Genomic DNA, 55,286 nt, shown 5'->3' with positions numbered 1-55,286 from the left:
GAACAAGTCGTCGTTGCCTCGGGTGGTTTCCCTCACGCCCTACGACAGACCCGGCGCCGCCTCGATGCAGGTCCTGGCGTATGTCCCGACGAACTTCAACAAACCCCTGCGCATCGGGGACACGGTGGTGACCCGTATGTCCAAACACGGCGCGCGCAAAGGGCTACCGGGAGTCCACCTCCGTATCGTCGGCACAGAACCAGCGGACGTTGCGCTGCAGAGGCATCGCCGCGAATCGGAGGACGAGTACGCGCGGAAAATCGAACAGACACCGAAGTCGCCAAAGGGAACGCACGAGAAACGACGGTGAGGGCCGAGCCGCAGCCATCCATCGGGAAAGCGCGTGGCAATCAGGGCCGAGGTGTCCGCGTTCGTCTGATGATCGTATTCCGAACACCCGGGGCACCGAGCCGTGGTTGTAGCGCCCACTGCGGTCCGGCCGACCTGCCAGGCCGGTTCGGGCACAGCTCGGTGTCGGAGCGTCCGGAAAATCGTCCCGTGCGGCTTTGTCTCGGGTCTCAGGCCACCCGCGGCATCGGTGTGCAGGCGACGGGGATCGTGTGAAGTAGCGAGCCCGTTCATGTCAGGACTGAACCTCATCGGATACGTCTCGCGGGGAAAACTCAAGAAGCTATGGCACTGTGGCAGATTCGTGAGTCCCGGGCTTACGCTGGAGTCAGGTTGCGGCATCGTTGCCGCGCCGAAGGTGGTGTCGTGAATGGGCTGAGGTGGGTGTGCACGGGCGCTATCGACATTTGCATGCCGGCTTTCGACGATGCCGTCGCAGCCACCAGCACCGCACGCGCTGACCGATAGTTCGGCGTCGTATCGAATTAGACGTATGTGCCCATCCTCGAGGGGCGTGGTCGACCGGCATGTGACCGCATTGTTCGGTGCTCATCCCCGCCACGGGAGATTCCGTAATGACTCGACACACCACCGATATCGAGACGATCGATTCGATGCCTCGTGGCGGTCCGGATGCCTCCTGGCTCGACCGGCATCTACAGACCAGCAGGCCGGAGTACCTCGACAGAGACGATGTGCCCAGCCGGCGCAAGCAGAAGATCGCCGCGTATCTCGACCGAGCCGGCGAACGCACAGGCCATCACGACTACAACGCGCAGCTGGTAGTCGAACAACTGTTCGGCATCCCGAATCCGCGGGTGCTCGAGCTCGGCGCCGGTCATGGCGGGCTGTCGGCACGGGTACTCGATCTGCACCCCACCGCGGAGGTGACCGTCACCGATCTGGACCCGGCATCGGTCGCCGATATCGAAGCCGGCCCCCTCGGCCACTGCCCTCGTGCCACCGCCGAGGTCGTCGATGCGACAGCCATCGACGCGCCCGATGACAGCTACGACCTGGTCGTGTTCGCGATGTCCTTCCACCATCTCCCGCCGAGCGCGGCTTACCGGGCCATCGCCGAAGGCACCCGCGTCGGGAAGAAATTGCTCGTCATCGACCTGAAACGGCCGCCGGCGATCGTGATGGCCCTCGCGTTTCTGCTGTTCTTGCCCGCTGCCGTGTTCTTGTTGACCCAATCCTCACCTTCCGCGGTCGCTCCCGTCCTGCACGACGCCTACATCAGCTTGCTGCGCTCTTACAGCACGTCCGCGTTCATCGCTCTTGTCGCCGCGGCCGACCCCACGATCGCAGTCGAATTCCTGGCGGCAAGACGGCAGGCGGCCGTGGTCTACACCAAACTGTGAAACGGACAGCTCGCCGGCTTCGTGTTCGCCGGGCTGATGAAGGCCTTGGAGTCGCCGAGCCACCTGCGCCGCCACGCCCCAGAGGTCATGTTGACGCTGCTGGCGGACCCGCGTATCGGGCGATGATCGAGCTGGGCCGGGCGCAGAAGACGATCTTTCTGTGCCGGTACCTGCGCAGCCGAGAACTTCAGCGGGAGATCAAGGAAGGGCTCGGTCCTGCCCTACGGCGAGGTGAAATTGAACATGGCCAGCCGTCTTCTCACCCTCAGCGGGTGAAGGGTAGCTGTCGGTGGTCAGGGCCCGGTGGAAGAACGTCTCGTTCACCAGTGGTGCTGGCCCGCCGGGGAATCCGTTCAGCCATTGGGGTTCCAGTTGTTTCGGCGCAAACAACAGCGAATATGGCTTGACCAGCGGCGATAGCGCGTGTCGGGGGTCGAGGAACATCTTTGAGAAATCCGGCGCTTACGGACCTGATTCGGCGAACGGGGTTGGCCGGTAAGTGATTTCACGTCGCGGTGGCGGATGAGGGTTACGGCAGGTTCACGTATTCGCGTGTTGAGCTGCAGAGATGTCGGTGAACCGTCCGACGGCCTGGACGGTGCGCACACCCAGGCCCGGATTCGGTGCCTCGGCCGCGGCCACCGGGCGCCTCCTACGGGCCGGCTCACGCCGGCATCGGCGGAAATCTGTTCGTCGTCGGCTGGCCGGTTCCGGTTCTCCAGCGCTCAGCACAGGGCGTGGTCGATCAGGGTGCTTGCCGAGTTTTCTTGGGCGAGAATGTGTTCGGGGGTGTCGCCGCGGGCCTCGGACATGGAGACGACGGCACTACGGGTGCCGTCGTCGGTGACGCCGTTCAACGTGATGTAGCCGCCGTCTCCGCCCTCGTGGCTCCAGTAGGCGCCGCCACAGGACAGTGGGCGTTGGGCCAAGCCGAGGCCATATCGGCCGTTGGGCCATAGCTGTTGGACCTCCGCGCTCACCGAGACGGTCTGCTTCATTTCGGCCAGTTGGCGGGCGGGAAGCAGGCGGCCTGCGAGCAGCGCGCGGAAGAAGGTGCTCTCGTCTCGCGTGGTCGTGACCCAGGACAGGATTTCGGGATCCACCGCTGTCTGGTCGGTGACATCCACGCGGGAATCGGCGCTGAAGAGTTGGTAGGCGGCGGCGTGCGGATCCGGGAGCGTGGGTGTGGTGTCGAGCCATCGTGTTTCGTCGAGGCCGAGCGGGCGCAGGATGCGGGCCTCGATCTCCTGGTGGGCGGGGCGACCGGTCGCCTTCTGGATGATCATTCCGAGCAGGCTGTAGCCGGTGTTGGAGTACGCCCAGCCCTCGCCGGGCGCGAAGTCCGGTGCATGGGCCATGGCACGGGCGACCAGCTGCTCGGCGCTGTAGACGTCGTGACGCTGCCGGTAGTACTCGTCGGCCGTGGTGTATCCGGGCAGGTCGTCGTGGATGCCGCTGGTGTGCTGTAGCAATTGGCGGAGGGTGATCCGGCTGCCGTCGTTGCCGTTGCCCTGCACCACGCCCGGCAGCCAGCGTTCGACCGTATCGTCCACGCTCAGTGTGCCTTCGGCTTCGAGTTGCAGGACGACGGTGGCGATCAGTGTCTTGGAGGTGCTGGCCATGCGGAAATAGCCGTCGGCAGACACCGGGGTGCCGGTGTTCAGGTCGGCGGTGCCGCTGGTGGCGACCGACTGCCCACCGTCGGGCGCGACGACGCGGGCCTGCACCCCGCTGATGCCCAGAGCATGGATCGCTTCGGCGTCCCCGCGCAGCTGCCCCTCGGACGAGGAAGCAGCGGGCTCGCAGGCGGTGGTAGCCAGCGCGGTGCAGAGCAGCGCGGTGATGCTGAGTGCGATGGCGCGATGCTTTCGCCGAGTCGAAGTCATTGGCGCAACACTAGTTTCACCCGCCATCGCGGCGAATCCGGTAGATCCCCGAATCGGAATGAGGGAAGTCCCCCAGCAGGAGCTCCTTCGATGACGTTGCGCCGCTTATAGAGCTGAGGACGTCATCCGGAATAGCCGAGGTCGTGGACCGGTTGGGTTGACCGTGAACTTCGTCTTGATTCCCGGTGGCTGGTTCGGCGGATGGTGGTACTCGGATCTCGCGAGCGAGCTTCGCCGACACGGGCACACCGCCTACCCGGTAACACTCACAGGAGTCGGTGATCGTAGCCATTTACTCTCGCCCACAACGAATCTGGACACCCACATCCACGATGTCGTGTCGGTCCTGGAATTCGAACGGCTCGACAACGTCATCCTGGTCGGACACAGCTATGCCGGGATGGTCATCACTGGTGTCGCCGACCGCATTCCCGAACGGGTGGCCGCTCTGGTGTACTCCGACGCCTACGTGCCCGCCGACGGCCAGTCGTGCTTCGAACTCACCTCCCCGCTGTTCCAGCGGATATTCCTCGACGGTGCGGCCGGCGACGGGATCACCGTGCCCGTGCCCGCGGGCGCAGACCCGCGCGCCACCGGTCATCCCCTCGCGTCGTTCCTGCAACGGATCCGGCTCACGCGCGAGGCACCGGCGGACATCCTTCGCGAGTACATCTATCTCAGCGAATGGGAGGGCACGCCGTTCACCGCTGTGTACGAGCAGCTGCAGCACGACCCGTCATGGCGCACTCACAGCCTCCCGACAAGCCACAATGTGCTGGCCGACGCCCCCGATGAGTATCTGAAGCTGCTGCTCGATATCGCCGATCGCGCGACCTCACCCAGGAGCTGACACACGCCATCGCCGGGATGGAGCGGCTCGACGGCCCCACATGTCAGCCGATGAGCGATCAGAGTGTAGGCCCGCCTCCGTTGATTCCGGGTCTGTCCAGTTAGTGGCGTGCGCCGTGAGGCGCTGTGATTCGAGTGGCGGTGAGAGGCCCCGCCTCCGGACTGTCGTAGCAGGTCGGTGGAGCCGAGGGCAGCCTGATCCGGGTGGTGCCGGGGAGGGTGGGAGCAGCCCTGACAAAGCCGGGGCGTGGCCAGTACTGCCAGATGGTGCGGGTCCGGCAAGCGGGATGAAGAGGAGTACGCGAGGAACCAGTGTTATTACGTCTCTCCACTGGACACCTGCTCGAACCTGGCGGATAGGGCAGGACGCGGCGCACACCTACTGCCTTTCGGGTGGTCGGGGAACTTCTGGGCTGGCTTGCCGTTGCTGGCCGGGAGGCCACGGGGAAGGTCTACGGCGTGTCACGATCGTTAACGGCACCGCACCACGCCGGGTTGAAATCGACTCGGCTACTGAGCATCTGCGAACTCTGGCCGCTCACCACCTCGCTGAACCGGACCGACATCTCTGCCGGCGAGCCCGAGCCCTACGCCATCGAGCTGCACGTCGGGGAAGTCTCCTGGGTCCCGGAGGCCGGAAACCACCTAGAACTCGCGACGGTTGAATAGGCGAGTTTACCAGTCCGGAACCCCTTGTCGGCGTGCGGTGTTGCGCCATTCGGAAGGCGGCGGGGTTGGATACCTCGGCAGCCGCCGGAGGCTACGCGGCCGGTTCGGGCTGGAGGCGGGTGCGGAGGTAGGCGAGGATTTCGTCTCGGGCCTGGAGGGTGGGGTGGCCTTGTTCGTCGACCAGGTGGGCGGTGACAACGCTGTGGGGGGTTTGGACGATGTGCCGGAAGAACGGTGGGGGGTTGGGGTTGGCGTGGGCGCCGGAGAGGACTCGGCCGTCGAAGCGGTCGCCGAGGAGTTGGGAGTAGGCGGCGAAACGCTGGCCGGTGCACCATTTGTCGTTGTCGAAGCGGTAGGCGAGGGCGCGGAGATCGTCGCGTTCGAAGCGGGCGGCGATGGCGGTGGCGTCCTCCGCGGAGAGCTCGAGGCCCGCGGGGTCGTCGAGCGGGAGAGACGGGTGGTTGATGACGGGGGCGATGACCGCGGGTTCGAGAGTCATGGTGAGTGCGAAGTTTCCGGTGAAGCACATGCCCACCGCACCGACGCCGGGCCCGCCGGATTCGGCGTGGGCCAGGCGGGCCAGGGCGCGCAACCACACGGCGACGGGGCTGGTGCCGCCGCCGGCGAAGGCGCGGAACTCCTTGCTGACACAGGTCTTCCGGGCGATCGGGTCACCCAGCTCGACCGTCGGGTACGCGCCGTCCACGCCGAACAGTGAAGGTACGTAGACGGTGAAGCCCGCGTCGCGGACCCACCGTGCGAAGCGCAGCACGTCAGGGCTGATGCCGGGCATCTCCGGCATGACGATCACCGCCGGCCCGCTGCCTGCCACGTAGACGGTCTTGTCCGCGCCCTCCAGTGCAATGGTGCGCTTGGTGAAATCGCCCAGAGTGTCGTCAGGCGTTGGGTTTTCGGACTGCACGGGCGCACGGCCTTCCTCGATACGACGAATCGATTCGATCGTATCGGGCAGGCGGGCGGGTGAAACGAGTGTGTTACCCGTCAGCCGTGTTGCAGGTACTTGACCAGGGCTTCGCGCTCGGTTTCGAGTTCGGAGATCTGGCTCTTGACGACGTCTCCGATACTGACTATGCCGATCATCCGGCCTTCGCGGAGGACCGGGAGGTGGCGGATCCGGTGCTCGGTCATGGTGGCGTTGAGGGTTTCCACGCGGTCGTCGGGCGAGCAGGTGTGCACGGCGGCGGTCATGATCGAGGCGACGGAGGCGTCGAGGAGTGCGGCGCCTTGGTCATTGAGCCGGCGCACGATGTCTCGTTCGGAGACGATGCCCGACATGGCGGCACCGTCTCGGGAGACGATCACCGCGCCCACATTGTGGGTCGCCAGGACTCTGAGCAGTTCGCGCACTGATGCATCCGGTGCAATCGTGACCACGCCGCTGCCCTTCCGGCGCAGTATTTCGGAGATTCGCATGTGTCCACCGCCCAACGCTCGGGACTATCCGTGGTTACCAGGATGCCGCTGATAACCGGGCGTGAACAGCAAAGATTGCGATTCGATGCCTAACCGGATGCGCGGGCATCGGGACCCGCGTGCTATCTGCCCGCAATAGTGTTAACCAAATGATTGCCATTGGGCGTGACTTGCCGTAGTCGCCGTGCCGAAGGTCCGCTGGGTCGGGCTACATTCTCGGCCTGTCCTCGCGTGAATGGCTCGGACCGATCGGGGAATTGAAGGTGAAGACCCGTCCGCCCAGAAGTAGCTGACTGTCCGGTTTCAGCACGGTCGGCTGCCCTGGCGCCGCGCGCACCCAATCCGGGCGGCCCGGCGGGCGAATGTGGGTGCCGTTGGCCGAGCCGCGGTCCATCACCAGCACGTCCCATCCCGCGAGCCGGATCTCGGCGTGCACCCGCGACATGCCACCGGAGGTGTCGGGGATACGAATCGCCTGCGCGCCTCGCCGCACCTGGTCGGATCGTTCCGGCTCCCGCCCGATCACCAGATCGCTGTCGAGCACATACGAGGTCCCGTCGTCGAGCAGCAGCACGCCCAGTGGCGGCCGGATGCCCTCGGTGAGCACGCCGGCCATCGGCTCCATCCGGATGCCGCACGCCGCGCAGAGGGACGCGCGCGGATCGTTGAGATGCCCACGCGCGCAATCGTATCCGTGCACGACAACCCCGGCCGGTATGGTATGCGACGCATTCTTGCCCACACCACCGACCGGTGTATCGGGTGCGTCCTCTCGCCACATCACAGCCCCGGACCCGGGCACCCGCCCGTCGCGCAGCGCGAAAACACCCGGCGGCGGCAGCGTCGCGCGCGGCTCGCCGTCGTCCACGAACACCGCCGCAGCCCGCGCGGGTGCCGGGCCGACCACCCGGTCGACACTGAATCCCGCGTCACGCCCGTGCATTACCTCGCACCGCTGCTCGCCTTCCAGGATCGCGGTGACCCGCCCGTGCAGGAATACGGCCAGCCCGCGGGTGCCGGGCGTGAGTACCCCGAATTCGACGTTCTCCTCGTCTTCGCGAGCCATCAGCCAGGTGCTGACCAGCCGGGCGAAGGTCCGCCCGGTCCGCCGGGTCTCTCGCGACGACGCCTCGGCGACCAGATCCAGCAGCTTGTCCAGCACCGCCACGGCGTCGGATTCGGCGGTCAGCGGCCGCGAATCCCGGTGTGCGACAACCACGACCACGCCGTCCAGACTGGCCACCAGGTGGCTGCCCGACACCACCTCGACCCGCGCGCTCATCTCACCCGGCCCCCGCTTGCCCCACCAACCCGTCGGTCCACACGTCGGTTTCGATGAGGCGCTGCGTGATGTCTCCCCTCATTCGCTGGATGGTACCGGTCGCGAATTACGAACAATCGGCCATCGACATAGTGCGCGACAGACGATTCCGCGACGCGCGCGCGACTTCGGGCGAAGCTGCCCCACACTCCCCCACCACGGACGTAGCATGCGGAATGTGGCCGATGCGAAACGTCCCGCCGCGGTGCGGGTCCTCGTCTACAGCAATGACGCCGATACCCGGAGCCAGGTGATGCTGGCGCTGGGCAGACGGCCGCACCCGGATCTGCCACCCATCGAATACCTCGAGGTGGCGACCGGGCCGGTCGTCCTCGAGCGCATGGACGCGGGCGATCTGGATCTGCTGATCCTCGATGGCGAGTCGGCCCCGGAGGGCGGTCTCGGCCTGGCGAAGCAGCTCAAGGACGAAATCGCGGACTGTCCACCGATCATCGTGCTGACCGGCCGCCCGGACGATGCCTGGCTGGCCAATTGGTCGCGTGCCGAGGCCGCGGTGTCCCATCCCATCGATCCCATCCGGCTCACCGACGCTGTCCTGGGTGTGCTCGGTAATAGCTTCGCGGCCTGATCTTCGTTCGCCCTCGCGATCAGGGCAAACCCCTGTCACGTGACATTCGTGATTGCGTCCAATCGGTCATAAAAGACCGTTCCGAATTCGATCAAACGCGATCGCAAATCGTGATGTATCTTCTCTTCCGAGTTGTAGGCTGTGCCGTAGCTCACACGAGCGCGGGCATCGGTATCAATGAAGCCGCCGCCTCACTTCCCGTAGGTCCGTGCCGTCGCTGAGCGGTGCCCGGGGAACGAGACTGGCCGGCGGACGACGATGTCAGCCCGCGCCTCGGCAGCTGCCGTCCGTATTGCGTCGTCCAGCTCGCAGGAGGGGTAGTGCTGTTGTGAATATCGAGGTACCGACCCTGGTTCTCGGCGCGGTGGCCGCCGCGTTCGGGGTGTTCTCCATCTTCCTGGCGGCCCTGATCGGCCCCAAACGCTATAACCGATCAAAGCTCGAAGCCTATGAATGCGGTATCGAACCCACCCCCCACGCGGTCGCGGGCGGGCCGGGAAATGCTGCGGGCCAGCGCTTTCCGGTGAAGTACTACCTCACCGCCATGCTGTTCATCATCTTCGACATCGAGATCGTGTTCCTCTACCCGTGGGCCGTGCACTTCGACGCGCTCGGAGTGTTCGGACTGGCCGCCATGGCGTTGTTCATCTTCAACGTCTCGGTCGCCTACGCCTACGAGTGGCGGCGCGGCGGCCTCAGCTGGGATTGATTGGCGCACAGGGGATTTCCAATGACACACCCCGTGTGAGACGGGGTGTCCCGATCCGGGAGATGTAGTCCGACATGGGTCTCGAGGAGAAGCTGCCCAGCGGGTTCCTGCTGAGCACGGTGGAAGATTTGGCCGGCTATCTGCGCAAGAGTTCGCTCTGGCCGGCGACGTTCGGCTTGGCGTGCTGTGCGATCGAGATGATGGCCACCGGCGGCGGGCGATTCGATATCGCCCGCTTCGGCATGGAGGCGTTCCGCGCCTCGCCGCGCCAGGCCGATCTGATGATCGTCGCGGGCCGGGTGAGCCAGAAGATGGCCCCGGTGCTGCGCCAGGTCTACGACCAGATGACCGAACCGAAATGGGTGCTGGCCATGGGTGTCTGCGCATCCTCGGGCGGCATGTTCAACAACTACGCCATCGTGCAGGGCGTCGACCACATCGTGCCGGTCGACATCTACCTGCCCGGCTGCCCGCCGCGGCCGGAGATGCTGTTGAACGCGATCCTGAAGCTGCACGAGAAGATTCAGGAGATGCCGCTCGGCGTCAATCGCGAGGAAGCCGTGCGCGAGGCCGAGCGCGCCGCGCTCGCCAGCACCCCGACCATTCAGTTGAAGGGGCTGCTGCGATGACCTTTGATGCTCCTACCGGCACGGAGGGCCCCCCGGAGGCGACGGTGGAACCCACCGAGAACATCCCGGAGACACCCGAAGCCGCCGAGCCCGCCGACGAGGTGATCGGCGTCCGCAAGGGCATGTTCGGTGTCTCCGGCACCGGCGACACCTCCGGCTATGGCCGGTTGGTCCGCACCGTCTCCATACCGGGCGGTACGCCCGCGCCCTACGGTCCCGTCTTCGACGAGATCATCGCGAATCTGCGCCTGGCACTGGCGAAAACCTTCGACGAGGCCGTAGAGAAGATCGTCGTCTTCCGCGGCGAGCTGACCCTGCACATCCGCCGCGAGCACCTGGTGCTGGTGGCGAGGACGCTGCGCGACACCGAAGCCCTGCGCTTCGAGTTGTGCCTGGGTGTCAGCGGCGCGCACTACCCCGAGGAGACCGGGCGCGAGTTGCACGCGCTGTACCACCTCAACTCCATCACCCACAACCGCCGGGTGCGGCTGGAAGTCTCGGTGCCGGACAACGATCCGCACCTACCCTCGCTGTACCCGGTCTATCCGACCGTGGACTGGCACGAGCGGGAGACCTACGACTTCTTCGGCATCCTGTTCGACGGTCACCCCTCGCTGACCCGCATCGCCATGCCCGACGACTGGCGTGGCCATCCGCAGCGCAAGGACTATCCGCTCGGCGGAATCCCGGTCGAATACAAGGGCGCGCGCATCCCGCCGCCCGACGAGCGGAGGACGTACAGCTGATGAACGACATCGACACCAAGTCCCGTCGCAACACCGAGGAACGACCCGAACGCACGGTCACCGTGGTGGGCAACGACTGGGACGAGATCTCCGCTGCCCTCAATGGGGTCGCCGAGGAGCGAATCGTCGTGAACATGGGCCCGCAGCACCCCTCCACGCACGGGGTGCTGCGGCTCATTCTCGAAATCGAGGGTGAGACCGTCACCGAGGCCCGCTGCGGCATCGGTTACCTGCACACCGGCATCGAGAAGAACCTCGAGTACCGCAACTGGGTGCAGGGCACCACCTTCGTGACCCGCATGGACTACCTGTCGCCGTTCTTCAACGAGACGGCGTACTGCCTGGCGGTCGAGAAGCTGCTGGACATCACCGACGACATCCCCGAGCGCGCCAATGTCATCCGGGTCATGCTCATGGAGCTCAACCGCATCTCCTCGCATCTGGTCGCGCTGGCGACCGGCGGCATGGAGTTGGGTGCGCTCACCCCCATGCTGTTCGGTTTCCGGGAACGCGAGCTGATCCTGGACGTGTTCGAGACCATCACCGGTCTGCGCATGAACCACGCCTTCATCCGGCCCGGCGGTATCGCCCAGGATCTGCCCGGCGACGGCGTGCAGAAGGTGCGCGAACTGCTGGACCTGCTGCCGAAGCGCCTGCGGGACATGGAGCTTCTGCTCAACCAGAACCCCATCTGGAAGGCCCGCACCCGCAATGTCGGCTACCTGGACCTGACCGGTTGCATGGCGCTGGGCATCACGGGTCCGGTGCTGCGCGCCACCGGCCTGCCGCACGATCTGCGCAAGTCCCAGCCCTACTGCGGGTACGAGAACTACGAGTTCGACGTCCAGGTCGACACCGGCTGCGACTGTTACGGCCGCTACCTCATCCGCGTCAACGAGATGAAGGAGTCGGTCAGGATCGTCGAGCAGTGCCTCGACAAGCTGCGGCCGGGCCCGGTCATGGTGGAGGACAAGAAGATTGCGTGGCCTGCCGATCTGCAGCTCGGGCCGGACGGCCTCGGCAATTCGCCCCGGTACATCGGCAAGATCATGGGCACCTCCATGGAGGCGCTCATCCACCACTTCAAACTGGTGACCGAGGGCCTGCGCGTCCCGCCGGGCCAGGTGTACGTGGCGGTCGAATCCCCGCGCGGTGAGCTGGGCGTGCACATGGTCAGCGACGGCGGCACCCGGCCCTACCGGGTCCACTACCGCGACCCCTCCTTCACGAATCTGCAAGCGGTGGCGGCGATGTGCGAGGGCGGCCTGGTCGCCGACGTGATCGCGTCCGTCGCCTCCCTCGACCCGGTGATGGGTGGTGTCGACCGTTGACCGAGATCCTGCTCAACCTGACCACGCGGCCGATTCCCTACCCGGAGAAGGTGCGTGAGGGTCTGCAACTCGAGGCCCAGGAGATCATCGAGCGGTACCCCCACTCCCGCTCTGCACTGCTTCCCCTTCTGCATCTGGTGCAATCGGTGGAGGGGTACGTCTCCGGGACCGGCATCGAATTCTGTGCCGAGCAGCTGGGATTGACCGATGCCGAGGTCACCGCGGTGGCCACGTTCTACTCGATGTACCGGCGCACGCCGACCGGCGACTATCACGTCGGTGTCTGCACGAACACCCTGTGTGCGGTCATGGGCGGCGATCAGATCCTCGCGGAGCTGAAGCAGCACCTGGGAATCGCGCACGGGGAGACCACCGCCGACGGCGCGGTCACGCTCGAGCACATCGAGTGCAATGCGGCCTGCGATTACGCGCCGGTCGTGATGGTCAACTGGGAGTTCTTCGACAACCAGACCCCGGAATCGGCCAGGGGACTGGTGGATTCGCTGCGGCGCGGGGAACCGGTGACCGGATCGCGCAGCGGCATCCCGCTGTGCAGCTTCCGCGAGACCGCCCGCATTCTCGCCGGATACGAGGACCAGCGGCCCGGGGCCACCGACGGCGCCGCCGGGCCGGCCACCCTCGCGGGCCTGCATGTCGCCGAACGGGATCTGCATGTCGCGGAACAGAAGTCGACCGACGGAGGCGCGCAGTGACGACCGCTCTGACTCCCGTCCTCTCCAAGCACTGGGCGGACCCGGAGGGCTGGACCCTGGCGGCCTACCGCGGCCAGGGCGGGTACCGCGCCCTGCCGAAGGCGTTGCGCATGAACCCGGACGAGGTCATCGCCACGGTGAAGGACTCCGGCCTGCGCGGCCGCGGTGGCGCGGGCTTCCCCACCGGCATGAAGTGGGGCTTCATCCCGCAGGGCCCCGGACCCGACGGCACCACCAAGCCGCACTACCTGGTGGTCAACGCCGATGAGTCGGAACCCGGTACCTGCAAGGATATTCCACTCATGCTGGCGAGCCCGCACGCCCTCGTCGAGGGCGTCATCATCGCCGCCTACGCCATTCGCGCCTCGCACGCGTTCATCTACGTGCGCGGCGAGGTGGTGACGGTGCTGCGCCGCCTGCAGGCGGCGGTCCAGCAGGCCTATGCCGCAGGCTATCTCGGCCGCAATATCCAGGGCTCCGGCTTCGACCTCGAGATCGTGGTGCACGCCGGTGCGGGCGCCTACATCTGCGGTGAGGAGACCGCACTGCTGGATTCGCTCGAGGGTCGCCGCGGCCAGCCGCGCCTGCGTCCCCCGTTCCCGGCCGTGGCCGGTCTCTACGCCTGCCCGACGGTGGTCAACAATGTGGAATCCATTGCGTCCGTGCCGTCCATCATCGCCAATGGCGTGGACTGGTTCCGGTCGTTCGGCACCGAGAAGTCGCCGGGCTTCACGATCTACTCGCTCTCCGGTCACGTGACGCGACCAGGGCAGTACGAAGCTCCCCTCGGAATCACCTTGCGGGAGTTGCTGACCTACGCGGGCGGCGTCCGCGCCGGCCACACCCTGAAGTTCTGGACCCCGGGCGGCTCGTCCACACCGATCTTCACCGACGAGCACCTCGACGTCGCCCTCGACTACGAGGGCGTCTCGGCCGCGGGCTCCATGCTCGGCACCAAGGCCCTCCAGATCTTCGACGACACCACGTGTGTCGTGCGGGCGGTGCTGCGCTGGACCGAGTTCTACGCCCACGAATCCTGCGGTAAGTGCACCCCCTGCCGCGAGGGCACCTACTGGCTGGTCCAGCTGCTGCAGCGGCTGGAGAACGGCCGGGGCCACGAGACCGATCTGGACAAGCTCGCCGACATCGCCGACAACATCAACGGCAAGTCCTTCTGCGCCCTCGGCGACGGCGCGGCCAGCCCGATCTTCTCCTCCCTGAAGTACTTCCGCGACGAGTACGCCGAGCACATCCGTCTCGGCGCCTGCCCGTTCGACCCGGCCCGGGCCACGGCCTGGGCCGCGCAAGGAGCGCGATGACCTCGACAGTGAGCTCCACGACCGGCGACGGGGTGACACCCACCGACATGGTGACCGTAACCATCGACGGCACAACGGTTTCCGTGCCCGCCGGGACCCTGGTGATCCGGGCCGCCGAACTCATCGGCACCCAGATCCCGCGGTTCTGCGACCATCCACTACTCGAGCCCGTCGGAGCCTGCCGGCAGTGCCTGGTCGAGATCGAGGGACAGCGCAAGCCCGTCGCCTCCTGCACCCAGACGGTGGCCGAGGACATGGTGATCCATACCCAGCTGTCCTCCCCCGCCGCTGCCAAGGCCCAGGAGGGAGTGATGGAGCTGCTGCTCATCAACCACCCCCTCGACTGCCCGGTCTGCGACAAGGGCGGCGAATGCCCGCTGCAGAACCAGGCCATGTCCACCGGCCGCGCCGAATCCCGCTTCGACGGCCAGAAGCGCACCTATCCCAAGCCGATTCCGCTCTCGGCGGCCATCCTGCTGGACCGGGAACGCTGCGTGCTGTGCGCGCGGTGCACCCGGTTCTCCCAGCAGGTGGCCGGTGACCCGTTCATCGAACTGATGGATCGTGGTGCGCTGCAACAGGTCGGCATCGCCGCCGGGGAGCCCATGGACTCCTACTTCTCCGGCAACACCGTGCAGATCTGCCCGGTCGGCGCGCTCACCGGCTCCACCTACCGCTTCCGCGCCCGGCCCTTCGACCTGGTATCCAGCCCGGCGGTGTGCGAGCACTGCGCCTCGGGTTGTGCCCAGCGCACCGACCACCGCCGAGGCAAGGTCATGCGGCGCCTCGCCGGTGACGACCCGCAGGTCAACGAGGAATGGAACTGCGACAAGGGCCGTTTCGCCTTCGCGTACGCCACCGAACCGGACCGGCTCACCACGCCCATGGTGCGCAACTGGAAGGACGGGACGCTGCGGCCCGCCTCCTGGTCCGAGGCGATCACCGTCGCGGCGCGCGGACTGGCGTCGGCACGCGGCAATGCCGGTGTGCTCGTCGGCGGTCGCGTCACGCTCGAGGACGCCTACGCGTACTCCAAGTTCGCGCGAGTCGTGTTGAACACCAACGACATCGACTTCCGTGCCCGCGAGCACTCCGGCGAGGAGGCCGAGTTCCTATCGGCTCGCATTGCGGGACAGGGCATCACGGTCGACTACGCGGCGCTCGAACGCGCCCCGTTCGTATTGCTCGTCGGCTTCGAGGCCGAGGAGGAATCGCCGATGGTGTACCTGCGGCTGCGCAAGGCGGCCCGTAGGAACGGCACCTCGATCTACTCGCTGGCCCCCTTCGTGACCCGCGGCCTGCAGCGCATGTCCGGCACCCTGATGCTCACCGCGCCCGGCGCGGAACCGCATGTGCTGGAGGCCGTCCGCACCGGTGAGGCCGATGCCGTCACCGCCGGATACCCGCGCCTGCGCGAGGTCGCGGACCTACTGCGCGAGCCTGGTGCGCTGATCCTGGCCGGCGAACGTCTCGGCGGCATTCCGGGTGGCCTGTCCGCGGCCGCCCGACTGGCCGACGAGACCGGCGCCACCCTGGCCTGGATCCCCCGCCGTGCCGGTGAGCGCGGCGCGCTGGAGGCCGGCGCGCTTCCGGTACTCCTGCCGGGCGGGCGGCCCGTCGCGGATTCCGCGGCGCGCCAGCAGGTCCGGGATGCGTGGAACGTCAACGATCTGCCCGCGGCGCCGGGCCGCGACACCAACGCGATCCTGGCCGCCGCCCCGACACTGGGTGCGCTGCTCATCGCGGGGGTGGAGGTCGGCGACCTGCCCGACCCGCATGCGGCCCTGTCGGCCATCGACGCCGCGAGCTTCGTGGTGTCGATGGAACTGCGCCGCAGCGATATCAGTGACCGCGCCGATGTCGTCTTCCCCGTCGCCTCGGCCATGGAGAAGCCGGGCACCTTCCTCACCTGGGAGGGCCGCCACCGCCAGTTCGACGCCGCACTGCGCGACGCCACCGTGCGCCGCGAGGCCGCGCCGATGCCCGAATACCGGGTGCTCGACGCCATCGCCGCGGACATGGGGATCCGGCTCGGCCTGCCCGACGCGGCCAGTGCCCGAGCCGAATTGGCGGATCTGGGCGCCTGGGACGGCCGGCCCGTCGCGACCCCGGCGCACCTCCCGCACCCCATCGCCCAGCCGCATGCGGGCACCGCGGTGCTCGCCTCATGGCGCATGCTCATCGACCGCGGCCGCCTCCAGGACGGCGAACCCAACCTGGCCGGCACCGCCCGCACCCCGGTGGTGCGGCTCTCGCCGCACACGGCCGCCGAGATCGGCGCCACCACCGGCGATCCGGTGACGGTCGGCAACAATCACGGCCGCATCACGCTGCCCCTGGTCATCACCGAGATGCCCGACCGCGTGGTGTGGCTGCCCATGAATTCCCCTGGCTCCGACGTGCTGGTGCAGCTCGGCACCACACCCGGCCACCTCGTGCGCATCCGACGGGAGGACCACCGTGAGTGACTTGGCTCTGCCGATTTTGGCGGCCACGGGCCCCTCCGTGGTTACGCAAGCAAGCGCTGGGAGGTGGAGCGACGCCTACGGGACCGACGTGACCGCCGTGTTCGGCCACGACCCCTGGTGGCTGGTGCTGGTCAAATCGATCGGCATCTTCGTCTTCCTGCTGCTGATACCGATGCTCGCGGTGTACGCCGAACGTAAGATCGTGGCCTTCATGCAGATGCGCGTCGGCCCCAACCGGGTCGGCCCGCGCGGCAGCCTGCAGTCCATCGCCGACGGCGTCAAGATGCTCCTCAAGGAGGACATCGTCCCGGCCATCGTCGACAAGCCCATCTTCATTCTCGCACCGGTGATTTCGCTCATCCCGGCCGTGATGGCGTTCGCGGTGATCCCGTTCGGGCCACAGGTCAGCATGTTCGGGCACCGCACGGCGCTGCAGCTGACCGATATGCCGGTGGGCGTGCTCTACATCCTGGCCATGGCCTCGGTGGGCGTGTACGGCATCGTGCTGGCGGGCTGGGCGTCGGGCTCCACCTACCCGCTGCTGGGCGGTCTGCGCTCCACCGCGCAGGTCATCTCCTACGAGATCGCCATGGCACTGTGCTTCGCGGCGGTGTTCCTGCTCTCGGGCACCATGGCCACCTCGGGAATCGTCAAGGCGCAGACCGGAACCTGGTACGTCTTCCTGCTGCTGCCGTCGTTCCTGATCTACGCGGTGTCCATGGTCGGCGAGACCAACCGTGCGCCCTTCGACCTCCCCGAGGCCGAGGGCGAGCTGGTCGGCGGCTTCCACACCGAGTACTCCTCGCTCAAGTTCGCCATGTTCATGATGGCCGAGTACATCAACATGGCCACCGTGTCCGCGCTGGCCACCACGCTCTTCTTCGGCGGCTGGCACGCGCCGTTCCCGATCAGCCTGTGGGCGGGCGCCAACTCGGGCTGGTGGCCCATACTGTGGTTCACCGCCAAGGTGTGGACGTTCCTGTTCGTGTTCATCTGGCTGCGCGGCACCCTGCCGCGACTGCGTTACGACCAGTTCATGAACCTGGGCTGGAAGCTGCTCATCCCGGTGTCGCTGGCATGGGTCATGTACGTGGCCACCCTGAAGGTGCTGCAGGACAACGGGACCCACATCCAGACCGCGGGGATGGTGATCGGCGGGATCGTGGTCGCGGTCCTGCTGCTCGCACTGGTCATCCGGGCCGGGCACGCGGGTGGCGACCGCACCAAGGCTTCACCGGATCCGGACTCCACCCGGGCCTACTCGGACTTCCCAGTACCGCCGATGCCGGCCGAACCCCCGGCAGCCACGGAGAAAGCCGGCCTGCTGGATCCGCTCAGCGGCTTCCTGGTCACGGCCTCGACCATGTTCAAGAAGCCGAACACCGAGCTGTATCCCGAGGTCAAAACCCCGACCGCGCCGCGCTATCACGGCCGGCACCAGCTCAACCGGCACCCGGACGGTCTCGAGAAGTGCATCGGCTGCGAGCTCTGCGCGTGGGCCTGCCCGGCCGACGCCATCTACGTCGAGGGCGCGGACAACACCGACACCGAACGCTTCTCTCCCGGTGAGCGTTACGGCCGGGTCTACCAGATCAACTACCTGCGCTGCATCGGCTGCGGTCTGTGCATCGAGGCCTGCCCGACCCGGGCGCTGACCATGACCAACGAATACGAACTCGCCGACGACAATCGGGCCGACCTCATCTACGAGAAGCAGGACCTCCTCGCGCCGATGGAGCCGGGCATGATCGCCCCACCGCACGCCATGTATCCCGGCGCGGACGAGGGCTCCTACTACCGCGGTGAAGTCCCCGGTGCCGCAGGCGAACTCGCCGCAGCCGAAGGGACGCAGCAATGATCGACCACCTCTCCCAACCGGCGCAGCAGATCGTCACCCATACCTCCACCGGTGAGGCGGTGCAGTTCTGGATCCTCGCCGTGGTCGCGGTGCTGGGCGCGCTCGGCATGGTGTGCGCGCGCAAGGCCGTGCACTCGGCACTGTGCCTGGCCGCCACCATGATCACACTGTCCGCGTTCTACATCGCCCAGAGCGCGCTGTTCCTGGGCATCGTGCAGATCGTCGTCTACACCGGCGCGGTCATGATGCTGTTCCTGTTCGTGCTCATGCTCGTCGGCGTGGATTCCGCCGAGTCACTGCGGGAGACACTGCGCGGGCAGCGGCTCGCGGTCATCGTGGTGGGCATCGGCTTCGGCATGCTGCTCATCGGCGGCATCGCGCACGGGATGTCCGGCAAGAGCGTCGCCGAGACCGGGCCCGGTCTGGGCGGCAATTACAGCATCGGGGCGCTGGCCGAACTCATCTTCGTGCGCTATGTGTGGGCGTTCGAGCTGACCGGCTCGCTGCTCATCACCGCCACCATCGGCGCCATGGTGCTCGCGCACCGCGAGAAATTCGGGCCGCCCACCGATCAGCGCACGCTGTCGAAGGAACGCTTCCGCCGGGGCACCCGGGTCACGCCGCTGCCGACGCCCGGCGTATACGCCCGCCACAATGCCGTCGACGCCCCCGCGCGACTGCCGGACGGCTCCTTCGAGGAGCTCTCGGTCAGCACTATCCTGCGGCACCGGCGCAACCGGGCCCACACCGAAGCCGTGGTGCGCACCGTCGGCAACGGCAGTGACACTCACCGGAACGGCAACGGCCACAACGGTGCCGACGCGCACGGCGGCAAGAACGGCAACGACTCCCACGAGGAAGGCTTGCGGTGAATCCGGACAACTATCTGTATCTCTCGGCCCTGCTCTTCACCATCGGCGCGGCCGGAGTCCTGGTGCGGCGCAACGCCATCGTGGTATTCATGTGCATCGAGCTCATGCTCAACGCGGTGAATCTGGCCTTCGTCACCTTCGCCCGCACCCACGGCAACCTCGACGGCCAGGTGTTCGCCTTCTTCACCATGGTGGTCGCCGCCGCCGAGGTCGTGGTCGGCCTGGCCATCATCATGAGCATCTTCCGTGCCCGGCGTTCGACCTCGGTCGACGACGCGAACATGCTGCGGTACTGACATGGATACCGCACAGATGATGCTGTGGCTGCTGCCGGCCCTCCCGCTCGCCGGCGCCGTGATCCTGTTGCTGCTCGGCAGGGTCAGCGACACGTGGGGGCACATTCTGGGCACCCTCATGGCGCTGGCCTCGTTCGGGGTGGCGGCCTGGGCGTTCAGCGACATGCTGGGCCGGTCGAATGACCAACGGGCCGTGCACTACAGCCTGTTCGAGTGGCTGCCGGTGACCGGGCTGAAGGTGGACTTCGCCCTGCAACTGGATCAGCTGTCGATGTGCTTCGCACTGCTGATCACCGGCGTGGGCTCGCTGATCCACGTCTACTCGGTCGGCTACATCGCCCACGATCCGGGACGGCGGCGATTCTTCGCCTACCTCAACCTGTTCCTGGCCGCCATGCTGGTGCTGGTCCTCGCCGACAACTACCTGGTGCTGTACCTGGGCTGGGAAGGCGTCGGCCTGGCGTCCTACCTGCTGATCGGGTTCTGGTACGAGAAGCCTTCCGCCGCAACGGCGGCCAAGAAGGCGTTCGTGGTCAACCGCGTCGGCGACATGGGACTGGCCATCGCGCTCATGGTCATGTTCGCGACCTTCGGGAGCATCGACTTCGGAACCGTGTTCGGGGCGGCCGGGCAGGCCGGCACCGGAACCCTCACGGCCATCGGGCTGCTGCTGCTCCTCGGGGCCTGCGGCAAGTCCGCGCAGGTGCCGCTGCAGTCCTGGCTCGGGGACGCGATGGAGGGCCCGACACCCGTGTCGGCCCTCATCCACGCGGCCACCATGGTCACCGCCGGTGTCTACCTGATCGCCCGCTCGAACCCGATCTTCGATCTGGCTCCCGGCGCGCAGGCCGCCGTGATGGCAGTCGGCGCAATCACTTTGCTGTTCGGCGCCATCATCGGTTGCGCCAAGGACGACATCAAGAAGGCGCTCGCGGCCTCGACCATGAGCCAGATCGGCTACATGGTCCTCGCCGCCGGGCTCGGCCCGGTCGGCTACGCGGCGGCCATCATGCACCTGCTCACGCACGGCTTCTTCAAGGCCGGGCTGTTCCTCGGCGCGGGCTCGGTCATGCACGCCATGGACGACGAGACCGACATGCGCCGTTACGGTGGGCTGCGCAAACTGCTGCCCGTCACCTACGTGACCTTCGGGCTGGGATACCTTGCCATTCTGGGTGTTCCGCCCTTCGCGGGGTTCTGGTCCAAGGACCGGATCATCGAGGCGGCGTTCGCGCACGGCGGATTCGGCGGCATCGTCACCGGCTTCGCCGCACTGTGCGGCGCGGGCATCACCGCCTTCTACATGACCCGCGTCATGATCCTCACGTTCTTCGGCGAACGCCGCTGGCGTGCCGGCGTGCACCCGCACGAGGCGCCCGCCTCCATGACCGGGCCGATGATCCTGCTGGCCTTCGGCTCCGTGTTCTCCGGCATGCTCTTCGCCTACGGCTCCTCGCTCACCAACTGGCTGGCCCCGGTCGTCGGCCAGCACCACGCCGAACCGTTCATCCCGTCCTGGGCGATCACCTTCTTCGCACTCGCGGTGGTGGCGGCCGGCATCTGGGTGGCCTACGACCAGTACGCCCACGCCGAGATCCCCGAAACCGCCCCTGCCGCAGGCCCGCTCGTCGAGGCCGCCCGCCGCGACCTCTACGGCGACGCCGCCAATGAGGCCGCGTTCATGCGCCCCGGCCAGCACCTGACCCGGTCGCTGGTGTTCGTCGACAACCGCGGTATCGACGGCCTGGTCAACACCACGGCCGCCGTCGTCGGCGGCCTGTCGGCCCGGATCCGGCGCGTGCAAACCGGTTTCGTGCGCTCCTACGCCCTGTCCATGTTCACCGGCGCGGCCCTGGTGGTCGCCGCCCTGCTGGCGGTGAGGTTCCTGTGAACGACCTTGCTAGTTCATCGTTGGGTGCCGTGCGGGAATTCCCCTGGCTCACCACGCTGTGGGCCGTGCCCCTGGCCGGAGCCGCACTCGCACTGCTGTTTCCGGCGGGCCGGCGCACCGGGGTGCGGGTCTTCGCGCTGCTGGTCTCGCTGGGCACCCTCGGCATCGCCATCTGGCTGGCCACCCGGTTCGAAACCGGTGGCGCGCAATACCAGTTCGTCGAGAAGCAGCAGTGGATCCCGGCCTTCGGGGCGGGCTACACGCTCGGCATGGACGGCATCGCGCTGGTCCTGGTTCTGCTGACCACCGGGCTGGTGCCGCTGCTGTTGCTCGCCGGATGGCAGGACGAGCGGGAGGTCGGCACCGGCCCGCGGGTCACGCACTTCTACGTGGCGCTCACCCTCGTCGTCGAATCCATGGTGCTGATCTCGTTCACCGCGTTGGACATTCTGCTGTTCTACGTGTTCTTCGAGGTCATGCTCATCCCGATGTACTTCCTCATCGGCGGCTTCGGGCCGCGGACCGGGGATGCCGCGGTGCGGCAGCAGCGGTCGCGGGCCGCGGTGAAGTTCCTGCTGTACAACCTGTTCGGCGGGCTCATCATGCTGGCGGCGGTCATCGGGCTGTACGTCATCACCACACGCGACAAGCTCGGCAGCAATGGCGGCGGCACCTTCGACTTCCGGACGGTCGTGGAGGCGGCCAACTCCGGCCACCTCGGTGCGACGCCCGCGGTGTTGAACGCGCTGTTCCTGGGCTTCATGTTCGCATTCGCGGTGAAGGCCCCGCTGTGGCCGCTGCACACCTGGCTGCCCGACGCCGCGGTGTCGGCCACCCCGGCCAGCGCGGTGCTCATGATGGCGGTGGTCGACAAGGTCGGCACCTTCGGCATGCTGCGCTACTGCCTGCTGCTGTTCCCTTCGGCCACTTCGACTTACGCGCCGCTGATCAGCGTGCTCGCGGTGATCGGGATCATCTACGGCGCGCTGCTGGCCGTCGGCCAGACCGACGTCATGCGACTGATCGCCTACACCTCGATCTCGCACTTCGGGTTCATCATCCTCGGCATCTTCGCGCTCACCACTCAGGGCGGCACCGGCGCGACGCTGTACATGGTCAACCACGGCATCTCCACCGCAGCGCTGTTCCTGATCGCCGGATTCCTGGTGTCGCGCCGGGGAACCCGGCTCATCGCCGCGTTCGGCGGTGTCCAGAAGGTCGCACCCATCCTGGCGGGCACCTTCCTCATCTCCGGCCTGGCCACCCTCTCGCTGCCCGGTCTCGCACCGTTCATCAGCGAATTCCTGGTCTTGATCGGCACATTCACCCGGTACCCGGTGGCGGCCGTCCTCGCGGCCTCCGCGCTGGTGCTGGCGGCGCTGTACGTGCTGTGGATGTACCAGCGCATGATGACCGGCCCGGTGAAGGAGGGCAACGAGCGGCTCTACGACCTGCTCCCCCGCGAAATGGTGGTCGTGGTCCCGCTCATCCTCGCCCTGCTGTTCCTGGGCGCGTACCCGAAACCGGCGCTGGACCGGATCGATCCGGCCGTCGCCCGCACCCTCACCACCATCGGACAGCACAACCCGGCGCCGGCCGTGCAGCCGGAAGCCGCCCAGACGACCACCGGAGGTGCCCACAAATGAGTGGAGGTCTGCTGCTCGCCGCGACAGTCCCGGCACCGAGCATCGAATACCGAGACCTGTCCCCGATGCTGATCGTGTTCGGCGTCGCCGTCGCGGGCGTCCTGGTGGAAGCCTTCGCGCCCAGGCGATCCCGCTACGGGATCCAGCTGGTACTCGGCCTGGGCGGCCTGGCCGTCGCGCTCGGCGCGGTGATCGGACTGCGGGATGTCCGCGAGACGGCTGTCGTGGGCGCCGTTGCCATCGACGGGGTTTCCCTGTTCCTGCAGGGCACCATCCTCGTCGTCGGCATCCTCGGACTGCTGTTCATCGCCGAACGCCACGCCGACCGCATGCCGGTGCGGCGGGAAGGGCCCGGCACCTGGAGCCTGACCGCCTCGCGCGGCGGGGTGGACGGATTCACCCCGCAGGCGGCGGCCACGCCGGGCAGCGTCGACGAAATCGCCGCCACCAAAGCCGGAGTCGCCACCACCGAGGTCTTCCCCCTCACCCTGTTCGCGCTCGCCGGCCTCATGCTGTTCCCGGCCTCGAACGACCTGCTCACCATGTTCGTGGCGCTGGAAGTGCTGTCGCTGCCGCTGTACCTGCTGTGCGGGCTGGCGCGGCGTCGTCGGCTGCTGTCGCAGGAGGCCGCGCTGAAATACTTCCTGCTGGGCGCGTTCTCATCGGCCTTCTTCCTCTACGGCATGGCGCTGCTGTACGGCTACGCCGGCACCATCCGCCTGGCAGGCATTGCCGAAGCCGTCACCCGCGATGCCGGAAATTCGCACACCCTGGCCATTCTCGGCATCGCCATGCTGGCGGTCGGCCTGTTGTTCAAGATCGGCGCGGTACCCTTCCAGTCCTGGGTGCCCGACGTCTACCAGGGCGCGCCGACCTCGATCACCGCATTCATGGCCGCCGCCACCAAGATCTCCGCAGTCGGTGCATTGCTGCGCGTGCTGTACGTGGCGGTCCCCGACCTGCGCAACGACTGGCGGCCGGTGCTCGCGGCGATCGCCATCGCCACCATGGTCGTCGGCGCGATCCTCGCCGTCACCCAGACCGATATGAAGCGCATGCTCGCGTATTCCTCGGTGGCGCACGCCGGTTTCATTCTGACCGCCCTGGTCGCGGCGACCACCGCGGGCGTCTCGTCCGTCCTGTTCTATCTCGCTGTCTACGGCCTCGGCACTCTCGGCGGCTTCGCCGTGGTCAGCCTGGTCCGCGACGAAAACGGTGACGAGGCAACGGCGTTGCCCGCCTGGGCCGGCATGGGCCGCCGCTCCCCCTGGCTGGCGACCATCTTCTCCCTGTTCCTGCTGTCCTTCGCCGGTATCCCGCTCACCAGCGGCTTCATCGCCAAGTTCGGCGTGTTCGCCGCGGCCACCGGTGGCGATGCCGCGACCCTGGTCATCGTCGGTGTCATCTCCAGCGCCATCGCGGCCTTCTTCTACATCCGCGTGATCGTCCTGATGTTCTTCACCGACCCGCCTGCCACCCCGCCCACCGTCGTCTACCCCACCCTGACCAGCACCGTCATCGCCCTCACCGCCGCGGCCACCCTGGTCCTGGGCATCTTCCCCCAACCCCTGCTCGACCTGGCCAAGAACGCCTCGACCTTCGCCCACTGAGCCTCGGCCAATCGATCGGGCCCGCCGCGACATTCGCGGCGGGCCCGATTCATGCTGTCGCCCGGTACTGCGGCGTCGGGTAGGTGGCGGTCCAGGTCAGGTATTTGTCCTGCACACCGTGGTACAGATCGGTGAGGATGCCATCGGGTGTTGCGGCGGGTCCCTGGGGGCGGCCTTGCGCAATGGCTATCTCGATAGCGCTGTGTGGTGCGATGCAGGTGAGGTAACAGCTGCATCGCACCATAGGCCAGACCTGCACGCCGGGCGGTGCGTTGTCGAGCACGTTGCGCCACGATCCGTCGAACTGACGCACGAACACTTCCCCGACGAACCGTCCGAACCGATCGATCAGGGCGCGATTCTCAGGGGCGAGGATGCCGCGACAATCCACGATCCGCGTACGCGCCACCCGGACGGCAGCCTGCAGCCCCTGCAAGGTCCAGGGGTCGTCGAGCGCGCCCACGGTCGGCGCGTCCTGCGCGAAGAACAACTCCAGCGCAGCGGAATGCCCAGCCACCCAGGCACCATAGTCGTCCAGCAGCGATTCAGCCGGCAACGAAACCTGTTGCACAACAACATCATCGAGAATCATCGCGACCCTGCCCCTTTCGGAATTCGGGCTGCCACCAGACCCGCCGAGCTCACCGGCAGCCCTACCGCCGACAAAACAACCCCAGACCACCACGCCCGGTCCCTGTATCCGGCACCGACGGCCGCACAGCAAACCATGAGCACCCTTCGAGTTCATTCTCGAATCCCTGCGATCGAATACGGCTCAAATGGGAAGATCACCGTAGCCGACGCATGGCCAAACAGCCCGCCCCGAGACCGAACGGATACCAATCCCGACAACAGCTACCTTTTGGTGATTTGGCCGGGGATTGTTTGCCGAACCCGAGCACCCCGCGAGACCGGCGCTGGTGGGTGGGCAGCGCTCGTTCGAGCTGAGCCTCAGAATCGATTCCCCGCGCGCACAGATTCCGGTGCTCAGATTGTCTTCCAGTGGATTCGCGGCCCGAATGCACTCGTCCGGGGATTGGACCAGCGGCCGTGCCGGATGATCTCGCGGTCGCCGGCCCCGCCGAGGCTGCCTGCGCGGCGAAGCCGAGGCGCAGGGAATGGCCGCGGAACAGAGCGGGGTCGAAGGCGGCCGTCGATCGAAGATCGGCTGAAGCCGCCCGGCGTTGCGGGTTCAGTCGGGAACCGGTCGGTAGGTTCGGGTGTTGTGGATGCAGAGCTGGGGCGACGGTCATTGTTGGCACTGGGCTCGGCGGCCGCGCTGGGGGCGCTGACCGGATGCGGCGGCGGCAAGAAGCATGACAAGCCGGTCGAGACGACGGGCCCGGCCGGGCCGCCGCCCGCCACCGGGGCGCTGCCGGACGCGGTCATGATCATCCGGCACGCGGAGAAGCCGACAGGTTCGGGAAAGCCGTATGGGATCACCGAGGATGGCGAGCATGACGAGGAGTCGCTGACCGTGCGCGGCTGGGCGCGCGCGGGTGCGCTGGTCGGGCTGTTCGATCCGCGCGGCGCCGACGGCTCCCCCTCCGCCCTCCGTCCCGGACTTGGCAGGCCCGCAACGGTTTTCGCCTCCGGTCCGGGCAGCCACGGCAGTAAGCGGCCGCAGCAGACCGTGACGCCGCTGGCCGCCGCGCTCAACGTGCGGATCGACGGCCGCTTCCCGAAAGGGCAGGAGGCGCAGCTGGTCTCGGCGCTCGCCGGTGCGACCGGACCGGTGCTGATCAGCTGGCAGCACGAGAACATCGGCGCGATCATCGCTCAGCTCGGCGGCATTGCTCCCGCACCACCCAAATCCTGGCCCGACGATCGCTTCGACCTCGTCTATGTCTTCACCCGCACCGGCACCGGATGGACCTTCACCCAGGTCCCGCAACTCCTGCTGGCCGGGGACTCGCCCACCCCGATCGCGTGAGACCTGGTCGGCCGCAGCGATTCCCGATCAGATCGCGACGCCGACCAGGTGTCCGATCACATAGGTGGTGATCATGGCGAGCGCGCCGCCCGCGAGCACCCGCACTGTCGCCCGCGCCACCGGCGCCTGGCCGAGCCGGGCACCCACAGCCCCGGTCAGGGCCAGTGCGGTGAGTACCGCCGCCATGGTGAGTGGCACCCGGATCGCCTGCGGCGTCAGGATCGCCAGCAGGGGCAGCAGCGCGCCCAGCGTGAACGACAGCGCCGAGGACAGTGCGGCGTGCAGCGGATTGGTCAGCTCGTCCGGGTCGATGCCGAGCTCGGCCTCCGCGTGCGCGGTGAACGCGTCCCGGGCCGTGAGTTCTTCCGCCACAGCCTGAGCCGTGGCCGCCGAGAGGCCCTTCGCCTGATAGATGGCCGCGAGCTCGGCCAATTCGGCCTCGGGCTGCTCGGCCAATTCGCGTCGCTCGGTTTCGAGTAGCGCGCGCTCGCTGTCGCGCTGGGTGCTGACCGAGACATACTCGCCCAAGGCCATCGAGACCGCGCCGGCCGCGAGTCCGGCCACGCCCGCGGTCATGATCGCGGCGCTGTTGCTGGTGGCCGCCGCCACCCCGACCACAATGCCTGCCACGGAGACGATTCCATCGTTGGCTCCCAATACGCCGGCGCGCAGCCAATTCAGGCGCGTCGCCAATCCCACCGCATGTGGTTCGGTCGCCTGCGCGACCGCCACCGAACCCTCGAAACCGTCCCTCACGAGGGGAACGGTAATGCTTCAGAGGGTTGCCCGCCAGCAAAGAGAGGCTCACCGAAATTAGGTAATGCATTGCATACCAAGCATTTTCGGCGGCATACCCGGCGGCGCCGGCGCGGACACTCCGATCGCGACACGTTTGCGACGAGCAGTTTCTCGGCGGATCACCCTATGTACGGCGCAGGTTAGCCGTAGCGTTGACACCGGTGCCCAGCGGATCAGTTCAAGAGAGCGGCGAGATGCGGCCACAACCATCAGCGATCGGATTCCTCCGGCACGATGTGTCAGGGGCACAGCAACAGTGGGACGAGGCTCAGATCCAGCATCTGGCTCGACGGCTCGGCTACGACCTGTGCAAGACCCTGGTCTTCGGCCCCGAGACCGATCGCCCGTTCGTGCGCGTACGCACACTGATCTCCCGCCTCGAGGCCGATGCGGTGATCGTCCCCAGCCTCGCGCATTTCGGCGGCCTGATACCCGACGATATTGTGCAGATCGCCGACATCATCACCGTGAATCCCGAAAACACCTACGCGCGCTGGGCAATTCGTCCCGACTGAATCCGTGTCAGGAAGTCGGAGCGCATTGTGTCGCGCCCCCGTTCACTTCACCCGGGAGCCATGATTCCCCGGTCGCCATGCCGCCATTGTCGGAACAATGCACCGTGTAGTTGTCCGAGCGCCTCGTGATATCGAAAGCGCCGGTGATCAATCCCATGGCAGGTGCTCCGCCTCCCGCGGATACGCAATTCCCGGTCCCGAGCCCGTGCCCGTCCATCGTGACCTGCACCTGATCACACACGTAGCGCTGTCCGTCGGCTCGAGCCGCCGGCGAGACCGCCACGGCGCCCACGAATATCGCGAGCCCCACCACCCCGAATCCCACACCCCGAACCATTCGAATCCTCATAGTCCACACCTCCGCGCCCTGGGATCAGTGTGTCCTCAGCCTAAACCACGCGTTTACCGGCGACCATGCATTGCCACAGGCAAAACCCGGGAGGCGCCGCCGCCCATGCATGGTCGCCGACAAAATCGGTCAGCTGTCGTGCAGGACTTCCCGCAGGCGCTTGGCGAAGGCGTCGGGCTGTTCCATGAAACCGCCGTGGCCGCCGGGGAAGAGGGTCGGCTCGATGCCGAGCTCGGTGCCGAGCACGCGGGAGGTGTGGTCGCAGAACTTGTCGGCGGATTCGTCGCCGATACCGATGATGATCTTCGTCGGGGTGGTGCGGAGGGCGTCGAGGGAAGGCTGCCAGCCGGAGGTGGTGTGCAGCTCGTGACGGTAGAAGAAGTCGTCGGAGGCGATCGACTGCGGGTCCCGCTCACCGCCGAACATCTGCAGCAGCACTTCCTCGGGCATGGACAGGCCGGTCATGGCGAAGAACTTGCGGACCGCGCCGAGCACATCGCCGGACTCGTAGACGGCCTGGACCTCATCGGTCCGAGCACGCAGCTCGTCGCGATTGGGCAGCAATTCGCGCAGCGGCGGCTCGTGTGCAACGAGGGTTGGGACAAGATCGGGCCGGGCGATGGCCAGCGCGAGACCGGTTATGGCCCCGCCGCTGGACCCGAGTACGGTCGCCGGGCCCAGGTCGACCTGGGTGATCACGCGGGCCAGGTCGTCGGCACGCAGTTCCGGCGTCGAGTCCTTGTCGGTGTCGTTGACCGGGCTTCGGCCGTGGCCCCGCGGGTCGCTGCACAGCACGGTGTAGTCGGGGGCGAGTAGTTCGGCCAGCGCGCCGAACGGTCCGGAATCCATCGGCGCGCCGATCAGGGCGATCAGTGGGCCGCTGCCGCGGACTTCATAGTAGATGGTGCCGTCCGGCACGGCGATGGTTCCGGAGGTGACTGGTGCGGTCGAGGTCATGGTTGCTCCAAGCGGTCGGTACATGGACACCGGTCATGACGGTACGACCGCGCCGAATTCATTGCTGCGCGAATGGAAAAGGTGTGAACCTGAAGATGTCAGCCGACCTGGCGGGGTTCGGGCAGCGCACAGGTCATGCCCTCGGCCATACCGGCCGGGCGCACGCCGAGCGCCTGGTTGACGCGGGCCCGCTGGTTCTCCCACCCGATGGCTGCGGCCAGTTCGGCGAGCTGGGCCTTGCTCACGTGGGTCAGCAGCCGGGCGCGAATCTCGCTCAGATCGAGCGCGGTCGGTGTGAGAGTCATGGCCTCGGCGTAGGACAGGACGAGCTTCTCCAGATCGCTGTACGCGTCGCTGTCCCGATACTTCGGCAATTCGGTGACCTGCGCTTCGGTGAGTCCGCCGTAGTGGGCCAGCGTCGAACCGATGTCGAGGCAGAACTGGCAGTTCACCAGAGCGGCGGCCTTGAGCTCGGCCAGGTCCTTCAGATGCGGGTCGACCCGGTTCGAGAGCAGCAGCATCGTCTCCTGGATCATGGTGCTGACCAGGAGCTGCGGCCGCCGGATGAGCCAGCCGACGAGATCTGTCCGATTGCGGCGGGCCCGCCGCATCGCCTTGACGTAGTTCAGGATTCGGGTGATTGCTCGCATGCGCTGCACTCCCCTTCGCGTTTCGCGGATGCCCCCTTGGAGACATCCTAGGCCGAAAACGACGGGACGTAGTAGATATTGCTCCAGGTTATGGTCCGGTCTCGATCGGCCCCGGGCGCAGCACCGGAGCGGCGGCGTTCCAGGAGCCCAGGATGCGCAGCGCCTCGTGACTGGGCGAGCCCTCCGGGGCCGTATACGTGACCAGCGTCTGCTCCGAGGTCGTAAGCACCTGCAGCACTTGCCAATCCAGCTCCAGCTCACCGACCACCGGATGGCGTAGCTGCTTGCGCCCACCGGCCATGGTCCGTACTCCGTGCCCGGCCCACCACCGCCGGAAATCGGCGTCGTGTACCGACAACTCCCCCACCAGCTGCGTCAGTCGCGGATCTCCGGGCATGCGGGCGGCGGCCATACGCAGACGGTCGACGGCCTCGGCGGCGACCTGCTCCCAGTTCACGAACAACCCGCGCACGCGGGGCTCCAGAAAGACCAGGCGGACCAGCGCCCGGTGCGCCACCGGGATTTCCGCGAAATCCAGGAACAGCGCAGTCGCACCGGCGTTCCAGGCGAGAATGTCGGTGCGCGGGCCCAGGACGATCGCCGGGGTCTGCAGTGCGGAGAGCAGATCCCGCAGCGCCCCACCGACTTCCGGCGTATTGGCGGTCCCGCGCCGCGGCCGGGTCTGCACCAGCATCCGCAGGTATTCGTGTTCCTCGGGTGTGAGCCGCAGCGCCCGCGCGATGCCGGCCAGCAGGTTCTCCGAGGCCGCCGAAACCCGGCCCTGCTCCAGTCGCGTGTAGTGATCGACGCTCACCGAGGCCAGCAGCGCGACCTCCTCGCGCCGTAACCCCGGCACCCGGCGCGGGTTTCCCACCGCGGGCAGCCCCACGTCCTCTGGCGACACGGCTGCCCGCTTGGCCTTCAGGAATTCGCCGAGCTCACTCATACCGTCCAGTCTGGCCCAGGCGATCGTGCGGTTCCTGGTGGTGTCATCCCCAGGGACGCGATACCTCGCTACGACACCCCCTGGTCGGCGCGCCCGCTTCACACCGAGGCTGGATGCCATGACATCGCTTTCCCTGGATACCGCCGCTCGCCTTGCCGCCGCCGGCCACAAGGCCGCCGACACCATCGAAGTCCCCATGAATATCGCCGTCGTCGACGCGGCCGGGCACCTGCTGCACTTCAGCCGCAAGGACGACGCGTTGCTCGGCTGCATCGACCTGGCCCAGCGAAAGGCCAAGACGGCCATCCTGTTTCGCATTCCGACCGCCTCTCTCGGGGAGATCTCCCGGCCCGACGGCCCGATCTACGGGATCGAGTGGAGCAATGGCGGGCTGGTGTCCTTCGGCGGAGGGTTGCCCATCACCGATGCCGCGGGACAGGTCATCGGGGCGGTCGGCGTGTCCGGCGGCACCGCCGACCAGGACGTCGAGATCGCCCGGGCCTGCCTGGCCGCGCTCTGATTGCGCGTCAACCGGTCTCGAAGCCATCCTCCAGATAGACCGTGATCCCCGCCGTTCTGGCCCGGTGCGCTCCTGCCACGCGCCGGGCCAGCACCGCGGGCAGCAGCCGCGTCGCAGCCTCGCTGTCACACCACGCCCAGCTCCGAAGTTCGGCCGGCGGAAGGGTTATCGCGGCGACCTGCTCGGCGGGCAGCAGCCCGCCGTCGTACACCATCATCACCCCGTCGTCGGGATACGGGCCGGCGGGCACCCAGTCGACCGCCAGCAGCCGCCCGATCGGCAGAATCAGCCCCAGCTCCTCGCGGATCTCCCGCACGGCCGCACGGTAGGGCGATTCACCGGCCTCGACGACCCCGCCGGGCACCTCCCAGTACGGCTTGTAGGTCGGTTCGACCAGTAGCACCCGATCCTGCTCGTCGACGAACAGCGCACCCGCACCCATGCGCTTGCGAGGCAGTCCGGCGACATAGTCGTACGGTTCAGAACCCATGCGGCACAACAGTAACCGGCACTTTCCGGCCTCGGTCGAGTTTGACCGAGCGGGTTGCGGACCGGCGGAACGAGTCAGTTCCCGTGGCTCGCGAAGGTGGTGTCGAGCAGCGTCCGGTAGTCGGGTAGCGGGGTCGATCGGTCGACCGACTTCTGCTCTTTCGCCCAGCCCGCGAGCGGCCGACGCCGTTTGGCAAACTCTCCAAACCTATATATATTAGGTTTCACCCTAATTTTACTAGGTTAGCCGCTGTCCCACGGTTGCCATGCAGTCCGAATTCGAAAGAGGAGACACCGCAATGAGATTCGAGACGTTGCGCGTACCCGGCGCGACCCTCTACTATGAGGTGCGCGGCAGCGGGCCGCCGGTGTTGTTCCTGCCCGGCGGTGGGGGTGACGCGGCCTCGGCCGATCCGATCGCCGAGGTGCTCGAGGACCGGTTCACGGTGGTGTCGCTGGATCCGCGCGGATATTCGCGCAGCGTGCTGGACGGGCCGCAGCAGACACAGCGGGTCGAGGTGCAGAGTGATGACGCCTTCCGGCTGCTCGACCATCTCACCGACGAGCCCGCGTTCGTCGTCGGCGGCAGTGCGGGCGCGATCGTCGGCCTGGATCTACTGGCGCGGCATCCGGATCGGGTGCGCCTCCTGATAGCGCACGAACCGCCCTGCTTCGCGGTGCTTCCCGATGCCGCCGAGCAGCGCGCCATGATCGAGGAGGTCTACACGCTGTTCCGCACCGAGAGCCCGGCCGCGGCGGGTGCGCGCTTCCTGGCTGGGATCAGCAATGCGATGAAGCCGTCTCCCGTACCGGCCGAGCTACCACCACGCGCCGCCGAGATGTGGGCGCGGCTGGCGGCCAACGGCCCGCTCATGCTGGAGTACGAACTGCGGGAATTCACTGCGTACCTGCCCGATTACCAGGCGCTGGCCCCGATGGCCGACCGGGTGGTCCTGGCGGTCGGGCGCGAGACGCGGGGTTGCCTGCCGTACCGCCCCGCCATGGAGATCGCCCGCCGGATCGGCCGCGAGGTCACCGAATTCCCCGGCGCCCACAATGGAATGCGCACCGAAGCACCCGAATTCGCCGCGCAACTGGCCGACACCATGACCGCCCGCCTACGGGCCGAAAGCGCCGGCCGCTGTTAGCGTCAGCGCATGATCACCGGCGCACACACCATCCTGTATGCCGAGGACGCCGAGGCGGCACGGGCCTTCTTCCGTGACATCCTCGGCCTGGCCCACGTGGACGCGCACGACGGATGGCTGATCTTCAAGTCACCGCCCGCCGAACTCGCGGTCCATCCCGCGGCCGCCCCGGACAGCGGCCGCGCGGAGCTGTACCTCATGTGCGACGACCTGGCCGCCGCCATGGACGACCTGCACTCGAAGGGCGTCGAATTCACCTCGGAGGTCACCAATGCGGGCTGGGGCATGCTCACCATGCTGAAGGTGCCCGGCGCCGGGGAGATCGGGCTGTATCAGCCCCGCCACGCCACCGCCTACGATCTGCCCTGATTGCTGATCGGATGCTTTGCGCCCGTACGCTTTCGTGACAGCCTGAACCGCCGCGGCGGTACCCGGCCGGCTCACGAGGCGCGTGACATGATTCTGGTGACGGGCGCGAAGGGCAGCGTAGCCGAATCCGGTTGGCGGAATAGAGGTTCGAACGGCGCAGATCGATCATGTGTCTGTCAGGGGAGCCGTGCGGCTCGGCTCGCGCGACGGGACAGATCGGCGAACGCCTCACGCAGTGACTGTGGTCCGATGACCTCGATCTCGGTGTCGAAACGCGCCAGCGTCGCCGCGAGCGCAGCCCACGACCAGGAACCGAGCAGCAGTCTGGTCCGGGTGGGTCCGAGTTCTTCGGCGATGCCGTCGCCGGCGAACGGGCTCACCTCCGCGGCGGGGAGTTCCAGGATCACCTCGCCGCGGCACGGCCAGGCGTTTTCACTGCCGGAGCCTTTGAACCGCGCGGACAGGAAGGTGGCGATGTCGCCGCCGGGCTCTTGCCGAGGGGTGAAGCGCGGTCCGTTGGGGACGCGAAGCGTCATGCGGTCCGCGCGGTAGATCCGCCAGTCCGCCCGTTCGGGTTCCCACCCGACGAGGTACCAGCGACCGCTGCGAACCACGAGGTGGTGGGGCTGCACCCGCCGAGGCGGGCGCGGATCGGCGGCATTCGGGCGGGTCGGTGACCGGTAATCGAATCGCAGTTCCTCTCTGGATCGGATGGCGCCGCTCACAGCCAGCAGGACACGGGTATCGACTCGAGGATCGGCGCCGCGCCCTGCCGATTCGACGGCTGTGATCTCGAGGGCATCGACGCGCTGCCGCAAACGAGCGGGCAGGACCTGCCGCACGGTCGCCAGGGCTCGCGCGGCGCCCTCCTCGATGCCCGCTCCGGTTCCGGCCGCGATCCGCAATGCCACGGCGAGCGCGACCGCCTGCTCGTCGTCGAACAGCAGCGGCGGGAGTTCGCTGCCGGCTTCGAGTCGATAACCGCCATCGGGTCCCTTGACCGCTCGGACGGGATAGCCGAGCTCGCGCAGGCGATCGACATCGCGTCGCACCGTGCGTTCACTGACGCCGAGCCGCCGGGCGAGCAGAACTCCGGGCCAATCGCGGCGGACCTGCAGCAACGACAGCAACGCGAGCAAGCGGTGCGTGGTCGACGTCGAGGAGGCGGTCGGCATGGTGTCCAGGCTGCCATGAGTAGCGGACGTTCTCTGACCGGTACCGGTGACAGGGTGGCTGTAGTCGCCGGAGTCCTCCGGCGGCAAACCCATCTCGAAGGGAACGGATCCCCATGTCGGTCAACGCTGTTGCGCACCTGAATTTCCACGGCCAGGCCCGGGCAGCCCTGGAGTTCTACCAGTCGGTATTCGGCGGGCAGACCACCATCGCCACCTACGGTGACTTCGGGATGCCGGCCGCGCTACCCGACGCCACCAAGGTCGTCTTCGGGCAGATCATCGCCGGCAACGGCTTCCGGGTCATGGCCTACGATGTGCCCGGCGACGATGCGCCGGTTACTCAGGGCGTGCCCACCACGCGGCGCGAGAACGGCACCACCCTCACCCGGGAGGCGTTCTTCCTCTCCGTCCGCGGCGAGACCGTCGAGGAGGTGGGCGCGCTGTGGGATCGCCTTCTCGACGGTGCGGCGGTCATCGAGGCATTCGGGCCCGCACAGTGGGCACCGGCCTTCGGGATGCTGCGCGATCGCTTCGGGATCACCTGGATCCTCGATGTCGCTGCCGAGTACGTCGAGGCGTGACGTTCTCTGCCACCGGTCATCCCACGGCCGGGCCGCGGAGCAGGTCGATGAGTTTCGTTTCGGAGAGGTCACCGTGGCCACCTGCGACGAGGCGCTGAAAGATCTGCTCGGCGGTGTGGCCGAGGGCCGCGGGCGTGCCGACCGCGTCGGCCAGTTCGACGCCGATTCGGGTGTCCTTCAAGCGGAGTGCGGCCGTGAAGGCGATATCGCGATCGTGGACGCCGCCCGTCATCTCCCTGCACATGCGGACGACGGTCGGGCTGGCGGCTCCGCCCCGAGACAGGGTGTCCGTCACGACCGCCAGGTCGAGCCCGGCGAGTTCGGCGGTGCGCAGCGCCTCCGCGGTGGCGGCGATCTGGATCGAACCGAGCAGGTTCTGAATGAGCTTGTAACTCGTGCCCGCGCCTACCGCACCGAAGTGCACGATGTCGGTGCACAACGGCGCCAGCAGCGGCCGGGCCATGTCGAGGTGGGTGGGGTCCGCACCGATGAACAGGGTCAGCCGCCCAGCGGCCGCCGCGTCCGGCAGCCCGGTCACCGGCGAGTCGAGATACCGAATCCCGTGTGCCGCTGCGTGTTTCGCCAGTTCCAGCACCCATCGCCGGGAGACGGTGGAGAACTCCACCGCGAATGCGTCCGGCACGTACTCCCCCGCCAGCGCCCCGTCCGCACCCAGCCAGGCCGCGCGCGAGGCGTCGTCGTCGGCCACCATGGCGAAAATGGCCTCGGCCCCGTGCGCAGCCTCGCGCGGCGTCGCCGCGAGAGTCGCTCCCGCCGTGACCAATCCGGCCGCCTTCTCCGGCGTCCGGTTGAACACCGACACCTCGTGCCCGGCACCGAGCATCCGCGCCGCCATACCCGCACCCATCCGGCCCACACCCAGAAACGCAATCCTCGCCACGCGCCGAACCCTACCGACCCGGGATGTGTGCGTTGAACGGATTTCGGGTTGCGCTCGGCAAATTGGCCCGGATACGAGATCGAATCAGTGGCCGACCGGCTCCCAGCCGCGCTTGGGCTGTGATTCGCCGGGGGTCCACACGTCGCGGCTGCGGTAGACGACGTACGGGCGGGTCAGATAGCCGACCGGGGCGGAGAAGACGTGCACCAGCGCCGCATACGGTACGGCGACCCAGAGCAGATAGTCCTTCGCGCTCAGGGTCATCCTCGACCTCCGATGAAATCCGGCTTGTAGGTGGGCGGTGCGAACGGTTCCAGACCGACGTCCTCATCCGGCGGCCCGGCGGCGACGAGCGCGGCAATGGCCTCGCGTTCGGTGCCCTGCAGGGCGGGCAGGGTCGCGGAGAGCGAATCCAGTACGCCCGTCCAGGGCGAGCCGGCCTCCCGCAGCGCCAGGCGCATGACCTCGATGCCCGCGCGGTGCTCCTCGAGCAGCCGCTGCCCGGGAACCGGATGCGCCGAGGCGAATTCGAGCACCACCGCCAGGTGGTCGGACAGCTCGTCGTCGCCGAGCACCAGACCGGCGCTGCGGTAGACCTGCTTGAATCGCAGCAACGCCATGCCGCGCTTACGGGTGTCGCCGTACAGGAACCAGGTCAGGTACGGGCTGAAACACTTACGATGATCGAAGGTGTCGACGTATTCGGTTGCCGCGGTGAGCGGTTGGGTGGTGTCGAGATAGGACAACACCGGATGCAAAGGTGCACCGACTGCCTCGGGCAGCGCCGAAACGGCCCGGGCCAGTATGGGCAGCGAGTCGAGCAGCGCCTCATCGGGATAGCCGAGCAGCAGCGACTGCACCTGCCAGGCTGCGCTCCGCTGGGCGTCACCGGTCTCGGGTTGCGCGGTCTTTCGCCTCATTTGCGATGCCTCCCCGGCTGTTTCGGCATGAGCCCTTCGGGCCTGCCGCGACCGTCCCAGTTGAGCAGGTTGACCCGGGTGGATCCGGCGACCGACACCGACCCGTCGGCGGTCTGCCGCTCCTGCAGCATCCGGAAGTTCTCCACCGCGACCGGCGTCACCTGCCCGGAGCGCTCACCGAACGGACCCCGGCCGCCCATACCCGGACCGCCGTCGTAGTCGAGGCCGCACTCGGTGGCCAGTTCCTCGAGCCCGTGTGCCTGTTCGGCGTGGGCCGCCGGAATCACGTAGCGCTCGGCGTATTCGGCGACGGCCAGCAGCCGGTACATCTCGTAGATCTCCTCCTCGGTCATGCCGACCTCGGTGGCGATCTCCGGGCGGGTCTCGCGGCCGAGGTTCACGGCGCGCATGTAGCTGCGCATGGCTGTGAGTATTGCCGTGGTCCTCGGCATCGTGGCCGGTGTCGCGCAGCGTGTCGACCACCGGCGAGAGCGGCGGGATGTCCCAGACCATCGGAACCGGTGGTCTCGCGCCATCTGCCCCTGCCTCTCACCGTGTCGCGGCGGCATCCGCCGCGTGATCGATTACCCGAGCTCCCGAACACCCCGAACCTACTGGCAAATTCTGGGCAATTGACGAATTTCAGGCTGGTAAGTTACCCGAGAGCAATCCGGTTTTCGGCCACGTGAATTGTCAGGCGGTCTCGACGGCCTCGTGTTCCATCCGGACGCCGAGGAGGATTTCCGAGACGCCCAGGGCAATGGTCAACAGGCCCACCACGATCGACAGCGATGTCAGCGATTCGAATTGAACGACCGCGACCACCACGCCTGCGGCCAGCGTCAGCAGCCCGACCACCTCCAGCCGACCCGCCCCCGCGAACTGCTCCGACCACACGCCCACAATCGCTTGCCCGATGCCCCGCGCCACCCAGGCCATCCCAATCCACAAGGACAGCAACGCAACCCACTCACCGCTGGTGAACGCCCAGGCGGCCAGCACCAGCGCGATGATCGCGCTCACGACCTCCAGTGCCTTCAGTGCGGTGGCGATCCGCGCCCCGAACGCGACGACGAGCTGCACCGCCGCCGACGCCACCAGCGTGAGCCCGTACAGAATCCCCGCCACCGTCTCCGACTTGTCCGGCCACACCGCCATCACCACCCCGAGCACCACCGAGCAGCCGCCGGTCACGACCAGCGACTGCCAAGCCCAGTCGGCGAATGCATCGGTTCGCCCCTCGATCCGATTGGCGGGCATGCATAAATGATATGACCGATTCACTCGGGTAACTGAACGTTCGCGTGCTCACCCGGCTCCGGTGCGTCGCCCGTCGGCGAATTGCCCGGCACCCGAGAGCACGCACGACAGCAGGCGGACGAGCTCGGCCTGTCGGCACGTGCCGGTCTTGGCGAACACCTGGCGCAGGTGGGTGCGTGCGGTATTGATCGAGATATAGAGCTCCTCGGCAACCGACGCCAGCCCGCTGCCGCGCAGCACCTCGAAAGCTACTTGCGATTCGGCCCGGGTCAGTCCGTAGAGCTCGCGCAGGGTTTCGCGGCTGCCCGGCTCCTCACGTTCGGGATCGACCACCACCATCAGCGCCGTCCGGCGCGGTGACTCCTGCGAACCCGGGCCGAGCGGCAGGATCGACACGGTCAGCGGCGGCCGGTTGCCCTCGCGTGGAATGAGCAGGCGGGCCGCAGCATTCGACGGGCCGGTCTGCACGGCCGCCGCCAGCAGGCGCCGCAGCCGGCGCGACACCGCGGGGTCGTTCGATTCCAGGCGCGCCTGGCCGCCCAGGCGCAGACCGTCGCCGGCCCGCACTATCGCCAGCGCCGCAGGGTTGGCGTAATCGACCCGGCCGCAACCGGATACCAGCGCCAGGCCGTGCCGGTGGCGGTCGAGCACGCTGAGGGCAAGATCCCGGTCGATGACGGCATCGGTCAGTCGCGCGGCGATGCCGAGGGCATGGTCCAGGTGCGGCAGGAACAACCTCAGCACCCGTTCGGCCAGGCCGCGGTCCAGGTGCCGGTCCGCGCGTGGATAAACGGCGATCCAGGAGCCCGGCGTCGCCATCCGCATGTACACGCCGTCCCCGAGCTCGTGTGGCGCGGCCCAGCCGGTGATGAACGGATGTCGGCGCCCGCCATCCGGTGGTATCAGCTCGCTACCGGTGAGCACCGTTGCGGTGAGCGCGGATTCGAGCGCGGCCGCGAACGGATCCATGCCCCCGTAGCCGTCGTTGTAGCTATCACGAAGCCCATCGTTGGTGCTCGCGAGCATGTACCGGCGCCCGCCCTGTGTCGTGACGAGGCAGCCGTGGTGGCCGCCGAGGCTGTCGGTGATGGCCCGCAGTGCGCGTGTCCACGCGCCTGGCCGCCCGATTGCACGGTTGATCTCCGCGATCAGCTCGGAAAAGCGAGCGAGTGAGATGCCCGTCTCCCCCATGTCCATGGTCCTGCCCCCGATGAAGAACGATCACGTCTCCGGCCGCCGAGCCCCGGTCGGAGGTGATACCAGTTTATCGGCCGAGCGCACCGAGTTATCACAGGGAAACTTCATCTGTTCGGGTGAGGAATCGGACCGGCGATCCCGCTTTAATCGGGTCACAGCAAACGTCCGGGTACCGGATCGGCTGTACCACAAAGGGGGAGAAGACTCATGGCTCTCACCAGGTATTGGCCCATGGCCGCCGGACGGGTGATCACCTCGGGATTCGGACCGCGCGACGACGGTTTCCACTGGGGCGTGGACTTCGGCAGGGACGGCGGCAGCGGGGGCGAACCGGTGTACGCGTCGGAAGGCGGGACTGTCGTGTACGCCGGTGCCGCAACGGGTTTCGGCGGACCGGATCCGGCGGGCTGGCTGGTCGTCGATCATCCAGTGGCGGACGGCGGGGGCACCACGGTCTACGGGCACATCGTGCGCGAGGTCGCGCTGGGCAGCCGGGTCGAGGCCGGGCACCGTATCGCCCACATCAATCCCGATTCCGGCACCAATGGCGGCGTCCCCCCGCACATGCACTTCGAGTGGCACCGGTACTCGTGGGTGCCGCCGGGCCCGGATCGCCTGGACCCGCTCACCATGCTGACCGACGCCGCCGAGCCGCCCGCGCCGGCCTCACCCGACCAGAACGGACCCGATATGACTACTTCCAGCGCAACGATTTTCGGAATCGACATCTCCAACTACCAGGACGGTCTCGATCTCGCGGAGGTCTTCGCCGAGGGATTCGAGTTCGTCATCGCCAAGGTCAGCGAGGGCGACTACTACACCGACGCTTCCTGGCCCGCGTTCCGTGACGCCACCCTGGCGGCAGGCAAGATCCTCGTCGGCTACCACTATGTGCGCGGCGACTGCGACGCCGACGCCCAAGCCGCGCTGTTCGTCGATCACCTTGGCGATCACGGGATCCCGGCCATGCTCGACCACGAGTTGAATTCCGGCGACATCGGCGTGTTCGAGGCGGTGCGCGCCGCTATCGAGAATCGTGGTGTGCACGTCGCGCTCTCGTATCTGCCGCACTGGTACTGGGAAGGCAATATGGGCTCACCCGACCTCAGCGGAATTCCACCGCTGATGACCTCGAACTACGGCGACGGCCGCTCCGGCTACGCCTCGGTGATCTACCCGGGCGACGACGACGTCGGCTGGCAGCCCTACGGCGGGGCCGAGGTCGCGGTGTTCCAGTTCAGCGACAGTGGCTCGGTAGCTGGTCGCTCCCTGGACGTGGATGCCTTCCGCGGCAGCCCCGACCAATTCCGCACCCTACTCACGGGAGACGACATGAGCTTCACCGACGACGACCGCCGCATGCTGCGTGACATCTGGACCCAGCTGCTCGGACAGGACGGCAAGGGCTGGCCACAGCTCGGGCAGAACTCCCAGGGCCAGAACCTCACTCCGGTCGATGCCCTCAGCGAGATCAAGGACGATCTCGAACACCACTGAGCCACGTCCGGGTTCACCGGTGACGTATGGTGCGTCACCGGCCGGTCCGCGTCTACGGAGCGCTGAGAAAGACACCGCGTGACGAGCTGCCGTCCGCGGCCGACCACAGCGCGTCGACGTGGCTGCGGTCGCGCTGGAGCGCCGGTCCGGTGGTGAGGCGGCGGTGGACGCGGATCAGCTCCGCGCCCGCGTTGGTCGAGCGGTCGGAATCGAAGGCGATATCGGTGTGGGTGTCGGTGTCGATGACCGTCGGACGGAATCCGGGTGCGGGCCAGAGGATGTCGCCGGGGACCACGTGCACGGATAGGTCGGGGGTGTTGCTCGTGCTCTGGGCCTGGGCGGTGGCCTTGCCGGTCAGCAGCAGAGCGGCCTGCTCGATGAAGACAGTGTCGTACGTGGCGTCGTAGAGCCAGCGCAGGCCCAGCACACCGTGTTCGGACGTGCCGATCAGCGCGTGGTCGAGGTCCTCGGCCCGCGCACCGCGATAGGTCATGGGAATCAGATACGCCACCGGCTCCGCGCCCGAGGCGTCGGTGACGACCATGAGCTCGATGCCCACCTCGCCGGCCGGATCGTCGAGGCGGAAGCCGCCGGACTTGGACAGGACCGGCGACTCGGCGCCGGAGTACCAGTGCCGGGTGGGCAGCCACCGAGCCAGCAGCTCCAGTTTGGTTGGCGCCATGGTCGTCCTGTGGATCTCGGCCATGCCGCCATCCTGCCAGAGATCGGCGGGATTTCGGCGGAACTGCTTGCGGCGGTGCGTTATTCGTTCGGTCCGCGCAACTTTCGGAAAAAGTCACGCAGATCGGTGGTCAGCAGATCGGGGGCTTCCATCGAGGCGAAGTGGCCGCCGCGATCGAATTCCGACCAGTGCACGATCGTATTCCGGCGCTCGGCGACACCCCGGATGCTGCTGCTGCCCGGGAAGACCGCGACACCGGTGGGGACGCCCGAATCGGCCGGTGCGGCGCCCCATTGCCGGGATTCCTTGTAGAGCCGCATGGAGGAGCCGGCGGTATCGGTGAACCACAGCAGGGACAGATCGGTGAGGAGCAGGTCGCGGTCGATCGCCGCATCGGGTGCCGGTTTCGCCGGATTTGTATAGGTTTTGACCACATCCAGTACCCACGCCAGCATCCCGGCCGGCGAATCGGCCATCGCCGGTGCGAGGGTCTGTGGGCGCGTGGAGTGCATGCCCGCGTAGCCGGATGTCTCCAACCGGTTCCAGTCCTGGTACCGGGCCAGCTTCTCCCGGTCTCGGGCGCTGAGGTCGGCCGGGTCGATGTCCCCGGCCGGGATCGTGATCGGGTCGTTGAGGTGGACACCGGCCAGGTGCCGCGGCGCGATCCGGCCCATCTGCGGTGCGATGAAGGACCCGGCGTCACCCCCGTGCGCCCCGTATCGCTCGTAACCCAGTGCGGTCATGAGCTTCGTGATCAGTGCCGCGCTGCGCTCGGTCGAGGCGTCCCCAGGCCGGTGGGTGGGACCGGAGAAGCCGAAGCCCGGCAGGGTCGGGATGACCACGTGGAAGGCGTCGGCGGGATCGCCACCATGGGCGCGCGGGTCGGTGAGCGGGCCGATCATGCCGGTGAAGTCTTCGAAGGGCCAGCCGTGCACCAGCACCAGCGGCAGCGCGTGCGGCTCCGGCGAGCGGACGTGCACGAAATGCATGCGCTGACCATCGATTTCGGTCAGGAACTGCGGGTGGCGATTGCGCTCGGCCTCGTGGAGGCGCCAGTCGTAGCCGCTCCCCCAGTACTCGCACAACTCCCGCACGTAGGCGGTCGGTATGCCGTAGGTCCAGCCCACTCCGGGCAGGTCCGCGGGCCAGCGGGTGCGGGCCAGACGGGTCCGCAGGTCCTCGATGTCGGGGGCCGGGATGTCGATTCGGAAGGGCTCGAAAATCGTCATGCGTCCACGGTAGGAATCAACTAGGTCAGATGCTGTCCTACACCGTCAGCGGATTCTGCTCGGTTCCCCCCACGTTCTAGGCTGTTGGACAAGCGTTTCAGCCGCAGTGAGGCGGCCGGGTGAAGGGATCAGCATCGTGGGCACCGCTTTTCCACCGGGACCGCCATTGCCACGCGCGGTGCAGACCGCCGTCTATGCCAAATGGCGTGGGACCCTGCTGCGCCGGTCCGCGCGCCGCTACGGCGACGTCTTCACGCTCCATCTGGTCGCGCCCTACGCCGAGAACCTGGTGGTGTTCTCGCGGCCGGAGCACATCCGCGAGATCTTCGCCGCCGACCCCGCGGATCTGCATGCCGGCGAGGGCAATCGACTGCTCGTGCACATCATGGGCGAACATTCACTGCTGCTCACCGATGAGGACGAGCACGCGCGGGCGCGGCGGCTGCTCATGCCGGCGTTCGTCGGCTCGTCGCTGCGCGGATATCGCCGACTGGTCGACACCATCGCCGCGACGCATGTCGATCGGTGGGTGCCGGGGTCGACGGTGCTCACGCTCGACGCGATGAACGATCTGACACTCGATGTCATCATGCAGGTGGTGTTCGGCATGACCGACGAACGCCGTCGCGCCCAGCTGGCGCCGCGGCTGCGCCGGATCGTCAATATCGATCCGATCATCTTCTTCGGCTGGAAGTATCCGTTCCTGGAGCGCCGCGGGCCGTGGAAACGCTTCCGCGACAACCAGAACGCCATCGACGAGCTGCTCTACAGCGAGATCGTAGAGCGGCGCGCGCATCCGGACCTGGAGGCGCGCACCGATGTGCTGTCGCGGCTGCTGGCGGTCGGATCCGGCGAGAACTCCACCGACACACCGCTGTCCGACGAGGAACTGCGCGACCAGCTGGTGACACTGCTGCTGGCCGGGCACGAGACCACCGCGTCGGCGCTGTCCTGGGCCTGTCACGAGCTGGCCGCCAACCCGGATGTTCAGGACCTGGCACGCCGGGCCGCGCACGACGGGGACGAGAAGTACCTGGAGGCGACGTTGAAGGAGGCCATGCGCCTGCACACCGTCATCGGCGGGACCGGGCGGCGACTCACCCGCGACATGACACTCGGTGGCTATGAGCTGCCGAAGGGAACCGTGGTCGCGACCTCGATCCTGCTGGCACATCGACGTACGGAAGCCTTCCCGGACGCCCTGACCTTCCGGCCCGAACGATTCCTGGACGGTTCGGTCGCCGCCAATACCTGGCTGCCGTTCGGTGGCGGGGTGCGGCGCTGCATCGGTGCGGGGTTCTCGCTCATGGAGGGGACGGCGGTACTGCGGGAAATCCTGACTCGCTACCAGCTTTCGCTGCCCGACGGCGCGGGCAGCGAACCGTCGCGGATGCGGAACATCACCCACGTTCCGGCCCACGGTGCGCGCGTGGTGGTCACCACCGACAACACGGTTCGGGTCTAGATACCGGACCCTACCCGGTGACCGGATGCACGTGCAGGGCACAGCTGTCGATCGTCACTGTGACAGTGCGGGTGTCGGTCGAATTCGGCGGCGTGACCTGTAGATCCGTGTACAGCGGGCAATGATCGCCGGAGGCGTCGACGGCGATGCCCTCGACGACCGCGGTGCCCGGACGACCGGATTCCAATGTCACGGTGGGCGGTTCGTCACTGCCCTGCGGCAGACCGCCCATGTATCCGCGCGGGGTCCGATCGGCGTGTAGCAGTGGGCCTCCCGCTCCGGTGTCGACGCCCGGATAGCCGGTGAGCGTGCAGGGGGTCGCACCGGCGGCGAGGCTGAAGGTGAGTTTCACGCCCCGGTGCCCGGTGCCCGGCGACATGACGGCGGCGGTGACGTCGACCTGGCCGGTGCCGCAGGCCGTCTGCCGCGCCGGGGCGGTGATCGGCGTGTCCGGAGAACTCGGCGGGGTGGCGGGAGCCGTGGTGCTTCCGCCCGCGACCCTGGCCCCGCCCGTGACGCCCGGTGTGGTGGCCGGTGGCGATGTGGTGGTACTCGACGAACAGGCCGCCAGGCCGAGCACGAGGGTACCCAGCGCGGCGAGAATTCCTGTGCGATAACGCATTTCCCAACTCCTCCCGATCCGGGAACATCAGCGGGCGCGCCCCGGCGTCCCCATGCCGTGTATCGCTTCACGCCGCGCGGGTGTGAGCGGTCACCCTACCGCCCCAGCCTAGGAACGGTCCGGGAACTCGGCGGCTCGCCGCGCGTGCGCCCGCGCCACGAAGTCCGAGCACTCGGGGCATTCGCTGATGATCGGGTGGGTGCATTCGAGCAGATGCTCGAGGAACCGGTCCGTCGCCTCCAGCAGTTCGATGCGCTCGCGCACCTCGGCGCGGCGGTCCGCGATCATGACCCGCCGGTCGGCGTACCCGCTCACTCCGAGCTGCCGGATCTGGTCCAGCGACAGCCCGGTTCGCTGCAGCGTCCGGATCATGCGGGCGTAGTCGAGGATCTGCTCGTTGTAGCTGCGGTGACCCGACGGGCTGCGCGGCGGCGCGAGCAGGCCGACCGACTCCCAGTGCCGCAGCACGTGGGTCTCGATGCCGAGCGCGGCGGCGGCGTCACCGATCCGCATGTCCTGGGTTGTGGCCATGTTTACCCCTTTACTTCATGTCGACCTTAAGTATTAGCGTTTCAGCATGTTCGATCCCCGCAAGACCACCCTCTGGCAATGCTGCACCGCCGCAGTCAGTTCCATTCATGGCGCCGTCCGGCCGCGGCCCGTCGACGAGCGGTTCCTACGCTCGCTCACCGACGCCGGACTGCCCACCACCGAACGCACCGTCACCATCACGCCGCTCGAGCAGTTTCCACGATCGGCGCCCACCAGCGCGATCGTGGAGGGCGTGTTCAACCCGCGTCGCATCGCCAGCTCGCTGACCTCGTTCGTCGTCCAGCATCCCGAGGCCACCTTCATCGTCGACCCCAGCTACTGCCTCGACGCCGAACACCGGGCCATCGCGCAACTGCGGGGCATCATCCGCCCGTTCGTCAGGCCGCCCGTCGAGACCATCCCGACCATCACCGCGCTGCAGGCCGAATCCGCCCTGCCCGCACTCGATTTCGCGCTGCCGACCCACGCCCACTGGGATCACGTCTGCGGACTCCTCGATTTCCCGGACCTGCCGGTTCATCTGCACAGCACCGAGCGGCCCTGGGCCATGACCGGTCCGGTGGCGCCCGTCGGTGGCGTGCGTGACGCGCTGGTGGATCGTCCCGTGGTCGAATACGAGCTGGACGGACCGCCGGTGCTCACCTTCACCCGCAGCCATGATCTGTTCGGCGACGGCAGCGTGGTCCTGGTGGATCTCGCCGGGCACACGCCCGGCAGCGTCGGCGTGCTCGCGCACACCGCGCGCGGTTGGATCCTGCTGGCAGGCGATGCCGCCTGGCATGCGATGCAGATCGAGCGGGTGCGCCAGAAGCCGGGCTTCCCAGGGCTTTTCGTCGACGAGAACCGTGACCTGGCGTTCCGTACCCTGCACCGGCTGCACCTGGTCCAGCGCCTGATCCCGGTCATACCGACCCATGATCACGATGCGGCACAGCAACTCGCCACGCCCCGTGGGGAGGTCACCGAGCCGCTACCGTGAACGCATGGGGATCACCGTGCGTACGGCGCACTTATCCGATATTCCAGAGTTGGCGCGAGTGCTGAGCATCGCGTTCCTGGATGATCCGGTCATCTCCTGGTTGATCCGGGACGACGCGACACGTGCACGTCGGGTATCCGCTCTCTTCGCCGCCCAGGCAAGTCACCATTTCGTTCCGCTGGACGGCGCCGAGGTAGCCTGCAATGACGCGAATTCCATAGTGGGCGCGGCACTCTGGGCGCCACCAGGACATTGGCACGTCTCCGATTCCGCCATGCTGCGTCAGCTCCCGGCCCTGACAGTCGCCTTCCGCCATCGCCTCTTCATCGCCGCCGCTATGGCGGACAAGATGATGACGGTGCATCCCCGTGAACCGCATTGGTACCTGGCCTTCATCGGTACCCTGCCCGGGGTCCGAAGCCAGGGTTACGGCCGGGCCCTGCTGAATTCACGCCTCGATCGCTGCGACGCCGAGGGCCTGCCCGCCTATCTCGAGTCCAGCAAACCCGACAATGTCCCCTATTACGAACGCTTCGGCTTCGACGCCACCGGCACCCTCGATGCAACCCGCGGCGGTCCACCGCTGTGGCCGATGTGGCGTGCTCCGCGCTGACACGCAAATGCGGTGTTGCCCGACCGGGATTCGGTCGGCAACACCGCATTTGCGTGAGAGGGTTACGGTTTGCGGGCCATGCCTCCGACCACCAGCTGTTCCCAGACCGTCAGCTCCGGATTGCCGGCATCGGGCTCCGATGGATCGCGACGCCACTGGGCGCATGGGCGCAGGCCGTCCTCCTCCAGCGTGAGTGCACCGAAGAGGAACTCGATCTCCGGCTCGCTGCGGAAACGGCCGCGACCGAACGCTTCCACGATCTTGTTCGCGGTCGCCACGGCCTCGCGGGTGGCGCCCGAACGGAAGTGTGAAATATAGACCCGGCTACCGGAAGGGAAGCAATCGGACCAGTACCGAACCACACCGGCCGGATCCTCTTCGTCATTCACGAAGCTCAGGGTGATCCCGAACAAGATGCCCACCGGCTCGTCGAAGTTGATCACACGCTGGACGTCGGCATGCTTCCGAATGCGATCCGGATCACGAATATCCGCTTCCAGCACCACGATTCCGTCATCCACGGCGAGCAGGGCTCGCCCGTGGGAAGCCACGAACGGGTCGTCGTCCACGTACACGACGCGGGCGTCCGGATACACCTGCCGCACCACCTCGTGCACATTGACGCTGGCAGGCAGGCCGCAACCCATATCGATGATCTGGCGAATTCCGGCCGCCGCCATGGCCTTCACGGCCCGCAGCACAGCGTCCCGATTGGTGATGGCCAACAGCTCGGATCCGGGGAGGTCCTCGATGAAGTAGTCACCGACATCCTTGTCGACACCGTAGTTGTCGCGCCCGCCGAGCACGTAGCTGTATACGCGTGCCACGCTCGGCCGGGATTGCCGTGCTCGCATGGCGTTGATGTTCAAGTGTCACACCCCTCTTTCCTCACCGACGATACCGTCATCCACCTGGAAATCCTGCGCCAACCACGCAAACACCGCCAGTCGCCCCGAGGGACGGATCGTGCCTATTGCGTAGCGCCCGCGGCAGCCACGGTCGTCGGCGCCGGGGCGGTGGTTGTCGGTGCGGGAGCAGTTGTTTGGGTAGTGGTCGTCTGGGGTGCGGTTGCCGTCGTGGTGACCGGTGCGGTGGTTCCCGGATCCGTTGTCGTGGTCGGCGGCACGGTGGTCGTGGTCGGCGGCACGGTGGTCGTGGTCGGCGGCACGGTGGTCGTGGTGGTGCCGGCAGCAATCGGGTCCGGGCAATGCCCGGTCTGCTCACCGATGATGTTGATCTCGGCGTTGGAGCGCGGGTCTCCGGCGTAGTTGATCTGATCGGTGCATTTGACCGACGGGCCGGGGGCGACGGTGCCCGGATCCTGAATCGGATCGCCGGTGGGCGGATTCGGTGCGGGATCGCCACCGGGTGTCTGTGCGCCCCCGCCCTGCGGAGCCTGCGATCCCGGGTTGGCGCCTCCGGGCTGTCCCCCGGGTGAATTCAGCACCGGCGCAACGGGACTCGTCGAGGCCGCCGCCGTGCTCGTCACGCTGGCCGACGGCTTCACGGTCGTGGCGTTCGCCGTCGATTTCCCCGAGTCGCTCGAGCAACCCGCCACCAGTGCGACCACCGGCGTCATCATCAGCGCCGCGATACGCGTGGTCGTTTGCAGGCGCGACCGACCACGCCATTCCGCCAGAGCGGACATCGATTCCTCCTGAGGGTGCAGCCCCAGCCCCGACTCATCCGCTGCACGAACATCTTTCGCCGATCCGGAACCGAACCGGCCACCTTGAATCCAGGGGTATCGACACCCCCGCTCGACACTAAGGGCTCCAGCAACCGGACGCCATCATGCTCGGTGCCCCCAGTTCTGTGGGCCACTTATCGATCGTGCACGTGCGATTTGGGGTGGTGTGCCTTGGATTCCGATCGATACGACTATCGAGGCCGCGGGCGAGACGTTCCGCGGACCGCGTCCGTGGACCTCGGGCCAGGCTTCCAGCGGTCCGCAGCCCACTGCAGCACCCCTGCCACATATCAGCAGCTCATTACAGACGTCGCACCGTTTCTGGATAGCCTGATGGAATGGTGCAGAGCAAGGCGAGCGACGTCGATGGCTATCTGACCGAGGTTCCCGAGGAACGCAGGGCCGTGCTGGTCGAGTTGCGGCGGCTGTGCCGAAAAGAGCTGGTGGGCTTCGACGAGGTCATGGCGTACGGGATGCCCGCATACGAGCGGGACGGCGTCGCGGAGATCGCGTTTGCCAGCCAGAAGCAGTACATCTCTTTCTATCTCATGCGCAGTGACGTCCGTGAGGCGTTCGGTGAACGGCTGGCCGGGCAGGACATGGGCAAGGGCTGCCTGCGGCTGCGCAGGCCGGAGAACATCGACTTCGACCTGCTGAGGGATCTGCTCGAGGCAACCGCGGCCCGGCCCGGCACGATCTGCTGACATTGCCGGGCGCGCCGCTGAATGTGTCCCTTCGCAGAGAGCGGTGCCGGGACTCGGGATCCGGTTTTGTCCTCACGCGCCTGCCGGGTGTTCGGGCCGTCGGCTCGACGCGCGGCGACCTCCGCCAGCAGCCGACCTCGGTGCGCCGCTCACGCAGCTCGGCGGCTAGCTGCTCGTCGGTCCACGGCCGGGTTCACGTCGTACCGGCGTTCATAGCGTGGACACCGGACGCGGCGAACCACGTATTTCAACACCCGGACTCGGGCCGCATCCTGCCGATTCACCCTCGGTACCCGAAACGCATGCCAAACGAACGGATTACCTAACACCTCGTACTGCGAGAATGCAGGGCTGTGACTCGCAGCGATGGGCGGCGGTGTTCTCGCAGGGTCAGGTGGCGCCGATGACGAGGGTGCTGCGAGCGGTTTCGACGACGTCAGCGGTGAAAGTCCGTGTGCCTGCCGGGCGTGTTCACGGGGTTGAGCGTGTGCTCGGGAGGTCGAGCCGGTTGCGGGCGAGCCGCTCGGCCAGCCCGCTGGCCAGGGCGGTGGCTGCGGAGCTGTGGGGTTTACGGGTGGCTTGGTCGGTGAAGCAGCGGGTGAATTCCTCGGCCAGGCCCGCTCGCGGCCACCGGGTGAGGACCTGGTGACGCAGCTGCGCGCTCAGCGTATCGATCTCACGGCCGGAGATGTCGATGCCGGTGGAACGTTCGAGCAGGTGCCCTTCGGGGTCGAGGGCCAGATCGACCGAAGGCCACATGTGGCGGACGATGATCTCCAGCAGGCGGGTGCGGCGGTGTGTGGACCAGCCCAGGCCGGCGGCGAAGACCTTGGCCAGGTGCCCGCCTGCTTCGTCGAATGACAGGTGGTGGTTGTCGAAGGCGGTAACCAGCCCAAGGTCGTGGAACATCGCCGCGACCCACAACAGTTCGGCATCGAACTCGATCATCTCCTGGCGTGCCAGCGCTGCCGCCCACAGGTAGGCGCGCACCGAATGATGCAGCAGCGCCGCCGAGCTGTACTCCGCGGCGATCTCGTAGGCGCGCGCGGCGGCCGCCGACTCGGGGATCACCAGCTGCGCCATGTCGGTGAGCGCCGAGGCGGTGTCGCTGCCGGCGTGGCGCGGGGTCACTGCGGCCACGCCGAGTTCTTGATGACCTCGACGAAGTCACCGCGCACGAATCCGGGCATGTAGTGGGCGAGCACGTCGGCTTTGACGTTGCCGAAGGTGGTGCCGGGGCGGTGGGCGATGCCGTCGGTGAACGCGGCCAGGATCTGGTTCTTGAAGTCCGGGCGCGGGTGTGCGGCCACGATCTGCTCGCGCTGGGCGGCACTGATCGCCTCGTAGCCGATACCGAGCACATCCAGCTCCACCCCGCGGGTCACCAGCGCGATTTCGGCGTCCATGTGCAGCGGGATCTCGGGGGTGGTGTGCAGGGCGATCGCGGTCCACACCCTTTGGGCGGCCTCACCGTCCACACCGTGAGCGTGCAGAAACCGGCGCGCCTGGTCGGCGCCGTCGATCTCGAAACGCTGGTCATGGCGCCGATAGGTCTCGGTCAACCCCAGGTCGTGGAACATCGCGCCCACGTACAGCAGCTCCGGGTCGAAATCCACACCCAGCTCACGCCCGCGCAACACCGCGAAGAGGAACACTCGCCGGGAATGGTCGTACACCAGCGGCGTGGCTGCCTCCCGCACCAGCTGTTCGGCCTCGCGTGCCAGCGCACTGTCGGGGATCTGCACCCCCGCGATCGTCGTTCTCATCGAACCTCGGCTCCCTTCCTGCATGTCAGGTTTGCTCCTTGTTCACTGTGACCGTCGGCGATACCCTTCCGCCATGACAATTCCGACCAACAAACCACAGATATGGACATGACGCGTCGGGTGGCGATCCTGGTGTTCGACGCGGTCACCCTGCTCGATGTCAGTGGCCCCACCGAAGTCCTGTACGAGGCCACCCGCCTCGGGCACCCCTACATCGTCGAGGTCGTCTCCCCGGGCGGAGGCCCCGTGCGTACTTCCAGCGGCCTGCACCTGGACAGCACCGCGGCGACCGACGCTGCCGCCGCGCACACGGTCATCGTCGCCGGAGGCGAACACCTCACCGACGGCCCCATCGACCCCGCCATCCTCGACGCCGCCGCCCGGCTCAGCGACGGCGCGGCCCGGGTGGCCGCGGTCTGCACGGGCGCATTCGTCCTCGCCGAACTCGGACTGCTCGACGGCCATCGCGCCACCACCCACTGGCGCCACACCACCACCCTCGCGCGCCGCTACCCACGCATCGACGTCAACGCCGACGCCCTGCACGTCCACGACGGCCGCTACCTCACCTCCGCCGGCATCAGCGCCGGTATCGACATGACTCTGGCCCTGGTCGAGAACGACCACGGCCCCACCACCGCCCGCACCGTCGCCCAGGAACTGGTCATGTTCCTGCAACGCCCCGGCGGTCAATCACAGTTCTCCCACGCCCTGGCCACCCCACCCGCCCGCAACAAGGACCTGCGCACGGTCATCGACACCGTCCTGGCCGACCCCACCGGCCCCCACACCACCGCCACCATGGCCGCCACCGCCGGCCTCAGCCCCCGCCACTTCACCCGAATGTTCCACGCCGACACCGGAACAACCCCCGCCCGATGGCTCGAACGCCTCCGCGTCGAACACGCCCAACACCTCTTGCTGCAAGGCCACACCGTCACCGCCGCCGCCCACCACAGCGGACTCGGCAGCGACGAAACCCTCCGCCGCGCCTTCGCCCGCCACCTCGCCACCACCCCCACCGACTACCGCAACCGATTCACCACCACACGCCACTCGAAAAGGTAAGAAGACCGCCATCTTTCGCAAATCACAACGCGGGGCGCTTAGCAGCAGTACTCGCGTTCGGTCAGCGATCGTTTTCCGAACACGCGAAAGAGGGTTCGGGTAGTAATCGCCGAGCGGGGTGGCGGTGTCGGGTTCGGGTGCCGTGGGGTTCGTGTCAGGTGTGGAATAGCGTGACGCGGAATGCGCCGGTGAGGCGCATGAGGGGGTGCAGGAGGGGCAGGATGATCCGGTAGGCCAGGGGAAGGCGGTGCCGCAGCTGCCGGGGTGGTCGGGCGATGGTGGTGGATTCGACCAGCCGCAGGCCGGTTGATTGCAAGACGGCCGGGTCTTCGCAGGCCCATTCCCAGCGCGCGTCGATGTCGCCGGCCTTGGCACGTCGATGCTGGTAGCGCATCATGCGATGCCCATAGGTATCCAACGCGACGCTCGAGTCGGGAAAGCGTTGTGCGAGCCGGCTCAGTGTGAGCCGCACGCCGTCCTCGGGCAGGTAGACCAGCACGCCCTCGGCGACGAAGAAGTACGGTCCCGGACTGGCGGCGACCTGATCCATCCATTCGTGGTCGAGCACAGAGGCGGTCAGGGTGCGGCGGCGGGCGCTGTCGATGAAGAAGCGGCGGCGTAGGGCGATGGTGTCGGGGAGGTCGAGGTCGAACCAATGCACGGTGCCGTTGTCGACGCGGTCGAAGCGGGTGTTGAGCCCGGTGCCGATTTCCACGACCGTGCCGTGTGGGTGTTGCTCCAGGAACGACCGCACCCAGGTGTCGAATACGGCGGTACGTAGGACCATGACCGCCGAGCCCCAGCCACGGCCGTACTTGTCGATCGGAAAATCGATGGATGCCACCAGCTCGGTCGCTTTCGGGTCGTGCAGGAGCGGGTGTTTCTTGCCGGTTTCGCGGGCGCGGGCGGCCAGCGGGATGAACAGTGTCTCTTCGACGCTGCTGAGCCGAGCGGTGATTTTGTCGGTCATGACCGGTCCCTCCGGGGTCGGGATGGGGTTTGTGTGGGGGTTGTCGGGGCGTTGACGAACAGGGCGATGGGGATGGCTGTACTGCCGGAATCGGTGCCGCGCCCCAGATCATGGCGATGATGAAGCCGTGGATGGCCACCACCCGACACGACCCCCGCGCCGGTATCCACGTCGGCTTCCGGTGTGGAAATGATCAAGCCCCTCTATTGGATACACGTGTATCTAAACATTCAACGAGTTAGGATACAAGCGTCTCCAAGGAGGTGGTGTGTCCATGTCGGTGCCGTCCGCGCAGTCGCCCAGAAACGGTCGGTCCCGTCGCCGTGGTGCCGTGCTCGAGCAGGCGCTGCTGGATGCGGCGTGGGAGGAGCTGCAGGCGGTGGGGTATGCCGCGGTCACCATCGACGCGATCGCCGAGCGGGCCGGGACCAGTCGTGCGGTGGTGTATCGGCGCTGGAGCAACCGGGCGGAGTTGATGATCGCTGCGTTGCGCTGTCATCGCCCGATGCTGTCCGGTGCGGTGCCCGACACCGGCAGCCTGCGCGGAGACGTGCTCGCTTTGCTGAACCGCGTCGCGCAGCGAGTGGCCGACCTCGGCCCGGAAACCGCTTTCGGGCTGCTCGGCGACTACTTCGCCGACGCCGAGAGCTTCCCCCGCATCCAGGAACAGGTGCTACACCTCGGAGCCGATGTCATGGCCACAATCCTTGACCGTGCCCGTGCCCGCGGCGAAATCACCGGCCCGATCTCGGCGCGAGTCGCCACGCTACCGGTCGACTTGCTTCGGCACGAACTGCTGGTCCGCCACGCCCCACCGTCCCCGCAGACGATCGACGACATCGTCGACCAGATCTTCCTGCCCCTCCTGCTTGCCACGAGCAGTATCTCCAGCGATATCTGAGACCACTGGCGAAACTGCGGACAGCACGTCGATGGACAAACGAACTTTGGGTCCCGGTAGAACTCGCCGAGAATCCAACGAAGTTCCACCGGGACCCCTCCTGAGCTGCTGCCGAAAGCGACGGAGTGGTCTCCTGCTGCGAAATACCATGTGCCCATGGCTGATTCAAAAGTCCTTGCGGCGGAGTGCCGGCCATTCGTCAAGGCGCTACACCCAGCGTCGATCGAGACGGTTGACGGATTCTGGTCGGACCCGCTCTACCGTCCATCCCGAGAGAACGCGAGGGGGCGCTGGAACGGGAGGCGGTTCTCGAGATCTTCAAGGAATACGAGAACACAGTGACGCCCCGATTACCGGCCCTTGTATCGGGGCATCCGGATCCCCGATGTCCGCGCCGTTCCGGATCGAGCGCCCCGAGGCGCGGTTCAACGGCGAACTCCTCCAGGATTGGTTGATCCGGAGCAACACCGCCGAGCTGTCTGAACTCCGATAACGGAGATCCGGGTCCGGGTAGAACCTCGTTGGATTTCCGGCGAGTTCTACCGAGACCCCGAAAGGCCCGCAAAAGGCGATTTTCGGGCCTTCGTTCCGACCGGACCGGGTAGCTGTTCGCCTCAGGCGGCGAGGGCGGCGGTGATCTTGCGGGTCATCTCGGCGGTGGCAGGGCCGGACTGGGCGGCGGCGTCGATGGCGACCGCCACGGTGGTGGCGAAGTTGGTGGCCTCGGCCGGGTCCTGCTGCCGCAGCAGGTGCATCGAGGCGCTCAGCGCGGGCAGCACCTGGTCGGCGAGGGCGGCCACGGACTTGCCGTAGATGTTGACGTCGCGTTTCTTCTCGGCCAGGACGTGCCCGACAGCGCCGGTGGCCGAGCACAAGGCGACCGAGCCGCGGGTGGCGGCCTTAGAACTCGTAACAAAATGGGGCTGGTGGGGGGAATGATGCGAGATCGGTTGGTGTTCTTGTTGTGTCGCCTGTGACTGGAGGTATACGACGGCACAACGTAGGCCATGGGAGATCGATGATCGGTTGTGGGAGCGTGTGGAACCCCTGCTGCCGGTGGTCCCCCGCAAGGCACGCCATCCCGGCCGCAAGCGGCTCGACGACCGAAAAGTGTTGTGCGGCATCCTGTTCGTGCTCTACACGGGCATCCCGTGGGAGTTCCTGCCGCAAGAGCTGGGTTACGGGTCGGGCATGACCTGTTGGCGGCGGCTGCGGGACTGGCATGCCGCCGGGGTGTGGCAGCGGCTGCACGAGTCGCTGTTGGCCGAGTTGAACGCTGCTGAGGCGTTGGA

The 55,286-nt window shown here is 67.4% G+C and carries 58 protein-coding genes and 2 pseudogenes (1 of these 60 running past the window's edge); 33 read left to right on the top strand and 27 right to left on the bottom strand.

The window, feature by feature from the left end:
- The 3 genes and pseudogenes from ACIRRA_RS31680 to ACIRRA_RS31670 all read left to right on the top strand — a co-directional run.
- Positions 1-310 carry the 3' portion of a hypothetical protein gene (locus ACIRRA_RS31680; protein ID WP_402775764.1) on the top strand. It extends 176 nt beyond the left edge of the window, so 310 of the gene's 486 nt are visible here — the last part of the coding sequence; its start codon lies off the left edge, out of view; the stop codon is at positions 308-310.
- A 613-nt stretch (positions 311-923) separates the two neighbouring features.
- Complete coding sequence (locus ACIRRA_RS31675; RefSeq protein WP_402775761.1) at positions 924-1,712, top strand: class I SAM-dependent methyltransferase; 789 nt, start codon at positions 924-926, stop codon at positions 1,710-1,712.
- A gap of 107 nt (positions 1,713-1,819) precedes the next feature.
- Positions 1,820-1,924 (top strand): annotated as a pseudogene (locus ACIRRA_RS31670) (Tn3 family transposase); the annotation flags it as partial.
- Positions 1,925-2,437: 513 nt separating this feature from the next.
- Here the strand turns inward: ACIRRA_RS31670 and ACIRRA_RS31665 are convergent.
- A complete protein-coding gene (locus ACIRRA_RS31665) occupies positions 2,438-3,598 on the bottom strand; it encodes a serine hydrolase domain-containing protein (RefSeq protein WP_402775759.1) in 1,161 nt (386 codons plus the stop codon).
- Between the two features lie 163 nt (positions 3,599-3,761).
- Between ACIRRA_RS31665 and ACIRRA_RS31660 the strand changes: the two genes are divergently transcribed.
- Both ACIRRA_RS31660 and ACIRRA_RS31655 read left to right on the top strand, forming a co-directional pair.
- A complete protein-coding gene (locus ACIRRA_RS31660; protein WP_402775756.1) occupies positions 3,762-4,448 on the top strand; it encodes an alpha/beta fold hydrolase in 687 nt (228 codons plus the stop codon).
- Between the two features lie 494 nt (positions 4,449-4,942).
- On the top strand, positions 4,943-5,116 hold the full coding sequence (locus tag ACIRRA_RS31655) for a hypothetical protein (RefSeq protein ID WP_402775753.1): 174 nt from the start codon (positions 4,943-4,945) through the stop codon (positions 5,114-5,116).
- Between the two features lie 91 nt (positions 5,117-5,207).
- On the opposite strand, the gene ACIRRA_RS31650 is transcribed toward ACIRRA_RS31655, so the two are convergent.
- The 3 genes from ACIRRA_RS31650 to ACIRRA_RS31640 form a co-directional block, all read right to left on the bottom strand.
- Positions 5,208-6,038, bottom strand: coding sequence for a dienelactone hydrolase family protein (locus tag ACIRRA_RS31650; protein WP_402775751.1), 831 nt, complete (start codon positions 6,036-6,038; stop codon positions 5,208-5,210).
- Between the two features lie 80 nt (positions 6,039-6,118).
- On the bottom strand, positions 6,119-6,550 hold the full coding sequence (locus ACIRRA_RS31645; protein WP_402775748.1) for a CBS domain-containing protein: 432 nt from the start codon (positions 6,548-6,550) through the stop codon (positions 6,119-6,121).
- Between the two features lie 208 nt (positions 6,551-6,758).
- On the bottom strand, positions 6,759-7,832 hold the full coding sequence (locus ACIRRA_RS31640; protein ID WP_402775746.1) for an FHA domain-containing protein: 1,074 nt from the start codon (positions 7,830-7,832) through the stop codon (positions 6,759-6,761).
- A gap of 208 nt (positions 7,833-8,040) precedes the next feature.
- Between ACIRRA_RS31640 and ACIRRA_RS31635 the strand changes: the two genes are divergently transcribed.
- The 14 genes from ACIRRA_RS31635 (at position 8,041) to nuoN (ending at position 24,548) form a co-directional block, all read left to right on the top strand.
- Positions 8,041-8,460: a hypothetical protein gene (locus tag ACIRRA_RS31635; RefSeq protein WP_402775743.1), complete on the top strand. Its 420-nt coding sequence runs from the start codon at positions 8,041-8,043 to the stop codon at positions 8,458-8,460.
- A gap of 328 nt (positions 8,461-8,788) precedes the next feature.
- Positions 8,789-9,169 carry an NADH-quinone oxidoreductase subunit A gene (locus ACIRRA_RS31630; protein WP_402775740.1) on the top strand — a complete coding sequence of 127 codons (381 nt, stop codon included), beginning with the start codon at positions 8,789-8,791 and terminating at the stop codon, positions 9,167-9,169.
- Between the two features lie 74 nt (positions 9,170-9,243).
- Positions 9,244-9,798: an NADH-quinone oxidoreductase subunit B family protein gene (locus tag ACIRRA_RS31625; protein ID WP_326311010.1), complete on the top strand. Its 555-nt coding sequence runs from the start codon at positions 9,244-9,246 to the stop codon at positions 9,796-9,798.
- A complete protein-coding gene (locus tag ACIRRA_RS31620) occupies positions 9,795-10,544 on the top strand; it encodes an NADH-quinone oxidoreductase subunit C (RefSeq protein WP_402775736.1) in 750 nt (249 codons plus the stop codon). Before ACIRRA_RS31625 ends, ACIRRA_RS31620 begins: the two co-directional genes overlap by 4 nt.
- Complete coding sequence (gene nuoD, locus ACIRRA_RS31615) at positions 10,544-11,875, top strand: NADH dehydrogenase (quinone) subunit D (RefSeq protein ID WP_402775734.1); 1,332 nt, start codon at positions 10,544-10,546, stop codon at positions 11,873-11,875. The genes ACIRRA_RS31620 and nuoD overlap by 1 nt, the downstream gene beginning before the upstream one ends.
- Entirely contained in the window at positions 11,872-12,588 is a 717-nt protein-coding gene (gene nuoE, locus ACIRRA_RS31610) for an NADH-quinone oxidoreductase subunit NuoE (protein WP_402775731.1), read from the top strand. The genes nuoD and nuoE overlap by 4 nt, the downstream gene beginning before the upstream one ends.
- Complete coding sequence (gene nuoF, locus ACIRRA_RS31605; RefSeq protein WP_402775728.1) at positions 12,585-13,907, top strand: NADH-quinone oxidoreductase subunit NuoF; 1,323 nt, start codon at positions 12,585-12,587, stop codon at positions 13,905-13,907. The genes nuoE and nuoF overlap by 4 nt, the downstream gene beginning before the upstream one ends.
- Positions 13,904-16,375, top strand: coding sequence for an NADH-quinone oxidoreductase subunit G (locus tag ACIRRA_RS31600; protein WP_402775725.1), 2,472 nt, complete (start codon positions 13,904-13,906; stop codon positions 16,373-16,375). Before nuoF ends, ACIRRA_RS31600 begins: the two co-directional genes overlap by 4 nt.
- Positions 16,376-16,463: 88 nt before the next feature.
- Entirely contained in the window at positions 16,464-18,233 is a 1,770-nt protein-coding gene (nuoH, locus tag ACIRRA_RS31595; protein WP_402775722.1) for an NADH-quinone oxidoreductase subunit NuoH, read from the top strand.
- Complete coding sequence (locus ACIRRA_RS31590; RefSeq protein ID WP_402775719.1) at positions 18,230-19,105, top strand: NADH-quinone oxidoreductase subunit J; 876 nt, start codon at positions 18,230-18,232, stop codon at positions 19,103-19,105. Before nuoH ends, ACIRRA_RS31590 begins: the two co-directional genes overlap by 4 nt.
- Positions 19,102-19,401, top strand: a complete 300-nt coding sequence (nuoK, locus tag ACIRRA_RS31585) for an NADH-quinone oxidoreductase subunit NuoK (protein WP_402775716.1) — start codon at positions 19,102-19,104, stop codon at positions 19,399-19,401. Before ACIRRA_RS31590 ends, nuoK begins: the two co-directional genes overlap by 4 nt.
- A 19-nt stretch (positions 19,402-19,420) precedes the next feature.
- Positions 19,421-21,292, top strand: a complete 1,872-nt coding sequence (nuoL, locus tag ACIRRA_RS31580; protein WP_402775985.1) for an NADH-quinone oxidoreductase subunit L — start codon at positions 19,421-19,423, stop codon at positions 21,290-21,292.
- A 29-nt stretch (positions 21,293-21,321) separates the two neighbouring features.
- Positions 21,322-22,938 (top strand): NADH-quinone oxidoreductase subunit M, encoded by a 1,617-nt coding sequence (locus tag ACIRRA_RS31575; RefSeq protein ID WP_402775714.1) that lies wholly within the window; start codon positions 21,322-21,324, stop codon positions 22,936-22,938.
- On the top strand, positions 22,935-24,548 hold the full coding sequence (nuoN, locus tag ACIRRA_RS31570; protein ID WP_402775711.1) for an NADH-quinone oxidoreductase subunit NuoN: 1,614 nt from the start codon (positions 22,935-22,937) through the stop codon (positions 24,546-24,548). Before ACIRRA_RS31575 ends, nuoN begins: the two co-directional genes overlap by 4 nt.
- A 49-nt stretch (positions 24,549-24,597) precedes the next feature.
- On the opposite strand, the gene ACIRRA_RS31565 is transcribed toward nuoN, so the two are convergent.
- Positions 24,598-25,140, bottom strand: a complete 543-nt coding sequence (locus ACIRRA_RS31565; RefSeq protein WP_402775710.1) for a hypothetical protein — start codon at positions 25,138-25,140, stop codon at positions 24,598-24,600.
- A gap of 633 nt (positions 25,141-25,773) precedes the next feature.
- On the opposite strand from ACIRRA_RS31565, the gene ACIRRA_RS31560 reads away from it, so the two are divergent.
- A complete protein-coding gene (locus ACIRRA_RS31560) occupies positions 25,774-26,481 on the top strand; it encodes a hypothetical protein (RefSeq protein WP_402775707.1) in 708 nt (235 codons plus the stop codon).
- 27 nt (positions 26,482-26,508) lie between these two features.
- Here ACIRRA_RS31560 and ACIRRA_RS31555 read toward each other — a convergent pair whose 3' ends face one another.
- Positions 26,509-27,237 carry a VIT family protein gene (locus tag ACIRRA_RS31555; protein WP_402775705.1) on the bottom strand — a complete coding sequence of 243 codons (729 nt, stop codon included), beginning with the start codon at positions 27,235-27,237 and terminating at the stop codon, positions 26,509-26,511.
- A 278-nt stretch (positions 27,238-27,515) separates the two neighbouring features.
- Here ACIRRA_RS31555 and ACIRRA_RS31550 point away from each other — a divergent pair, with 278 nt between their 5' ends.
- On the top strand, positions 27,516-27,794 hold the full coding sequence (locus tag ACIRRA_RS31550) for a hypothetical protein (RefSeq protein WP_402775702.1): 279 nt from the start codon (positions 27,516-27,518) through the stop codon (positions 27,792-27,794).
- 478 nt (positions 27,795-28,272) lie between these two features.
- Here ACIRRA_RS31550 and ACIRRA_RS31545 read toward each other — a convergent pair whose 3' ends face one another.
- The 3 genes from ACIRRA_RS31545 to ACIRRA_RS31535 all read right to left on the bottom strand — a co-directional run bounded on the left by ACIRRA_RS31545 (position 28,273) and on the right by ACIRRA_RS31535 (position 30,696).
- A complete protein-coding gene (locus tag ACIRRA_RS31545; RefSeq protein ID WP_402775700.1) occupies positions 28,273-29,100 on the bottom strand; it encodes an alpha/beta fold hydrolase in 828 nt (275 codons plus the stop codon).
- Positions 29,101-29,198: 98 nt separating this feature from the next.
- On the bottom strand, positions 29,199-29,750 hold the full coding sequence (locus tag ACIRRA_RS31540; protein ID WP_402775698.1) for a carboxymuconolactone decarboxylase family protein: 552 nt from the start codon (positions 29,748-29,750) through the stop codon (positions 29,199-29,201).
- An 88-nt stretch (positions 29,751-29,838) separates the two neighbouring features.
- Complete coding sequence (locus ACIRRA_RS31535; RefSeq protein ID WP_402775695.1) at positions 29,839-30,696, bottom strand: helix-turn-helix domain-containing protein; 858 nt, start codon at positions 30,694-30,696, stop codon at positions 29,839-29,841.
- A gap of 118 nt (positions 30,697-30,814) precedes the next feature.
- Between ACIRRA_RS31535 and ACIRRA_RS31530 the strand changes: the two genes are divergently transcribed.
- Positions 30,815-31,216: a heme-binding protein gene (locus ACIRRA_RS31530; RefSeq protein WP_402775692.1), complete on the top strand. Its 402-nt coding sequence runs from the start codon at positions 30,815-30,817 to the stop codon at positions 31,214-31,216.
- A 7-nt stretch (positions 31,217-31,223) separates the two neighbouring features.
- Here the strand turns inward: ACIRRA_RS31530 and ACIRRA_RS31525 are convergent, their stop codons facing one another.
- On the bottom strand, positions 31,224-31,706 hold the full coding sequence (locus ACIRRA_RS31525; RefSeq protein ID WP_402775690.1) for an NUDIX domain-containing protein: 483 nt from the start codon (positions 31,704-31,706) through the stop codon (positions 31,224-31,226).
- Between the two features lie 298 nt (positions 31,707-32,004).
- Between ACIRRA_RS31525 and ACIRRA_RS31520 the strand changes: the two genes are divergently transcribed.
- Together ACIRRA_RS31520 and ACIRRA_RS31515 are read left to right on the top strand one after the other, a co-directional pair.
- Positions 32,005-32,853 (top strand): alpha/beta fold hydrolase, encoded by an 849-nt coding sequence (locus ACIRRA_RS31520; RefSeq protein WP_402775687.1) that lies wholly within the window; start codon positions 32,005-32,007, stop codon positions 32,851-32,853.
- Between the two features lie 9 nt (positions 32,854-32,862).
- Positions 32,863-33,222, top strand: a complete 360-nt coding sequence (locus ACIRRA_RS31515; protein WP_402775684.1) for a VOC family protein — start codon at positions 32,863-32,865, stop codon at positions 33,220-33,222.
- A gap of 176 nt (positions 33,223-33,398) precedes the next feature.
- Here the strand turns inward: ACIRRA_RS31515 and ACIRRA_RS31510 are convergent, their stop codons facing one another.
- Complete coding sequence (locus ACIRRA_RS31510; RefSeq protein ID WP_402775681.1) at positions 33,399-34,397, bottom strand: helix-turn-helix transcriptional regulator; 999 nt, start codon at positions 34,395-34,397, stop codon at positions 33,399-33,401.
- Between the two features lie 113 nt (positions 34,398-34,510).
- On the opposite strand from ACIRRA_RS31510, the gene ACIRRA_RS31505 reads away from it, so the two are divergent.
- Positions 34,511-34,978, top strand: a complete 468-nt coding sequence (locus ACIRRA_RS31505; RefSeq protein WP_402775678.1) for a VOC family protein — start codon at positions 34,511-34,513, stop codon at positions 34,976-34,978.
- Between the two features lie 16 nt (positions 34,979-34,994).
- Here the strand turns inward: ACIRRA_RS31505 and ACIRRA_RS31500 are convergent, their stop codons facing one another.
- From ACIRRA_RS31500 to ACIRRA_RS31475, 6 genes and pseudogenes are all read right to left on the bottom strand, one after another.
- On the bottom strand, positions 34,995-35,879 hold the full coding sequence (locus tag ACIRRA_RS31500) for an NAD(P)-dependent oxidoreductase (protein WP_402775676.1): 885 nt from the start codon (positions 35,877-35,879) through the stop codon (positions 34,995-34,997).
- Between the two features lie 84 nt (positions 35,880-35,963).
- Positions 35,964-36,143: a respiratory nitrate reductase subunit gamma gene (locus tag ACIRRA_RS31495; protein ID WP_402775674.1), complete on the bottom strand. Its 180-nt coding sequence runs from the start codon at positions 36,141-36,143 to the stop codon at positions 35,964-35,966.
- A complete protein-coding gene (gene narJ, locus ACIRRA_RS31490; RefSeq protein WP_402775671.1) occupies positions 36,140-36,799 on the bottom strand; it encodes a nitrate reductase molybdenum cofactor assembly chaperone in 660 nt (219 codons plus the stop codon). The genes ACIRRA_RS31495 and narJ overlap by 4 nt, the downstream gene beginning before the upstream one ends.
- Positions 36,796-37,318: pseudogene (narY, locus tag ACIRRA_RS31485) on the bottom strand (nitrate reductase subunit beta); the annotation flags it as partial. The pseudogene narY and the gene narJ, both read right to left, overlap by 4 nt.
- Before the next feature lie 174 nt (positions 37,319-37,492).
- Entirely contained in the window at positions 37,493-38,059 is a 567-nt protein-coding gene (locus ACIRRA_RS31480; protein ID WP_402775668.1) for a DUF308 domain-containing protein, read from the bottom strand.
- Positions 38,060-38,107: 48 nt separating this feature from the next.
- Positions 38,108-39,250: a helix-turn-helix transcriptional regulator gene (locus ACIRRA_RS31475; protein ID WP_402775666.1), complete on the bottom strand. Its 1,143-nt coding sequence runs from the start codon at positions 39,248-39,250 to the stop codon at positions 38,108-38,110.
- A gap of 213 nt (positions 39,251-39,463) precedes the next feature.
- On the opposite strand from ACIRRA_RS31475, the gene ACIRRA_RS31470 reads away from it, so the two are divergent.
- Positions 39,464-40,753 carry a GH25 family lysozyme gene (locus tag ACIRRA_RS31470; RefSeq protein ID WP_402775664.1) on the top strand — a complete coding sequence of 430 codons (1,290 nt, stop codon included), beginning with the start codon at positions 39,464-39,466 and terminating at the stop codon, positions 40,751-40,753.
- A gap of 52 nt (positions 40,754-40,805) precedes the next feature.
- On the opposite strand, the gene ACIRRA_RS31465 is transcribed toward ACIRRA_RS31470, so the two are convergent.
- Together ACIRRA_RS31465 and ACIRRA_RS31460 are read right to left on the bottom strand one after the other, a co-directional pair.
- Positions 40,806-41,459, bottom strand: a complete 654-nt coding sequence (locus ACIRRA_RS31465) for a 1,4-alpha-glucan branching protein (protein WP_402775661.1) — start codon at positions 41,457-41,459, stop codon at positions 40,806-40,808.
- Between the two features lie 56 nt (positions 41,460-41,515).
- Positions 41,516-42,664 (bottom strand): epoxide hydrolase family protein, encoded by a 1,149-nt coding sequence (locus ACIRRA_RS31460; RefSeq protein ID WP_402775658.1) that lies wholly within the window; start codon positions 42,662-42,664, stop codon positions 41,516-41,518.
- Positions 42,665-42,791: 127 nt separating this feature from the next.
- Here ACIRRA_RS31460 and ACIRRA_RS31455 point away from each other — a divergent pair, with 127 nt between their 5' ends.
- Positions 42,792-44,129, top strand: coding sequence for a cytochrome P450 (locus tag ACIRRA_RS31455; RefSeq protein WP_402775983.1), 1,338 nt, complete (start codon positions 42,792-42,794; stop codon positions 44,127-44,129).
- Between the two features lie 10 nt (positions 44,130-44,139).
- On the opposite strand, the gene ACIRRA_RS31450 is transcribed toward ACIRRA_RS31455, so the two are convergent.
- Both ACIRRA_RS31450 and ACIRRA_RS31445 read right to left on the bottom strand, forming a co-directional pair.
- Positions 44,140-44,751 (bottom strand): DUF4232 domain-containing protein, encoded by a 612-nt coding sequence (locus ACIRRA_RS31450; RefSeq protein WP_402775655.1) that lies wholly within the window; start codon positions 44,749-44,751, stop codon positions 44,140-44,142.
- A gap of 108 nt (positions 44,752-44,859) precedes the next feature.
- Positions 44,860-45,282: a MerR family transcriptional regulator gene (locus ACIRRA_RS31445; protein WP_402775653.1), complete on the bottom strand. Its 423-nt coding sequence runs from the start codon at positions 45,280-45,282 to the stop codon at positions 44,860-44,862.
- 46 nt (positions 45,283-45,328) lie between these two features.
- Here ACIRRA_RS31445 and ACIRRA_RS31440 point away from each other — a divergent pair, with 46 nt between their 5' ends.
- Both ACIRRA_RS31440 and ACIRRA_RS31435 read left to right on the top strand, forming a co-directional pair.
- Positions 45,329-46,282 carry an MBL fold metallo-hydrolase gene (locus tag ACIRRA_RS31440; RefSeq protein ID WP_402775651.1) on the top strand — a complete coding sequence of 318 codons (954 nt, stop codon included), beginning with the start codon at positions 45,329-45,331 and terminating at the stop codon, positions 46,280-46,282.
- A gap of 4 nt (positions 46,283-46,286) precedes the next feature.
- Positions 46,287-46,895 (top strand): GNAT family N-acetyltransferase, encoded by a 609-nt coding sequence (locus tag ACIRRA_RS31435; RefSeq protein WP_402775648.1) that lies wholly within the window; start codon positions 46,287-46,289, stop codon positions 46,893-46,895.
- 62 nt (positions 46,896-46,957) lie between these two features.
- On the opposite strand, the gene ACIRRA_RS31430 is transcribed toward ACIRRA_RS31435, so the two are convergent.
- On the bottom strand, positions 46,958-47,749 hold the full coding sequence (locus ACIRRA_RS31430; RefSeq protein ID WP_402775645.1) for an SAM-dependent methyltransferase: 792 nt from the start codon (positions 47,747-47,749) through the stop codon (positions 46,958-46,960).
- A gap of 116 nt (positions 47,750-47,865) precedes the next feature.
- Positions 47,866-48,543: a hypothetical protein gene (locus tag ACIRRA_RS31425; RefSeq protein ID WP_402775643.1), complete on the bottom strand. Its 678-nt coding sequence runs from the start codon at positions 48,541-48,543 to the stop codon at positions 47,866-47,868.
- 380 nt (positions 48,544-48,923) lie between these two features.
- On the opposite strand from ACIRRA_RS31425, the gene ACIRRA_RS31420 reads away from it, so the two are divergent.
- Positions 48,924-49,289 carry an iron chaperone gene (locus ACIRRA_RS31420; protein WP_402775641.1) on the top strand — a complete coding sequence of 122 codons (366 nt, stop codon included), beginning with the start codon at positions 48,924-48,926 and terminating at the stop codon, positions 49,287-49,289.
- Between the two features lie 471 nt (positions 49,290-49,760).
- On the opposite strand, the gene ACIRRA_RS31415 is transcribed toward ACIRRA_RS31420, so the two are convergent.
- Together ACIRRA_RS31415 and ACIRRA_RS31410 are read right to left on the bottom strand one after the other, a co-directional pair.
- Positions 49,761-50,429, bottom strand: a complete 669-nt coding sequence (locus ACIRRA_RS31415) for an HD domain-containing protein (RefSeq protein WP_402775638.1) — start codon at positions 50,427-50,429, stop codon at positions 49,761-49,763.
- Entirely contained in the window at positions 50,417-51,055 is a 639-nt protein-coding gene (locus ACIRRA_RS31410; protein ID WP_402775636.1) for an HD domain-containing protein, read from the bottom strand. The genes ACIRRA_RS31415 and ACIRRA_RS31410 overlap by 13 nt, the downstream gene beginning before the upstream one ends.
- A 108-nt stretch (positions 51,056-51,163) precedes the next feature.
- On the opposite strand from ACIRRA_RS31410, the gene ACIRRA_RS31405 reads away from it, so the two are divergent.
- Entirely contained in the window at positions 51,164-52,123 is a 960-nt protein-coding gene (locus ACIRRA_RS31405; RefSeq protein ID WP_402775635.1) for a GlxA family transcriptional regulator, read from the top strand.
- Between the two features lie 154 nt (positions 52,124-52,277).
- Here ACIRRA_RS31405 and ACIRRA_RS31400 read toward each other — a convergent pair whose 3' ends face one another.
- A complete protein-coding gene (locus ACIRRA_RS31400; protein WP_402775632.1) occupies positions 52,278-53,093 on the bottom strand; it encodes a class I SAM-dependent methyltransferase in 816 nt (271 codons plus the stop codon).
- A gap of 274 nt (positions 53,094-53,367) precedes the next feature.
- Here ACIRRA_RS31400 and ACIRRA_RS31395 point away from each other — a divergent pair, with 274 nt between their 5' ends.
- Positions 53,368-53,994, top strand: coding sequence for a TetR/AcrR family transcriptional regulator (locus ACIRRA_RS31395; protein ID WP_402775980.1), 627 nt, complete (start codon positions 53,368-53,370; stop codon positions 53,992-53,994).
- A 614-nt stretch (positions 53,995-54,608) separates the two neighbouring features.
- Here ACIRRA_RS31395 and ACIRRA_RS31390 read toward each other — a convergent pair.
- A complete protein-coding gene (locus ACIRRA_RS31390; protein ID WP_402775629.1) occupies positions 54,609-54,869 on the bottom strand; it encodes a hypothetical protein in 261 nt (86 codons plus the stop codon).
- A 139-nt stretch (positions 54,870-55,008) separates the two neighbouring features.
- Between ACIRRA_RS31390 and ACIRRA_RS31385 the strand changes: the two genes are divergently transcribed.
- On the top strand, positions 55,009-55,286 hold a 278-nt coding region (locus ACIRRA_RS31385), incomplete at its 3' end, for a transposase (protein ID WP_402775977.1).

It is taken from the genome of Nocardia sp. NPDC101769, assembly GCF_044766925.1.
Classification (GTDB): Bacteria; Actinomycetota; Actinomycetes; order Mycobacteriales; family Mycobacteriaceae; genus Nocardia.
This window is presented reverse-complemented; position numbering and strand designations above follow the sequence as displayed.

Bases quoted from the DNA above. Each gene is read 5' to 3' on its own strand.
- ACIRRA_RS31675 (WP_402775761.1), top strand. From the start codon at position 924: ATGACTCGACACACCACCGATATCGAGACGATCGATTCGATGCCTCGT.
- ACIRRA_RS31665 (WP_402775759.1), bottom strand. From the start codon at position 3,598: ATGACTTCGACTCGGCGAAAGCATCGCGCCATCGCACTCAGCATCACC.
- ACIRRA_RS31645 (WP_402775748.1), bottom strand. From the start codon at position 6,550: ATGCGAATCTCCGAAATACTGCGCCGGAAGGGCAGCGGCGTGGTCACG.
- ACIRRA_RS31640 (WP_402775746.1), bottom strand. From the start codon at position 7,832: ATGAGCGCGCGGGTCGAGGTGGTGTCGGGCAGCCACCTGGTGGCCAGT.
- ACIRRA_RS31635 (WP_402775743.1), top strand. From the start codon at position 8,041: ATGCGGAATGTGGCCGATGCGAAACGTCCCGCCGCGGTGCGGGTCCTC.
- ACIRRA_RS31625 (WP_326311010.1), top strand. From the start codon at position 9,244: ATGGGTCTCGAGGAGAAGCTGCCCAGCGGGTTCCTGCTGAGCACGGTG.
- ACIRRA_RS31620 (WP_402775736.1), top strand. From the start codon at position 9,795: ATGACCTTTGATGCTCCTACCGGCACGGAGGGCCCCCCGGAGGCGACG.
- nuoD (WP_402775734.1), top strand. From the start codon at position 10,544: ATGAACGACATCGACACCAAGTCCCGTCGCAACACCGAGGAACGACCC.
- ACIRRA_RS31600 (WP_402775725.1), top strand. From the start codon at position 13,904: ATGACCTCGACAGTGAGCTCCACGACCGGCGACGGGGTGACACCCACC.
- ACIRRA_RS31590 (WP_402775719.1), top strand. From the start codon at position 18,230: ATGATCGACCACCTCTCCCAACCGGCGCAGCAGATCGTCACCCATACC.
- nuoL (WP_402775985.1), top strand. From the start codon at position 19,421: ATGCTGTGGCTGCTGCCGGCCCTCCCGCTCGCCGGCGCCGTGATCCTG.
- nuoN (WP_402775711.1), top strand. From the start codon at position 22,935: ATGAGTGGAGGTCTGCTGCTCGCCGCGACAGTCCCGGCACCGAGCATC.
- ACIRRA_RS31565 (WP_402775710.1), bottom strand. From the start codon at position 25,140: ATGATTCTCGATGATGTTGTTGTGCAACAGGTTTCGTTGCCGGCTGAA.
- ACIRRA_RS31545 (WP_402775700.1), bottom strand. From the start codon at position 29,100: ATGACCTCGACCGCACCAGTCACCTCCGGAACCATCGCCGTGCCGGAC.
- ACIRRA_RS31540 (WP_402775698.1), bottom strand. From the start codon at position 29,750: ATGCGAGCAATCACCCGAATCCTGAACTACGTCAAGGCGATGCGGCGG.
- ACIRRA_RS31535 (WP_402775695.1), bottom strand. From the start codon at position 30,696: ATGAGTGAGCTCGGCGAATTCCTGAAGGCCAAGCGGGCAGCCGTGTCG.
- ACIRRA_RS31530 (WP_402775692.1), top strand. From the start codon at position 30,815: ATGACATCGCTTTCCCTGGATACCGCCGCTCGCCTTGCCGCCGCCGGC.
- ACIRRA_RS31525 (WP_402775690.1), bottom strand. From the start codon at position 31,706: ATGGGTTCTGAACCGTACGACTATGTCGCCGGACTGCCTCGCAAGCGC.
- ACIRRA_RS31520 (WP_402775687.1), top strand. From the start codon at position 32,005: ATGAGATTCGAGACGTTGCGCGTACCCGGCGCGACCCTCTACTATGAG.
- ACIRRA_RS31515 (WP_402775684.1), top strand. From the start codon at position 32,863: ATGATCACCGGCGCACACACCATCCTGTATGCCGAGGACGCCGAGGCG.
- ACIRRA_RS31510 (WP_402775681.1), bottom strand. From the start codon at position 34,397: ATGCCGACCGCCTCCTCGACGTCGACCACGCACCGCTTGCTCGCGTTG.
- ACIRRA_RS31505 (WP_402775678.1), top strand. From the start codon at position 34,511: ATGTCGGTCAACGCTGTTGCGCACCTGAATTTCCACGGCCAGGCCCGG.
- ACIRRA_RS31495 (WP_402775674.1), bottom strand. From the start codon at position 36,143: ATGACCCTGAGCGCGAAGGACTATCTGCTCTGGGTCGCCGTACCGTAT.
- narJ (WP_402775671.1), bottom strand. From the start codon at position 36,799: ATGAGGCGAAAGACCGCGCAACCCGAGACCGGTGACGCCCAGCGGAGC.
- ACIRRA_RS31480 (WP_402775668.1), bottom strand. From the start codon at position 38,059: ATGCCCGCCAATCGGATCGAGGGGCGAACCGATGCATTCGCCGACTGG.
- ACIRRA_RS31475 (WP_402775666.1), bottom strand. From the start codon at position 39,250: ATGGGGGAGACGGGCATCTCACTCGCTCGCTTTTCCGAGCTGATCGCG.
- ACIRRA_RS31470 (WP_402775664.1), top strand. From the start codon at position 39,464: ATGGCTCTCACCAGGTATTGGCCCATGGCCGCCGGACGGGTGATCACC.
- ACIRRA_RS31465 (WP_402775661.1), bottom strand. From the start codon at position 41,459: ATGGCCGAGATCCACAGGACGACCATGGCGCCAACCAAACTGGAGCTG.
- ACIRRA_RS31460 (WP_402775658.1), bottom strand. From the start codon at position 42,664: ATGACGATTTTCGAGCCCTTCCGAATCGACATCCCGGCCCCCGACATC.
- ACIRRA_RS31450 (WP_402775655.1), bottom strand. From the start codon at position 44,751: ATGCGTTATCGCACAGGAATTCTCGCCGCGCTGGGTACCCTCGTGCTC.
- ACIRRA_RS31445 (WP_402775653.1), bottom strand. From the start codon at position 45,282: ATGGCCACAACCCAGGACATGCGGATCGGTGACGCCGCCGCCGCGCTC.
- ACIRRA_RS31440 (WP_402775651.1), top strand. From the start codon at position 45,329: ATGTTCGATCCCCGCAAGACCACCCTCTGGCAATGCTGCACCGCCGCA.
- ACIRRA_RS31435 (WP_402775648.1), top strand. From the start codon at position 46,287: ATGGGGATCACCGTGCGTACGGCGCACTTATCCGATATTCCAGAGTTG.
- ACIRRA_RS31430 (WP_402775645.1), bottom strand. From the start codon at position 47,749: ATGCGAGCACGGCAATCCCGGCCGAGCGTGGCACGCGTATACAGCTAC.
- ACIRRA_RS31425 (WP_402775643.1), bottom strand. From the start codon at position 48,543: ATGTCCGCTCTGGCGGAATGGCGTGGTCGGTCGCGCCTGCAAACGACC.
- ACIRRA_RS31420 (WP_402775641.1), top strand. From the start codon at position 48,924: ATGGTGCAGAGCAAGGCGAGCGACGTCGATGGCTATCTGACCGAGGTT.
- ACIRRA_RS31410 (WP_402775636.1), bottom strand. From the start codon at position 51,055: ATGAGAACGACGATCGCGGGGGTGCAGATCCCCGACAGTGCGCTGGCA.
- ACIRRA_RS31405 (WP_402775635.1), top strand. From the start codon at position 51,164: ATGACGCGTCGGGTGGCGATCCTGGTGTTCGACGCGGTCACCCTGCTC.
- ACIRRA_RS31400 (WP_402775632.1), bottom strand. From the start codon at position 53,093: ATGACCGACAAAATCACCGCTCGGCTCAGCAGCGTCGAAGAGACACTG.
- ACIRRA_RS31395 (WP_402775980.1), top strand. From the start codon at position 53,368: ATGTCGGTGCCGTCCGCGCAGTCGCCCAGAAACGGTCGGTCCCGTCGC.